The organism is Helicobacter zhangjianzhongii (genome assembly GCF_030249855.1).
GTDB lineage: Bacteria > Campylobacterota > Campylobacteria > Campylobacterales > Helicobacteraceae > Helicobacter_B > Helicobacter_B zhangjianzhongii.
In genome coordinates this window covers 57,148-111,284 of the sequence record NZ_JANURN010000007.1, presented here as the reverse complement: position 1 = coordinate 111,284, position 54,137 = coordinate 57,148, and the positions used below count along the sequence as shown (strand labels likewise).

Here is a 54,137-nt window from a genome sequence, read left to right as displayed (position 1 = left end):
ACAGCAATCGCCCTAGCCAAAGATAATCGCCTACCTATCATCGTGTGCAATATGTTTAAAGCAGGAAATCTCCTTGAGATCGTGCGTGATGGCAAGGGTGTGTTCTCTGTGGTGAGATAGGGGGATATGCATGATACGCTTACTTGTATGCTTATGTGGCTTTGTGGGGGCTTTATGCACTCTCTCTATGGCAAATGCCCCAGCTACGCTTGAACGCTTTGTGCCGCTGGTGCTAGAATCTAAACAGAGCAAAGCAGATGCAACTCACAATGCCAAGCCCCAAGCTACACTACCCCCGCTTAGCAAGACACCCCAAGTGCGGTTGTGGGATCTAAGTGCGCAGTATGTAGAGCAATTTTCTCCTGCGATTGCGCATTTGCGATCTCTTGCTACAACACAGGAGCAAAAAGACTTCATCAAAGCGTATGAAGTGTTTTTGCGCGTGGCATTGCTGCGCTTTGCCACAGAGTATGTGCGTGATAATGGCGGTTTGGCTGCTTTCTTAGATACAGATTCCATAGCAGAATCTAAAGTCGTTAAGCCAAAAGAAGAGCACGCACGCAAAAAGATAGAGCTTGCTTGGGAGAGCTTTTTGGCAGAGCAAAATGCCTTTATCCTAAGCTTTGGGGGAGAGTTTTTCCACTTTGTTAGCGGCTATAAGCCGACAAAGGTTTGTGTCAGCGGGGGCTGTGGGCACGAAACCGAGCTATTTAATCTTGTCAATGCTTTCCGCTCGCTTCAAAGCAAAGATTTGCAGCTGCAAGAAGTCTTGCGATATGGCACACAAGGCTTCGCGCTTTTTGCTCTAGTTGCTAGTATCCAAGATTCTGGTGAGCTATTCAAGGACTTGGGCTTTGATAGCTTGCGTGCTTATCCTAGCAAGGAGCTTAAGCCACTGATAAAGGAGCTGCAAGGCTTTGAGGATAACGCGTGGCTTGGGGCATTTGTGGGGTATTTTGCGCACGAGTATCTTTCCAGACTCTACCGCGCTAAATATCTCTTGCGCATTTACACACAAAAAAGCAAAACCAAGCAGATCCTAGAATCTATGGCACAAGATGGGCTTGCCCCCTGCCTAGATTCTACCATTTTGCCAAAGCAAGCTCAAAAGCTCTGCGAGCAAAGCGCGCATATAGCACAGAGTGATTTGCCAGATATGGTAATGGGCAATCGAGTCTTTTTCCTGCAAGATAGGCAAAATTGCCTAGAGCTATACTATGAGCAAGATAAGGCACATTTGCGCCTTATCCCAAGCCCCACAAGCACCAGCGCGATATGTCAAACGCTCCAAAAAAGCGCGCAAAAGCTTGCGCAAGAATCGCTAGAAGAATCACTGCAAGACCCTGCGCCGCCTGCTCCAACGCCCACAGACTTCGCGCTATCCCCTAAGCAGCAAGCAATCCTAGCGCGCATACAATCCCCAAGCTTCGCGCTTGACTTGCAAGACTTCAGCAAGCTTTCAAGTGAAAAAATCAGCGAGCTATGCCAAAAAGGCAGCATAAAGGCGTGCCAAATCACCGCTGCTCGCACAAAAGATCTACACCTCTTGCTAGCAAATTGTAAGGCAGGGGTGGGGGAGTCTTGCGCGATGTTTAGCGAGCTAGTGCTATCAGGGCAAGCAACAAGCAAAGATGAAGCAAAGGGCAGAGATACAAAAAAGGGCGCAAAAAAGGCTAAGGGGAGTAAAGTGGGCATTGCAGAGGTGCTAGAAGCTAGCAAAAAGGGCTGTGAGCTAGGGCATAGCGGCTCGTATGCTATGCTAGGTGAGCTGCTTGCGCTAAAGCAAGAGCAGATCAAGCACTTTGCAAGCAAGGGGCTTGATGTCTCATCGCTTCCGCGTGATCTAGCCGGCTCACTGCCTTTGCTGCAAAATGCTTGCTCGCGTGGAGAGGAGCTAGGCTGCCTGGGGCTTCTCGCTCGCGCTAAAGAATATGAAGCAGCCAAGCTTGTAGATTCTGCCAAAGAGCTTGTAGCAAGTGCTTGCGCGCCATTAGAATACCTGCTAGAAGGCTGTAATAAAACAAAAGCAAATGCAATCCTAGAAGTGCAAAAGACCTTTATGCTCAAAGTGATTTATGAAGATGGCAAGCTGACAAAGGCGGATTTAGCGCAGTTTGAAAAGGTGTGCAAAGATGGCTCAAATCTCGCGTGCAGGACACTTATGCGCTCTTATGATAAAGTCTATGGTAGCCCTAAGAAATATAGAGATAGCCTGCGTGCGGTAGCCGAGCTTGCTTGCGCGCGTGATGATAGCGAGAGCTGTGCTGTGCTAGCTGGGCTAGAATCTAGGAAGCCAGAATCTAAAGGAAGCGTTGAGCAAGCCCAGCTCTATAAAAAGGCGTGTGATGTGCTTGAGATTGAGCGCGCGGGCTATATGGATAGATTGCGCCTAAATAGCTATGCGAGCTGCTCGAAAGTGGGCGATGCGTATTGGCTAGGCAGGGGAGTGGCGAGAGATAAGCAAAAAGCGCAGATCTACTACTACCAAGCCTGTGAGAATGGCGAAGATGGCGCGTGCGATAAGCTGCGCTCCACACTTGCCAAATAAGTGCAGAATGCCATTGCTATACTTGGGCTTTAGTAATGGCACGATCACTAATCCACCGCCTTTGACACTGATGTGGCTTAGAATCTACTTTATTATGTTGTGTGCTTGTGGCTGCTAAAAGTCTTGTCGCGCTTTTTGCCACGCTTCTGCTAGCATAGAATCCGCGATAACGCATAAGCTGGATTCTAGGAAAACATTACCAAGCAGTGCTATGGTAAAGCGATGTCTTTTGTGCTGCGCAAAATCTGTCCGGTGCGGCGATTTATGGCTTCGATATACAAAAACACCCTATCACCAACAATCTCAAATCCGCCCTTATAATCATCATCTAGCACAAAATCTCCAGAAGCAATCTGTGCAGCGTGGCAAAGCTTAGCTACTTGCTCAAGACTTTGTAGATATAAAGCCCCTTGGAATTTTATGTGCGAGTTTGTGAGCCTATCTAGTGTAATGCCTGTGCTTGTGCGAAGGCTTGTGAGAAAAAAGCCAATAAGTAGCAAAAGCATAATGGCATATAGCAAGGCATACGCTTTTGATGTGGATTTATAAGATGATCGCAACGCACCCATAGCTACCGCAGCCAGCCTACACGATTGACACAAAATATCTTGTGAGACAGATTTGTGCATATATCTATGCTAAAGGCGTTATTGGGCAAGGATTTCACATCAAATCGTGTAATATCTTGCCCCAGCAGCACGCCATCAAGGAATATTGAATGATCGCGCAAAATGATCGTGTGCGATCCGCTCTGCAGGGTAGAATCCACAAATGTAAAGCTAGATTCTGTCTCTAAATGATTGCGGATAATATCGGCGGTATTGGATAGGGAGATTTGCGCGAGAGCTATGCTGCTTTTTGCTATGGATTGTCTTTGGAGTGAGAGAGCTACTTGCACAAGCGTGATAACAATAAGCGATAAAATCACGATACCAAACACTAGCTCTAGTAGCACAAATGCTCGCGCGTGGCTAGCTATGGTGTGCTTGACTTGTCGCATACTTGTGGGATAAAGAGCTTAAAGGTGCTTTGAGACTGCGTAGTGCTAAAAAGCTCACCTTGGCAAGAAAGTCCATCGCTACCGACTATGATATGCGGTGCTGGTGCGATTTTGGATTCTAGCTCTTGGAGTGCTTTTTCTTGCACGACATCTAGCTCAGCTACGGGCAATTCCGCGGTCATTGATCGCTCACGATAAAAATGCGCCAAAATCCCAAACGCCACGCCAATAACCACAAGCGCAAACACAAGCTCCACCATCACAAACGCACAAAGCACCTGTGTGGCAGTTTTGCGCGCTTGCAAGCTAGGGGCTTTAGCGAATCTTTGGGCTAGCATTTAGCGTGCTTTGACTTGGCTATCGGTATGTATTTGAGGCTTTGGCATACTGAAAAATTCCTTTTCTAGCACGACAAAAAGATCCCTATGCTCCTGCGTATTCCCTTGAGATTGAGTGTCTTGAGCAGTTTGAGCTATCTTACCTGTAATCTGCAAAGCAACAATCCACCGCCCCTCTGCCTCTATCTCAAACGATGGGCTTACAAATACCTGCTCCTTTGGGTCAAAAAGCATTGTGCCAATGAGAATCTGCCCTCCCTTATGCTCTGGCACACTCTTGCTAAATGATCCACTGCTAGAATCATAAATATGCACTTCTAATTCTTTGGGATCGCCTATTTTTTGCATAAAGACCTGAATGCGCAAATCTTGCAGGTCATTAGATTTATGATCTAGTGTATCTGCAAGCAAATAGAGTGTATTAAGCTGTTTGATGAGCAAGATATTTGGCGAGTTATTTTCTACTTTATCACGATGAGAAGCACGAAAATAAGGGGAGCTAGGCTTTAGGATACTATCTTTTGTGGGTTTGGTATTTGCTTGGAGATAAAAGTCATAATACTCTTGCAGCGTATCAGTGTCTTCTAAAAGCTGATTGATCGCACTATCTGTGTCGGTATGCTTCTGGAAAAATGAGCGATCATCATAGACTGGATGTTTTACAGAAATATACACAGAGATACAAATCAAAATAATGCCGATAAATATCGCTAGCAAAATACCATAGGGCCATAAATTACGCGCCTTAGTTGTGCTGGAGTCTTGTGGGCTGATGGGATTTGGTTTCATACTCTCTCCTAGGAAGAAGGTTTTTTACGAGAAAATTGAGCAAGCACAAAAAGTCCAAGCAAAATAAGCAACATAGCATAGAGAATAAAGCGCACAAAAAAACGCACGCCTTGCTCATCTGTGCTAATACTATGCTCAAACTTTATGTCATAGTGGCGAGCAATGATGTCTGTGATCTCAGCATAGCCATTGAGCAAAATCGCAGAAAGTCGCTCGGGCGTGATGTCTTGCTCTTTTTCTGGGATAAGTGGTGCCATATAGTCAAAATACACAGAATCCAATACTTTAGCACTAAGAAATGCCTGCAAATCATCACTACTAACAAGATCGAATTTTCTTTCTTGCACAAACAAAGACAAGACAACATACGGCTCTGGCAATCGCGAATAAAATGTCGCTTGATAATCTTTACGCGCTTGTTTTGTTGGATACCTTGGAGAGATAGAGATCTCATCGATAATATCGATATAGATTTTAATGCCTGTTTTTTGAAAAATTTCTGCCGAGAGAAGCCGTATGATCTCTTGTGTCTTTGGCACGAGAGTTTGATGTGTATTGCCGATGATGTAGCCACTAGATATTGGGCTACCGACATCAGCATATAATAGGGGGGCAACAAACAGCGCAAAGACAATGCGCTTAAAAAAAGGCTTCAAGCTATTCCTTAAACAAGATGCAAAAGCCCATCGGGAATAAAAGCAATAGCAATAGAAACAACACCCAAAACAACCAGCAAAGCACCTAATAATTTTTCTGCTGCAGTAAACATAGATTCTCCTTTATTGTGCATCTTGGAAGAAGTTTTTATTTTCCACGCTTTGTGCCTTGATACCCTTGTAGTCCTTAAACTCATAGTAATTTTGCGCGTTGGCACTTTGCACACTTACAGCAACATAGCCAAAACCAATCGCAAGAACAACGACAAGCACAACAGCCACCAAATATCCCAAAAGCCCATTTATACCAAATAGTCCATTCATCACCTACTCCTTTACTTAGTCATTAACTTGTAGCGAGTTGATATAAGCAGTCAATGCCTCAACTTGTCTTTCGCTAAAGTTTGCGTAATTGAAAGATGGCATCTTGCCTATGAAGCCTTTCTTGCCATTTTTCAAGACTTGCTCTACAAGCACATAGTCTCCATAAGTATTGAGATTTGAAGCAAAGCCTTCTATGCCATTTGCATTACCGCTTCCATCGTTGGCGTGGCAAGTGGCGCAAACATTTTGATACACAACTTTGCCTGCTTCTACATCAGCTTGTGAATACTTTGTAGATTTGCTAGGAGAAAAAGTCTTCATCACATACGCTGCAACTTGTCGTTTTTCATCATCGCTAGTAAGAAGCCCCGGTGGCATCTCTCCAGCGATATAATTAAGCCCTTTGCTACCCACATCAATAGTATGGATAATGCCCTCTTCTTTACCCCAAGCGCGAAGGTTTTGTGCTTGACCATTGATGCCTTCTGCATTAAGCCCGTGGCATTGAGAGCACTGCACCAAAAAGATTCCTTCCCCCATATCGATTTTATCTTCAGGGGTTAGATTCTGCCATTGCTGCTCAAACTTCTCGCTGTTAGCTTTGACTTCTTCATTGTATTGCCCAATTTGCGAGAAACTCTTTAGCGGATAACCAAAAAACATATACCAAAATCCCCAAACAATAAGCAGCATAAAAATCACAAGCCAGCCCATAGGGATATTATTTTTAAACTCCTTGATCCCATCCCAATCGTGTTCTGTCAATTCCCCATCGTTTTTGGCTGTTTTCATTTTTTTGACATAAAAACCAACCACATAGATAGTAATCACCAAAATAGCTAACGCACCCAATAAAGCAATAATATTGACACTATCACTCAACCAATTCATCTCTGCTCCTTTTCTGTAATTCTAGGCTCTATAAGATCATCATTTAGATCATCTCGCACAGCCAACTCACCATACTTCTCATAATCGCGGATACCACGCTCTTGGCGTCTCCACATAGAAACTGCATAAGAATACAAAAACACGATAAGAAAGATCGTTACGACAAAATATACGCCTGCTCGTAAATATTCTATAGTTTCAGCTTCCATATCAACCCCGCTTATTTTGTCCTACGCGCTTGCCCCAAGCTATTAAGATAAGCGATCAATGCCACAATCTCTTTCACTTCGCCTTTTTCCAAAGCTTCTTTGATTTCTTGAGATTTCATATCATCGACAATTGCTTGGGCTTCTTGCAGGTAGATTTTCTTAGCTTCTTCAATATCTTCCCCAATGGCAACGCCACCTTCTGTGTTATACGGCACAGCAAAAACTTTCATCTGTGTATAAGCCTCAGCATACGCTGTCTCAAAATCCGCATTTTTGGCATAGAGATGTTTATATGCTGGCATTATAGAAGCAGGGACAACACTTTTAGGATCAAGCATATGCTTTTCGTGCCAATCTGTTGTTCTGCTATCACCAATACGATGAAGATCTGGACCCGTGCGCTTAGATCCCCACAAGAATGGGCGATCATAAGCATACTCGCCATTTATGCTTGCCATACCATAACGATCAGTTTCTGCTAAAAATGGGCGAATAAGCTGTGAATGGCAGTTATAACAACCCTCATTAATATAAACTTGTCGCCCTGCAGTCTCTAGCAGAGAGTAAGGCTTAAGCCCAACAAGAGGGCGTGAAGACTTAGAAAAGTCTGGGAGAATCTCCACCAACCCAGCGATAGAAAATACGATCAAAAACGCCACCGTGAAAAAGAATGGATTCTTTTCTAACCAACTAAACATATTTTCTCCTTACACGCTTATGCAGCCATAGGTGAGGCTGATTTAGGCTCACTCTCTAGTTGTCTTGCTGCTGTGATAGTCATTATGACATTGTAGATAAACATCACAAAACCAATAAGATACATTGTCCCACCAATTGCTCGTATCAAATAGTATGGGAATAGCACGCTTACTGTATCGATAAATTGATAAGCAAGATAGCCATTTTGATCCACATCTCTCCACATCATACCCTGTGTGATACCAGCGATCCACATACTTGAGAAGTAGAATACAATACCAATTGTCATAATCCAAAATTGTATATCCATAATCTTGCGTGAGTAAATTTCTCGCTTATACATTCTAGGAAGCATATGATAAGAAGCTGCAATAATGGTAAATCCTACCCAGCCTAGCACACCATCATGCACATGCCCAACAATCCAATCCGTAAAGTGTGCAAGTGCATTGACAGATTTGATAGATTGAATCGGTCCTTCAAGAGTGGAGAGCATATAGAATGTAGCAGCTAGCATAAGGAATTTTATCAATGGTGATTCTTTAAGCTGATGCCATTGCCCACGCATAGTAAGTAGCATATTAACTGCAGTCCCCCAAGAAGGCAGAATCAAAATCACAGAAAACACCATACCAAGCGTTTGCACCCAATCAGGCACGGTGGAGTAGATCACATGGTGCCCACCTGCCCAAATATAGATAAACATCAAGCTCCAAAATGAGAACAAAGTAAGTTTATAAGAAAATATACTCTGCCCTGATTCTTTTGGCAAGAAATAATACATCACACCAATGATCCCAGATGTGAAAACAAATGCCACGGCATTGTGTCCCCACCACCACTGGATAAGCGCATCATTGCTTCCTGCATAGAGTGAAATTGAGTGCCAAATACTCCCTGTCCCAGCGACAAAATAAGTAGGAATAGCAAGGTTGTTAAAGATAAAAAGCACAGCAATCGCAGTAAAAGTAGCGATGAAATACCACAGAGAAATATAAATCACATTTTCTCTGCGCACACCCATAGAGCCAAACATACTAACACCCCAAAGCACCCAAACCACAACTACAAGCAAGTCAAGTGGCCACGCTAGCTCCGCATACTCCTTAGACTGCGTAATCCCAGCAAACAATGTAATAACCGCTAGCACAAGCAGTGCGATATAGATCCAAAAATGCGCCAAGCCCACAAATTTCAAAAACGGATGTTGATGATAAGTGATCTTAAGCACCCTTTGCCCCAAATAATACCAAGCTGCCCAAATCCCACTTAGCGTGAAACCATAAATAATCCCATTTGTGTGTAATGGTCGCAATCTACCAAAAATACCATATTCACCAGCAATATAGTTTAGATCTGGAAACGCCAACTGAAACGCAAGAACTACACCAATAAGCATACCGATAAACCCGAACGCCAAGGTGGAGTATAAAAACAATTTTGCTATAGAATAGTCATATTCTAAGACCGCATTGCTCTGCATTTTCTCTCCTTTTTGTAAGAAATTGCGATTATTCTAGCTTATTTTTCCCTTTTGTAGTCTTAAATTTTGCTTTTTGGTTGGGTAAAGTTAATCTTTGATTAACCAAATATCCCTATAGCGTATCAATGCAATCAATATCGACTTCCAAGTCGCCCAAACTCTCTAACACACGCAAAATATCACTATGCTTTTGGGCGTGCAATAAAATATGAAATCGCCACTTGCCCGCTATGCGCTCAATCGCATTTGCCCCATACCCTAGGATTGTAGCCGCGCTCTCGCTGCGCTGCTGCAAAGCTTGCAAAATTGCCAGCATATTCTCTTGCGCTTTTGCTTGAGAGCGATGATCGCAATGGATCATAGCAAGCCGCTTAAAGGGCGGATACGCCGTGCTGCGATGCATAAGCTCCCATTGTAAAAACACCTCATAATCGTCCAAAAATCCTTTAAGCCACTCACTTTGCAAGCTTTGGATAAATACCCTGCCATTATCTTTGCGCCCAGTGCGTCCAGCGATTTGATGTAGCAAGCTCACCCCTCGCTCAAGGCTACGAAAATCCCCACCCTGCAAGATATAATCAATCCCCACCACACCCACAAATGCGACATTGTGATAATCGTGCCCTTTGCTTAACATTTGCGTGCCTACAAGAATATCAATCTCCCTAGACTTAAACGCACTAAGCACATCTGTAAGCTTCTTTGCTGTGGTAATATGATCTCGATCAAATATGCTAATCCTTGCTTGCGGATAGAGCTCTTGCAAATCAGCAGCAACCTGTGCTGTGCCAATGCGTTTGTTTGAAAGATTGTTTCCTTTACATTCAGGGCAAAGATTGGGCAACACCTCTTTATAATCACAATAATGACAACATAGCATATCACGCGATAAATGCACGCTCATATTCACACTGCAAAATGGACAAACAAAGCCATAGCCACACTCCAAGCATAGCAATGCCTTAAAATTCGCGCGTGTAGGGACAAAGATGATAGCTTGCTTTTGCTGCTTTAGCACAGCTTTTATATGCTGCTGTAAGTTATAGCTTAGTTGTGCAAAAGTGGATTCTAGGATAAATTCTTTTTGTGCGCGGTAGAATCCACCTTTTAAGCGGAAAAGATAGTCGCCATCTTTGGCGCGTTTGTAGCTTGTAAGGCTTGGGGTAGCAGAGCCTAGCACGACTTTAATGCCCGCCTGCCTGCTAAGCAAGATAGCCAGATCCCTAGCATTGTAGCGTGGATTACTCATTGATTTATACGCATCATCGTGCTCTTCATCGACAATGATTACCCCAAGGCGTGCAAGCGGTAAAAATAGCGCGCTTCTGGCTCCGGCGATGATTTTTATCTGCTGATTATGCAAGCCTTGTAGAATCTGCTTTTTCTTACTCGGGGTGATTTTGCTATGCCAGAGTGCCACGCAATCCCCAAACACATTCTGCAGTCTTGCTAAAGTCTGTGGAGTTAGAGCAATTTCTGGCATAAGAAACAAGGCGGCTTTATCGCGACATAAAGCTTGTGCTATGCAGTGGAAGTAAATCTCTGTCTTCCCAGAGCCTGTATCGCCAAAGAGCAGGCTCAAAGGCTTAGATTCTATAAATGCATAGGCTTTTTCTTGCTGGGGATTTAGACTAGGTAGCGCAGATACAATTTGCTGCTTTTGTGCCACAGAGAGCCTAGCGCATAAAGGCAGCTCACAAAATCGCAGCGCATTTGGGGCTGGAGTGTGCTTATAGGGCTTTGGTATAGAGGCAGGCGCGGGCGTGAAAGCAAGAAAGAGCTTATAGGATTCTGGCAGGCTTGCACGATAGTAGTAGGCGATAAAACGCGCTAAAAATCGCTGCACACTGCCAAAATACCCCCGCACATCAAGAATATCTTTACAAGTAAAATCTGGTGCTTGTGTCTGTGTAATCACTACGCCATCATAGATTTTCTTACGCACCTCTATGCCTACAAGCGTGCCGGGTAGAAGCGGTGTCCTAGCCGTGTAGGTGAGTAAAGGCGAGCGCACCCCAAGCGGTGCGATATGGTAGAAAAACATTAGGCTATGGTGTCTTTGTGCGCGAGATGCTCTTGTGTGCTAGGAAGCTCATCAAACAAGCTTATCGCTCTCTGCGTGGATATAGGCATATCAAGCGTTTTGTGAGATTGATAAATATCGCGTGCAGAATCTTGCTTGATTGTTTCTTGCGATACTTGCTCTTGTTTTTCTTGGGCTATTTCTTCTTTGACTATTTCCTCTTGCAATGCTTCTTGTTTGGCTTGCTCTAATAATGCGTGCTTTTGCATACTCATATCAATCCTAGAATCCACTTTTTGGATTCTATACTCTAGCTCGCATTTTTTATGCACGACATCTAAATACGCCCGCAAAAGTGCGAGCAGATCCGTATCGCCCTTGTTGGCAAATAGCTCGCGTATTTCTTTGTTTGCTTGCTCATTGTAGCCCTTAAGCGATATGCCAAAGCCTCTCCCAGAGATCCGCACCTCTAGCTGCTCATTCATCATCTGCCTTTGGAGTTTGCTTGCTTGCAAGCGTGGTGGAGATTTTGTCATACAAGGATTCTACGGCGCGATCGCGATTGCCGATCTCTTCATAAAGTGCAGAGATTTGCAGATCTTTTTGGCTGGACTCTGCTTTGAGTGTGTTTAGCTCCTTGCGCAAGGATTCTAGCTCGATCATCGCGCTATCATAGGCAGCAAGCAGAGCGGAGATTTTTTCTTCAAGTTGGGTGATTGATGGCATTGGTGTTCCTTAAAGAAATGGTATGCATTATAGACACTTAGCTATAATTGTAACCAATTTTTCTCTAAAGGCTATCCCAAATGGCGCAATTTCTCCTACACTCTCCCTACTCTCCAGCAGGCGATCAGCCTCAAGCCATCGCAAAAATCACAGATTCTATCGCACGGGGTGCGAAGTATTCCACGCTTGTGGGCGTTACAGGCAGTGGGAAAACTTACACGATGGCAAATATCATCGCAAAGCTCAATCTCCCCACACTCATAATGACACACAATAAAACCCTAGCCGCCCAGCTATATAGCGAGTTTAAGGGCTTTTTCCCTAACAATAAAGTGGAGTATTTCATCAGCCACTTTGATTATTATCAGCCAGAAGCCTATATCCCACGCCGAGATTTGTTTATAGAAAAGGATTCTAGTATTAACGATGACTTAGAGCGGCTACGGCTTTCAGCCACGACTTCACTGCTAGCCTATGATGATGTGATTGTGATAGCTTCAGTATCAGCAAACTATGGGCTAGGCAATCCGCAAGAATATCTCACAATGATAGAAAAAATAGAAGCAAGACAGGAGCGAAGCTACAAAGCCTTGCTGACCAAGCTTGTGGATATGGGATATACCCGTAATGATGTGGTGTTTGAGCGGGGTAACTTCCGCGTAAATGGCGAGAGTATTGATGTGTTTCCTGCGTATAATGAGAGGGAGTTTGTGCGGATAGAGTTTTTTGGCGATGAGGTAGAATCCATTAGTATATGGGACGAGCTAGAGCGAGTCAAAATCCGCGATACACAAAGTATCGTGCTCTATGCGGCAAATCAGTTTATCGTAGGAGCAAATCGCTTGCAGCAGGCTTTGAGCAATATTGAAGCAGAGCTGGATTCTAGGCTTGCGGAATTTGAGAGAGCAGATAAAATGGTGGAATACACAAGGCTAAAGGGGCGCACGGAGTTTGATTTAGAGATGATTAGAGAATCAGGCATTTGTAAGGGGATTGAAAACTACGCAAGACATCTTACAGGCAAAGCCCCGGGGGAGACGCCCTACTCTTTGCTAGATTATTTTGAGCAAAAGGGCAGACCCTATCTCATCATCGTTGATGAATCTCATGTGAGTTTGCCGCAATTTGGCGGAATGTATGCAGGCGATAGAAGCCGCAAGGAAGTGCTTGTGGAATACGGCTTCCGCCTGCCTAGCGCGCTGGATAATCGCCCCTTGCGCTTTGATGAGTTTATTAACAAAGCTCCACATTTTCTCTTTGTCTCTGCTACGCCCGCAAAGCTAGAGCTAGAGCTTAGTCAAAGTCATATTGCCGAGCAGATTATCCGCCCCACAGGGCTTTTAGATCCGCTCTATGAAGTGCGAGATAGTGATAATCAAGTGCTTGATTTATATGATGAGATACGCTTACGAGTAGCGAGTAATGAACGCGTGCTTATCACCACACTGACAAAAAAAATGGCAGAAGAGTTAAGCAAGTATTATGGGGAGCTTGGAATCAAGGTGCGGTATATGCATAGTGATATTGACGCCATTGAGCGAAACCACCTTATCCGCTCACTGCGGCTAGGGGAGTTTGATGTGCTTATTGGGATAAATCTCTTGCGTGAGGGGCTAGATTTACCAGAAGTGAGCCTTATCGCCATAATGGACGCGGATAAGGAAGGATTCTTGCGGAGTGAAACAAGCCTCATTCAAACAATGGGGAGAGCAGCTAGGAATGTCAATGGCAAGGTGATTTTATATGCGAAAAAAATCACAGGCTCTATGCAAAGGGCATTTGACATCACAGACTATCGCCGAGCTAAACAAGAGGCATTTAACAAGGAGCATAACATCACGCCAAGAAGTGTCGCTCGCGGTGTCGAAGAAGAATTACGCCTAGAGAGCTCTAGCACACTTTATGAAAAAGCGAGCAAGCTACGCAAGCTCCCTAAAGCTGAAAAAGAAGCAATCATTAAAGACTTACAGCACAAAATGCACCAAGCCGCCAAGGCACTAGAGTTTGAAGAAGCCGCTAGAATCCGCGATGAAATCGCCAAAATCCGCACGATATAGCCATTGCTAGCACTCACTAGAATCTAGCTTAGATGGGTTTTGCGTGCTTGGTGCAGGGATTAGCGCGCATATCAATGTGATTTTGCTGCAAATATGTATCAATAGGCACGCTACGCCCCTTTGTCTCTATCGTATCGCTAATGGAAAAATACTTGATGATCTCTGCATTATCATTAGTATCTTGCATACAATACGGAGCTTTCCCATCTGTATAGAGAATATAATACGCATTTGTAGAATCTAACGCACTTAGATCAAGCAAATACTTGTGATTAAAATCAATAGCAGTATAATCGCCATTATAGATTGATGAATATAGGCTAATATCATAGTGAGCTAAAAGCTCTTTATCAATGTCTTTCTTGCTTGTTTTTTCATAAAACTGCTCATCATTAAGAGCCTTGCGCAAGGCTAGAATCTGCTTTTGTGTATGTTTGGTCATAAGTGCGCACTTTCCGCATTCAAGATAGAGAGTATCAAGAGTGTTTTCCTGCGGCAATGGAGCCTTAGAGCGCGCTACCAAAGCATATATAACACTTGTTTGTGGGATCGCATCTCGTAATTCATATAGATGAAAATCTAGCGTGATTGTATTGCACTTGTGCGTAGTGATATTAGAAGGCATATAGATGAAAGATAGCCCATCATCACTCATCGCTACATCTGGGCGATATGTGCGAATCAAATCTGGCATAGCTTGGCATTGTGGATTGGATCGCAAAAACTGCTGATATTTGGATTCTAGGATTTGGTGGAGCTTATCAAGTGTCTTACCCTTAACAAATAGCTCGCTATCTAGGGCTACGGACTTACCCTTTTGGTAATAGAGCAAATGCTTGATATTGTGCGCAAGCGTAGCAGATGATAATCCCACATAGGTGTTTTTATACATTTGCAAAAATCTCTCATCAAAAAAATCCACCCCATAGCCATAATATTGTATCCCACGAGCCTCTCTAGTAAGTTGCTTTAGCATAGCTTGTGTGATTTGCACAAAAGCAGCGTTTGCTTGGGTGCAGGATTTGGGCTCTGGGATACGCAAAAGCTTAAGATAATCCGCCATTGAAGAATTGATGATTTTTTGTATCTGGGGATCTAGCGAGCAAATACTATCAAGTCGTATGCCCCGCGTATTGGTAGAATCTATTTGTATGAAAGTATAAGCACGCGTGCTAAATGATGAGATTAAGCGCAAATTCGCGGTTGTAGGTGTGGTGGCATTGGCAATATCGCTAATGTCTTTTTGAGGCAAAAGGCTTGCTAGATTCTGGGTGATGAGCTTAGGGCTTGTCAGCTCTCCTTGCTCAAGCACTGCAGTAAAAAGCTTTTGACAATCAAGCGTGCCATTAGCCACCCCAAGCTCGTTTGTTTCTAATGTGCTGTGCAAATCGCATAAAAATCGATTGCCATTAGCTAAAAATGCCGCGCTAAGGATACGAGAATCCTGTCGTTTGATATAGAGTCTCGCACGATAGGGGCTTGGGCTTTTTGCTTTGGCTTGACGCGTAGTGGGGGAGATTGCGGTCTTAGATGTAACTTCATAGATAAGATATGTAGTGATCTCGCCATTTTGTATGGGAGCTAGTTCTATAAGCTTGCTTTCTGGGGTAGAGAGTGCTTGTGCCTCTTTAGGCGTTGCGGTGGGGTTTGACTCTTTGGAGGCACTATCATCACAGCCTAAAAACAGCCCAGCAATCCCTAGCAGCGCACACACAATACCCACGCGTGCGACAGATACTATGTGTGCTTGTGCCATAAATTTACACAACCCCTTGATCAATCATCGCATCTGCCACTTTGCGGAAGCCAGCGATATTTGCACCAAGCACAAGATTTGTAGGATCGCCAAACTCTTTTGCTGTTGCACTAGCATTAGCAAAAATGCTTTCCATAATTCTATGCAAGTGAGAATCCACCACTTCAAAGCTCCATGGATTCATACTTGCATTTTGTGCCATCTCTAGCCCACTCACTGCCACGCCTCCAGCATTTGCCGCCTTGCCCGGTCCATAGCAGATTTTCGCTTGCAAAAATAGCTCGATAGCTTCATTGGTTGAAGGCATATTAGCACCTTCGCTTACACATTTACAGCCATTTTGGAGCAGAATTTTGGCATCTTTTTGGCTTAGCTCATTTTGCGTAGCACTTGGGAATGCCGCAAAACAAGGGATAGCCCACACACCATTGCAGCCCTCTTCATACGCGCTTACAGGTGTGTATTGCGCACTCTTTTTGATCTTAGCATAGGATTCTAGGGACTCTCGCTTGACTTCTTTGATCTCTTTTAGCAATGCCACATCAATGCCTTCTTTATCATAAATCATACCCTTAGAATCGCTCGCAGTTACAGGAAGTGCGCCGACTTGATAGAGCTTCTCAATCGTGTAGATAGCCACATTGCCAGCCCCAGAAATCGTGCAGACTTTACCCTCTAAGCTCTCACCTCGCTCTTTTAGCATTTCTTGGGCGAAATACACACAGCCATAGCCGGTAGCTTCAGGGCGCACAAGTGAGCCACCCCAATTAAGTCCCTTGCCTGTCAGCACACCATCAAAGCGATTTGTCAATTTTTTATACTGCCCAAAGAGATAGCCGATCTCGCGTCCGCCTACGCCAATATCCCCAGCAGGGACATCTGTATGCGCACCGATATGGCGATAGAGCTCATTCATAAAGCTTTGGCAAAAGCGCATTACTTCATTATCACTCTTGCCCTTTGGATCAAAATCACTTCCGCCTTTACCGCCACCCATAGCAAGCGTAGTAAGAGAGTTTTTCAAAATCTGCTCAAAGCCTAGGAATTTGATCACGCCTAGATTGACACTAGGGTGGAATCTAAGCCCACCTTTGTATGGTCCAATGGCGGTATTAAACTGCACACGATAGCCATAATTTACGCAAATTTTCCCACTATCATCAACCCAAGGCACACGGAAGATGACTTGTCGCTCTGGTATGACAATACGCTCCAAAATCGCGTGCTTCTCGTATTTTTTTTCCTTATCAAATAAAGGAGCAAGCGAAATCAACACCTCCTCCACAGCCTGATGAAATTCATTTTGTGAAGGGTTCTTTTCTTTTAAAGCCGTAAGAATTCGAGTAGAGTAAGACATTGAAAGCTCCTTAAAGTATGAAATTGGAAGGCCGCGTGCATTATGCTATTTCCTAGCTTTTATAATGCTAAAATTTATAATGTAGTAAAAATTATACTTAAGAATCTCTAGGAAGTAGGGTAAGTAAATCAATGAATTTCTGCGGAATCTGGGCTGGATTTTGTGTCGCGACATCGACATAGCCCATACGCACAAGCGCATCAAAAACACATCGCTCCTGCATTAAGGTCTGCCCTAAACTCTCGCCAAAGTCTTTGGGCTGTGGGCTAGCTAGATTCTGGAGATTTGGCAGGTCATTAAGCCCTTGTGGGCGATTAGTCTGCGTGGGTAGCACATAAATCCGCTGACGCAAGAGAATTTGCACACGCCCTAGCTTACGCATTTGTGTTTGCACCCACAAAACATCTCCAAGCCTAGCAAAGCCTAAAAACTTCGCCTCTAGCGCACTTACGACAAAGCCACAAGTCCCACTTGAGGGCAGCTCTCCAACACGGAAAAACACCTCGCTTCTCGCACGCTCACAATACTTAATGTAATTTGTATGATAGACAATCCCCCCGCAATCCGTATCTTCGTAGTAGATGCGTATTTGCATAAGTTAGAATCTACTTGAAGCTACCATCTGCGCTGATACAGCGTGTATTGCAGCCGTTTTTATCACAGATACTTTTGCACTCACTCGCACTAAAGCTCCCTTGTGCGCGAGGCTTTTTCGCACACGCACTAAGCCCAAGCACCACACTTGCCACAAGGGCTAATGCCACAATCTGTCTCATCATCAATCCTTTGACCGCTCAAGCTCTATGTCTTTTTTAAAGACCTTTTTTGCCTCATTGATAGCAGCTTGCACGGCTTGCTCTACAAGCATTTTCTTGTCTTTATTGTCAATCTGCACACTCTCACCAATGTCAAGCACCTTTTTGCCACTAGCTTCTAGCTGCGCTGCGCCTTTAAATGTGTATTCTTGCTCTGGATTAGTGAGCCCAAGTATTACACGCACGATAGCTGTTTTTGTCTCTTTAGCAGTGAGCTTTGTCGTGCTAGTGGCTTCATCAAGCTTTGTTTCATACTGCACGCTAAGTGCATATCGCTTATCAAGCTTGCTACAAATCTCATCGACCTTTGGAAATAGCGCGAGCGCGATGTGATCTGCTGAGATATTTAGCTCATTGACTTCTGGCTTTTCAATGGTAGCACCATTAAGCCTATCACATTGCAAAGTAGCCTTAGCAGATTCTATACTTGCTTCTTTATCAGCAAAGCACCCACTTAGCAACACACCTAGCACGCAACTAGCAGCAAGAGCCACTAAAGAATCTTTCATCACATATCCAAACCGCATATAAACTCCTTGTAAGATGGTAGAATCCAAGCATTATACACTATAAAGCAAACATTCAGGCTACTCGCAAACCACTTGCGCTAAATTCTACTGCTTACTTATTATCATAAACTTTTTTGCACGCTTCATCATCGCCCATTAAGCAAGCCTTTTGCAAGGCTTTAAACGCCTCTTTTCTCTCTAGTCGCTCCTGCTTAATGCCATTAAAATACTGCGTATAGACAAAATAAAAACCCACGCACGCAATCACCATAAACACAACATCACTCAAGCGGAATCTAAATCTCTTGCAAAATCCACAAAGTGCCATTTGCCGCTCCTGGATTCTAGGCTTTTAGTGCTTTTTCAAACTCATACGCACTACGCACAATCACAGCTAGATCATCATATCTAGGCTGCCAATGTGTCTGCTGCTTTAATAACGCATTGCTAGCAATAAGCTCAGCTGGATCACCTGCACGCCTAGGGGCGATCTGCGTGGCGAAATCCACGCCGCTTACACGCTTCACGCACTCAATCACTTCTTTGACACTATATCCGCGATTATAGCCGACATTAAACACCGCGCTATCCCCACCTGCTTGCAAGAATCTAAGCGCGCTTAAGTGTGCGGCTGCCAAATCATCGATATGGATATAATCACGGATACAAGTGCCATCAGGCGTAGGATAATCATCGCCAAAGATACTCATACCAGCCCTTTTGCCCGTAGCGCACTCTAGGGCTACTTTGATTAAGTGTGTGGCATTTTTGCTCCGCTGCCCTAGGGCTTGATCTTGGGCGAGCAGGCTTGTGGTATTGCCCATACTAGCCCCTGCGACATTGAAGTAGCGCAAAGCCACATAGCGCATAGAAGAGATTTTGGCAAGATCTTGCAGTATAAGCTCTACCATCATCTTTGAGCTACCATAGGGATTGATAGGAGCTAGCGGTGCGCTCTCACACACAGGGATAAGCCTAGAATCCGGCTCGCCATACACTGCTGCTGTGGAAGAAAATATAAAATACTCCACCCCAAAGCGCACGCATATCTCAAACAGCGCGATAGCATTTGCGACATTATTGTGATAATACGCAAGCGGCTTTTGGACGGATTCTCCTACGATGAGGCTCGCGCCAAAGTGCAGCACACCTGTGATCTCACTACGCTTAAAGAGTGCCTCAAGCAAAGTGCGATTGCCAAAATCCATCTCCACAAACTCCACTCTATCAGGATAGCGCGCTTGCAAGATAGCGATGTTTTGCCTAAATCCTGTGCGCAAATCATCAATGATAATAAGCCTAGAATCTGTCTGGTCCAAAAATGCCATAGCCGTATGTGAGCCGATATAGCCTGCTGCGCCTGTGCATAAAAGTGTCATCAATGTGCCTTTATAAAAAATCAAAGCTTGATTATAACAAAGTATGTTACAATCAGCACTCACCAAATCACAAAGGCTATTATATGGATAATCAATCGCTATCGGATCTTACCGACAATCGCTCTCTTACAATGAATATCTTAGTGACCCCTTCAATGGCAAATTTTAGCGGACTTATGCACGGCGGCGAGCTGCTTAAGATTCTAGATCAAGTGGCTTATGCGTGCGCGACTAGGTATTGCGGAGTGGGTGTAGTAACGCTTAGTGTAGATTCTGTTACATTCCGCCAGCCAATCCCCATCGGCACGCTACTGACATTTCTAGCTAGTGTAAATCACACCGGCAAAACAAGCTGCGAGGTGGGGATCAAGGTCATTAGTGAGAATATCAAAGAGCGATTTGTAATGCATTGCGTGAGCTGCTATTTCACAATGGTAGCTTTCAAAGACGGCAAATCCGTGCCAATCCCACAGCTAGAGCCAAGAAACAAAGTAGAAAAAAGACGCTATGAAGCAGCGATTAAGCGCAGAGAGCTACGCAATACAAGCAGATCATAATTACTAGAATCCACTTTTGCGCAAAAGTGGATTCTAGTGTGCAGGCATTGCCACACAGATTAAGCTACACAGATCGACAATCCACCTGCAATGAAGCAAACACACAAAAACGCGTGGAGACAAAAGTAGGCAAAGTGGATTCTAGGCACAATCTAGCTAGATAGATCTAGCTAGATCTGTCTGCCTTGCTTAGAGATAGCATCAAGCACAGCATTGACGAGCTTTGGGGCATTATCCTCTCCATAGATTTTGGCTAGCTCGATAGCTTCATTGATGATGATTGGCGCATCTGTCTGGGTATATAGCATCTCATACGCCCCAAGCCGCAAGATATTTTTCTCCATCTGTCCTAGCCTGTCAAAATCCCATTCTTTCAAATGCTTTGCCACCTCGCCACTTAGTGCCTCAAATCGCTCTAGCACTCCACCCAAAAGCCCTAGCGCGAAGTCTTGCTGCTTGTTTTTGATCTTGCGATCTTGCAAGATATGTGGCGCGCTTTGCATAATGGCAGTATTACCGCACTCATACGCATACAACAGCCCCACGACAGCTTCACGCGCTTGTGTCCTAGTCGCCATTACAATACCCTGCACAAATCCATAAGCTCAATGAGTGAATTCATCGCTTCAAAGCCCTTGTTCCCCACTTTTGCCCCTGCCCTATCAATCGCCTGCTCGATATTATCAGTCGTAAGCACGCCAAAGCTCACGGGGACTCCGTGCTGCAAGGTTGTATTAGCGATACCCTTGGTCGTCTCCGCACTCACATAGTCAAAATGCGGCGTCCCACCTCGTATCACCGCTCCTAGCGCGCATATCCCTTGGTAGCCGCCCTTTTTCAGCAAGCGATCAAGCACAAATGGCAGCTCCCACGCCCCCGGAGCTAGCACAATATCAAGCAAATCAGCATTGCCTCCGTGGCGCAAGAAGCTATCTTTGGCACCTTCTACCAAGCGATCTGTAATGATGTGATTAAACCTAGAGCAGATAATCGCCACCTTTTCATCACCTTGTAAAATAATCTTTCCTTCAAGCATTCTCATCATCAATCCTTTCTTATAAATTTGCGTATTTTAGCGCATATTAAGCGCATTTCTAATGGCAAAAATCTCATCAAAAAGCCTAGGCAGCTTATCTAGGGCGATCATATTTGCCCCATCGCTTAGCGCATTTGCTGGATCATAATGTGTTTCAATAAAAAATCCATCAACCCCCACAGCCGCTGCTGCTCGCGCAAGATAAGGCGCAAAGGAGCTATCCCCGCTACTTTTTCCATCGCCCATACCGGGCATTTGCACGCTATGGGTTACATCAAAAATCACAGGCGCAAACTCCCGCATAATCACAAGCGAGCGCATATCTACGACCAAATTTCCATAGCCAAAGCTAGAGCCTCTCTCTGTAAGACATAGCCCATATTTACTGGATTCTAGGTAGCTAGCCTCTGTGCCACCGCGTGTTTTAATGGCTTTAAGCGCGCTATATCGCATATCTTTTGGGCTCATAAACTGCCCTTTTTTGATATTGATCTGCGCCTTTGTCTTTGCCACAGCTACGATTAAATCTGTCTGTCTGCACAAAAATGCCGGGATCTGGATCACATCGACCACCTCTGCAAGCGCGGCTGCTTGGTGGGACTCGTGTATATCGGTGATAAGCTTATAGCCAAACTCTTTTTTGATAGACTCTAGCATTTTAAGCCCTTCATCAAGCCCCGGACCGCGATAGCTCTCAAGGCTCGTGCGATTTGCCTTATCAAAGCTAGCCTTGAAGTAAAGCTCACAATCATCGCGCTTCTGCAAAAACGCCAGCCCAGCAGCGATACGCTGCAGCTGCTCACGGCTCTCTATCACACAAGGACCGCAAAAAATGCTTAACTTATTTTTTGCTTGATCTTGTTTTTCTCTCTCTTTCATTTTGTATCCTTGATTTAACATAGCTGCAATTATAAGGTCTTTACACTAATGGCACTTCTCAAACTTAATCGCACAGCCCGCAAGCTCACTAGCCATAGAATCTAGCTCCTTAGATCCTATTGTGTCAAAAAACCTAGAAGCAAGCTCGCCATACTCTTTGGCAAAACTCGGCGCAAGCCGCATAATCTCCTCTGTCAAAGCCTGCATATCTTGCAAGCTAAATGCATCATTCCAAAAGCTCTCATACTCGGCAAAATGCTGGAATCTACAACTAAACATACTTGTATTTTTGCTAGCAAGCGCATCGCTAAGTTTTCTGCCAGATGGCGTTTGCAGCGCGGCTAAAAGCTCGGCTTTGTAGGGGAGGGTATCTAGCGTGTGCAGCAAGAAGCCTTTGCCATCTTTTTGGACAAATTTTCTCGCCCTTGCCATTGTGCTTTTAAAGGCTTTTTTACTTGCTTGGCTTAAGCAAGTTGATACCTGTGCTTTATGCTGCATATCTTGTAGCTCCATAGCCGTAGTATCAAGCCATACCTGCATATTCATCGTATTAAAAAGCTCTCTAGCTTCACTAGATTTTGCCCCAAGAGGGCAAAAGCCTAACAGCACCAAAGCCACAAAACGCACAAAAAATGGCACATAAGGCTTTGGCACTACTTTTTCTCCTTTTGGACAATGGGCTTAAACTCGCGTTTAATCATATTGTAGTTGAGAATCTCGCCTGTCTCGATGATGTAATACCACCCATACACGCGCAGCTCCCCCCTATCAAACCGCTCCTCCACAAAGGGATAGCTCATAAGATTTTCTAGCTGCTGCTCGATATTGATAAGCTCTGTAAGCCAAGTGCGCTTAGATTTAGAGCTAGGCTTTAGGGCTTGCACTTTGTCTTTCACAGGGTCAAGGAGTCTTAGCCACTTTTTCACATACGGCGTCTCATCAAGCTTTTTGGGCGGCTCATAGACAAACTCGCACGCCCCGCAGTTACTATGCCCACAGATAATGATATTTTGTATCTCTAAAATAGTCAGCGCGTATTCAATCGCCGCTGTCGTAGCCAAAAAGCCCTCGCGCAAAGCTTGTGATTCTTTATAAGGCGGAACGATATTGCCCACATTGCGCACGACAAACAAATCCCCGGGCTTTGTATTGGTGATGAGATTAGGCACGACACGAGAATCCACACAAGTGATAAAAAGCGTGTGCGGATCTTGGTGCTGCTTTAGCGACTCATATAAATCTTTATGCGCGGCGAAATCTTCTTCTTGGAACTTAATCGCCCCTTCAAATAGCTCTTTCATATATACCCTTGATGTATCGTAAATATCGCTATTTTAGCATATAGCGGTTAAACATTGCCATAGCCCTAGAATCCACTTTTGACAAACCAGCCGAAAATAAAAAAGCGGATTCTAGCAAGCAAGCCTTTTTATTGTCATTGCGAGAAAATCCGCAAGGATTTTCGTGGCAATCCACACAAACAAAGACACAATTCCTAGAATCCAATTGTGAAAAAACAGCAGAAAAAGCACAAGAAATACAAACATTACAAAAAGTGGATTCTAGGAGTGCTATTTCTGCTAGCGCAGAGTCTATGGATTACTAAAGAAGCTGCGGCTGCGCCTTGCACCGCTTCGCTTGTTTTCAAGCCGCGCAAGGAGATAAGACTTGATTGTCTATCGATGAAGCGCGGCGAAGAAATCCGCGATTCTAGCCCACAAGCCGAATCCCTTGAAAAGCCTACTTCCCCACCTCCACAAAAGCCCAAGCACACACCAAAGCCACAGCCCCACATCAAGCACGCCATCATATAGCCCCTGAGCGGTGCAAATCTGGTGCCAAAGCCCCGCGCAAGCAAGCAGAGCAAAAATGCGTGAAAATACCGCTGATATAGCGATGAACGCCGATATAATCACCACTTGCACCCTAGAATCTATGTGGTAAATATCCACTAAGCCTATGCCCAATGCCCCAAGGTATAGCCACAGCCCAAGCACCGCCCATACTAGCATCACTCCATAAGGCAAGATAGCTAGCCCTGCCACCCTAGCCACAATAGCCCCCATAGAGATTCTATGCTCTAGCGATACGCTAGAATCCACTAGCGCGATCTTTGCGCAATACAGCACGCTAAGGGCTACACTAAGCACGCTTGGCTCCCCAAAGCACGAGAGATAATACCCACACGCACTATATCCTAGGATCTCCACACCATAGAGCAGTAAAGCCACGCACACACTTAGCACAAATCCATAGCGCAATGTATGCAACGCCCAAAGTAGCACTGCTAAAAAGCATAGAGCAACGCTAATCATCACACGCCCTTGTCCAGCCTGCACTACTAGCAGGGTAGCTAGGATCCAGCACAGCGCGAGCCTTTTGCACAAGGGTAGCTCTAGGGAGCAAGGCAGTGCGGATAAAGGCGCGTTTGTAAGTATAAGCGATATGCACGAGCTCTTCATTATGCGCCACGCTAGGGTAGGAGACTTCGGCATTTTCCACGCGATCAAGCAAGCACACAGGCGCAAACTCCACTTGAGAGCCATCTAGGCTCTCTGGCACAAGCACGAAAATATGCAGCTGCTCCCTTGAGTGCGGAAGTGCGCCTTGCAGCATAGAATCTAGGCTAGGAGATTTTGGCGATAGCGCGTAGGGGGGGGGGCTATTATGGAGCAAAAACACAAGCCCATCTACGCTAAAAAGCACAGAAGAGCTGTTGTAGTTGATAAGATTGCTAGGCTTTGGGGGCTGGCATGATAAATCACCTTGTAATTGACACAAACTCACTTGCATAGCACTTGGTGTGTAGTTGCGATACACGCCTATGGCTTTTGTCGGGCTTAAGGGGGTGAAGCTTGGCTGCAGCTTGGATAGGGACTTTGCGCCGATATGCGGAAGTGGTAAAAAAGTGGATTCTAGCCTAAGCGCAGAGTCAAAGCGCACAAGCAGGGGGTATTTGCGCGCTAGCTCGTGATAAATAGGCAAGATAAATCCGCCATCTTCTAGCAGCAAGGCGGGACTACGCACAAGGAATGAGAGATTGGCAAAGGGGCTTAGGGCAAGCTCCTGCCTAAAGCGCAAATGCTCCAAAGACTCATCAAACTCCAGCCAATACACCCTGCTAGTCGCCCAGCCCCCAAGACTCACCCCCACGACAAACAAATGCACCCTCCCTAGAGTATCCACAAAGCTCACAGGATTGCCAAGCTTGGCGATAAATTTGCCACTAAGGCGGGAGAGGAGAGATGGGGTTAGGATTTCTCTAGGGGTGCTCCAATGGTGGGGTAGCTTGGGCGTTGGCTTTTTTTGTGTTTTTGGCGTTGGCTTTTTGCGATAAATTGTGGATTCTTCGCTAGGGTCTCGGTCATTACCCACTAGGTAACTCCCTTCGCCCCTAGCTTGAAAACCCCGATTTACTAAAGAAACTGCGGCTACGCCTTGTTTTCCCATCTCAAATCCTTCTGCCTGCGACTTGTTTAAATTTTTTGCGTTTTTATCAAACACACTTTCTACTTCTTCGTTTTGCAGCGTGTGTAAAATTTGAGCATTTTTATTAAAATCCTCGTTTTGAAAAAAAGCTTTTTTATCGTCATTGCGAGACGCTGCGCTAGCAGCGGCGTGGCAATCCATTGCTTCATCACTAGAATCCTCGTTTTCTAAAGAAACTTCGCTTCGCTTGTTTTCTAAAGAAACCTGCTCGCGGCAAGATTTTGGAGCTAAAAATGGGGTTTTGCAAGGCGAGTCAAGGGATTTACCTTGAGTGGTAATGAGCGCAGACTCGCCGCAGTGATCGCCATTTTTAGCCCAAAAGCTAACGCGCGAATCTTTTACAAAAAAGCTTTGGTAGATCCCCACATCTCTCGCCCCCTCCCTACTCCCAGCAAAAAACAAAGCCATAAAGCCATAGCTATCGCGCAAATGCGGGGCGACACGCGCTGTATCAAGGGCGATGATCGTGCTTGCGTGCGCGCTTGGCGTGGGGTTTGGTATAGCAAAGTAGCTAGAATCCACTTTTTCTAAAGAAACATCGCCTATCGCCGAGCGGTATTGCTTGTTTTCTAAAGAAGCTGCGCGTTGCTTGCTTTCTAAAGAAACTGCGTTTTCACATATCGCGTTTTTTCTGTCATTGCGAGCGGATTGAAAATCCGCGTGGCAATCCATATTTTTTGCAGCAAAAATGGGAGTATTACTAGAATCCACTTTAGAATCTATGGCAAAGACACTAGGGCTAGGAAGCTTGTGCCTAAAGCTCACATACCCCAAAGCCCCCAGCAGCAAGCCCACAATCACGCCCAGGCACAGCCACTCCGCCCGCTTGCTCATCTATGCCATCACCCCTACTTGCTGCGCAGCTCATAGAGTCGCATAAGCTCTAGGTAGAAGTCCTCTTCACTCTTTGGCAGCAGCACGCCTTCATCAAATGGCATAAGATCATAGTAGAGCTTTTGGAGGTTGCTAAAGCGATTGGGGAAGAGATGGGCTAAAAGCTTTGCCGCGATACTTGGGCGCACAAGCACGCTAGGAGGCAGCAGCCCCACCTTAAAAAACTCTAAAATCGACTCTGTGTTGTAGCTGATGTGATGGTGCTTGCCGTGCGGGCAAGTCGTGCGATTGATAAGCATTTGACAAGTGTTGCAATACACATACCCGCCCTTGATACTCGTGCTAATCCCGCTCACCATATCCAGCACAGAATACAAAGTATTGCGCTCATAAAACACCGAGAGATTAGGGGTATTATCAGAGACGATGAAATGCGTGCAGCCGTAGTTCCTAGCCACCATTGCGTGTAAAAGCACATTATTTGTCCCCATAAAGAGATAGGTATCATCAAGAGGGATAATGCACATTCTATCGCTCACGAGAAAATGCCTCATCGCAAATTCTACGCATTGCTTTTGCATATCGTAGTGGATAAGCGTATCGCGATAGGGCTTTAGCAAAAATAGCACGACCAAATCACTCGTTGAAAGCGCATCGCGGATAAAGGCTTCGTGCGCATTGTGGAAGACCTGTCCATCAAGCACAAGCCCTGTGATATGCTTGGCATTATGCGTGGCGATCTGCTCCTGCAAACTTGCTTTAGCTTCTTTAATATCCGGGAAATCCACTTGATACTCCCCACACACCGCATAATCCCCAAGCCGCGAGTAGATCCTATCAAACTCCGCCCCACCTTGTAGCCCTGTGAGCTGGATCGTGCGTGCGTGCCGATCGATAGGGAACACTTCTTCAACCCTCAAATACCCCACACTCCTTTGCTCAAAGACAATATCAAGCACTTCATTTGGCTTGGTGGATTCTAGGACTTTGCGATTTCTCTTGCCTGCTGGGTTTAGCACAAAGGGCGTGAGATAGGAATCTTTGCTTAAATCTAGCGTTTTGCTATTGGCAAGGCTTGCTATGGGAGAGAGCAAGCCTTCTTGGACTAGGGCTAGGGAGCTTATGGCTTCTTTGTCAATATAGAGAGCTTTTCTAGGCTTGGGCGTTGGCTTTTGCGCGCTTTTTGGGGATTGTTCGCTCAAGGCTCGGTCATTACCGCTAAGGTAACTCTCTTCGCCTTTCGCTCCAAAACCCCAAAAATCATCGCAAAATCCTGCCGCCTGCGGCGTTTTTAGAGTTTGGGAGTTTTGGGCAAAAATCCTAGAATCCTGTGCTAGCTTGGCTTTGGGCGTTTTTTGTGTGTTGGGCGTTGGCTTTTCTAAAGAAACTTGCGACTTGCTTAAAATGTTTGCGTTATTGCTAGAATCCACTTTTTTACTTTGCGGCTGCTTTTGATTTTCGGTGGATTTTTCAAAACCGCCCTGATTGTCTTTCTCAAGGATTCTAGGAATTCTAAAGAAACCTGCTTTCGTGCTCCCACCTTGCACCGCTGTCGCTTGTTTTCTAAAGAAACTGCGCTGTGCTTGTTTTGGGACAGAGCTAGAGTCTGCGGTTGTCCCCAAATTTGCTAAATCTGCGGAATGCCTACCCAAAACAAGCGAAGCGGTCGGCGATAGCCGATGTTTCTTTAGTAAGACCAAATCCCCCATACACCCCATCAACACACTTTTTCTCATCTCTCCTCCCTACTTCTTGCGCAAAAGCCCATATTTCTTGCGCTTCTCCCACAGACTCTTCCTGCTCATACCAAGCTTTTTAGCTAGCTCAATATCAGGGTAGCGACTCTCAAACTTTGCGATAATGGTCTTTACATAATCGTGTATAGACATAATATCCCCGCCTAGCTCCTGGGTGTTTGGGATATGGGAGATGTCAATCACCTGCTGGAAGCTCACCTTATCTGTGGAGATAAATGAAATGATCAAAGGATACCTATGTGCCAGCTCTAAAAACTCCTTTCTCTCCTGCTTTTTTAGCTCTTCAAGGTTGGTGGCGTAGTAGATTTTCTGCTTTTGGGGGGTGTTTTTGAAGATATTTTTATAGTCTTTATCTTTTAGCGTAATAAACTCAAGCAAGATATTTTTCTCCCTAGCGTATTTCATCGCATAAATATCCGCGCTGCGCTGGGAAGTGCTTTTGATGATGAAAGGCGGATTATATTGCAAGAGACTTGGGGTGTTTAGCTCTTTTTGTATGAAGTCAAAATACGCATTATAAAAATCCAGCACTTGCTTATTTTTGGCAAATTCATTGTAGTGCCGGATCTTGCGCACAAGCTCATCGATCATAAAGGGCTTTAGCACATAGTCCCTAGCCCCCGCTAGCAGCGGCTTACTCACGGTATCATCGCTGATATAAGAGATCATCATAATGATGATAGAATCACTATGCTGTCTAATGAAAAATTCGCAATTTTGATTATAGATATTTGATGAGATTAAAATCGCGTGATAATCCACGCGCTCTTTGGGGATATTTTGGCTAATGGTGCATTCATAGCCTACATCACTAAGCTTGCCTGCGATACTTTGAGCCAGATAGACTTCATTTTCTAAAATGAGCAATTTCATAACACTATCCTTTATACAATTGATAACTCTGTGCCACTTCTGCAAAAGACACAATCCGCAAGCTCACGCTACTCATCGCACACACCCCCTCTGCCCTACCCACAAAGCCTAGCTGCTCTGTCGTGGTGGCTTTGACATTGATCGCGCTCAAAGGCACACCCAAAATCTCAGCGATCCTAGCGCGTATAGGCTGCTTATATGCGCCAAGGCGGGGCTTTTGGGCGATAATGGTTAGATCAAGATTGCATAGCTCATAGCCCACACTTCTAGCAAAGCCCCACACAATCTCTAGCAATCTCGCAGAGTCCGCCCCCTCCCACGCGCTGCTAGAGTCCGGAAACCACTCGCCAATATCCCCAGCCCCCATAGCCCCCAAAATCGCATCAATCACACTATGCAATGCCACATCGCCATCGCTATGGGCTTTAAACCCAAACTCACTCTCTATCACCACGCCACCTAGCTTCATCACCTTGCCTGCCTCAAAGCTATGCACATCAAGCCCATTTCCCACGCGCAAAGTCGGCATAGGCGCAAAGGGCGCGGCGTGCTGCCAGCTTTGCGCCTGCCCTAGAATCTGCTCTAATGCCGCCATATCGCTAGCTAGCGTTAGCTTCTCTAATGCCCTATCCCCTTGTATATAGCGCACGATCCCGCCATTTGCCTTGATGATAGAGCTTTCATCGGTGCCTTGATCCTGTGTGGATTCTAGTGCGGCGCGTAATGCGCTTACACGCGAGAGCTGGGGCGTTTGGACTCTAAAAAGCTTGCTTCTATCAATATAGCTTTCATCATATATGGCAGTGTCAGGGACTGCCAAAATCGGCGCAACACAATCGACTTGTGTGTTTTGGGCGTTGGCTTTTTGCGAAAAAGCGGGGAGTTTGTGGCTCGCTGCGTCGATAGACGCCCAAGTCTTATCTCCTTGCTCGCCACTGCACAACCCCGCTTTTTCATCAAAAATCCTGCCGCCTATGAGCTGGCTACAAAACACATTTTGAGCTTCTGTATTGTTGCCGCACAATCCTGCCGCCTGCGAGTTGTTTAAATTTTGAGCGTTATCCCTAGAATCCACTTTTAGAATTTCAGCTTTTTCATCAAAACGAGCGAAGCGATGTTTCTTTAGAAAAATCCTGCCGCCTGCGGCGTGGTTATCAAACACGCTTTCAGCCCCTGTGGTGTTGCCACAAAACGAGCGAAGCGAAGTTTCTTTAGAAAGTCCTTCCGCCTGTGGGTTGTTTAAATTTTGAGCGTTATCCCTAGAATCCACTTTTTCACTAGTGGCTATTTCTCTGTCATTGCGAGCCGCGGCGTGAGCTGCGGCGTGGCAATCCACATTTCCCCTAGAATCCACTTTTTCTAAAGAAGCTGCGCGTTGCTTGCTTTGCGTTTGAGCGTTATCGCTAGAATCCAAACTTGTTACAATAAGTGCCGAAATGATTTTTCGTGCTACGGCGACAATCCCAGCCCTTGCCACATCACTCACAAGCACCCACTCGCTCTCAATGCCTTGAAGTGCGTTGCGCAAAGACTCTTGACGAGTCTCCCCGCCAATGACAATCTCATAGGAACAAAGCTTTTGCATATAGGAGGCTTCTTGCTCGCTTGCAGTGATACGGATTTGCACAAATGGATACATCGCACTCAGTGTATCTGCGACAAAAAGCCACAATGGCTTCTCTCCTATGCGTAGCCACTGCTTTTTGATAGCGTGTGTTTTAGGCGAGCTTTGCGCAAAGCGGCTTGAGCTGCCAGCTGCCATAAGGATAAGCGCGATAGACGCCCCTTGTGGCACCAAACTCTCGCTAGGCGCGGTCGCTTGCGTAGGGTCTAGTTGAAGTTGTGTTGTGTTTCTATACACCGCAAACCTTTATCGTGAATGTTACAAAATTATACTTACTTTTGCTTAAACTTTTTTTGCTTATGTGATTGCCGATACACAAGCACACCACCATAAATAAGGTGGAATAAATCGTGCTTCAATATAGCATAAAGCCCTATATCAAGGAGTATCTATGCTAGAAGGCAAGAGCATTCTTATCACCGGTGGCACAGGGAGCTTTGGCAAGAGATTTGTCGCTAAGGTGCTAGAGCGGTATAAGCCAGCGCGTGTGATCGTGTATAGTCGCGATGAATTGAAGCAGTATGAAATGAGCCAGAGCTTTAATGACAAAAGAATGCGCTATTTCATCGGCGATGTGCGCGATGAAGCTAGGCTAGAATCCGCTATGGCTGGCGTTGATGTCTGTATCCACGCTGCTGCGCTAAAGCATGTCCCCATAGCAGAATACAACCCCATAGAATGTATCAAGACCAATATCCTAGGGGCTAGCAATGTGATCCAAGCTGCCCTAGCTAATGATGTCTCCCATATCATCGCCCTTTCCACCGACAAAGCTGCCAATCCTATCAATCTCTATGGCGCGACCAAGCTTTGCTCGGATAAGCTTTTCATCAGCGCAAATAATATCAAAGGCAGCAAGAGGGCGCGATTTAGCGTGGTGCGCTATGGCAATGTGCTAGGCTCTAGGGGAAGTGTGCTGCCATTTTTCAAAAAGCTTGTAGAGCAAGGCGCAAAAGAGCTGCCAATCACCGATAAGCGAATGACGCGCTTTTTTATCACGCTGGATTCTGGGGTGGAGTTTGTGCTAAAGAGTTTGGAGCGAATGCACGGGGGCGAAATCTTTGTGCCTAAAATCCCTAGTATGAAAATCACCGATCTAGCACGCTGCCTAGCCCCGCACCTGCCTATGAAGTTTATAGGTATCCGCCCGGGGGAAAAGCTGCACGAAGTGATGATCCCAGAAGATGACTCAAGGCACTGCTATGAGTTTGAAAGCTTTTATGTGATTGAGCCTAGCATTGTGTTTCAAACGCCTATTGATTATAGTGTGAGTGCTAATGGGCAAAGGGGCGTGCGTGTGCAAGAAGCCTTTGAATACTCAAGTGCTACTAATACGCAGTGGCTTGATGATAGGGAGATTTTAGAAGTATTACAACGAGGATTTTAGCGGAGCGATTCAGTCTTGGGTAGGCAATGCGACAACACGCAAGCAAGTTTCTTTAGTAAAGCCGAATCCCTTTTAGAATCCCCAAAATCTGCGGAATGCCTACTCAAGACCAAATCCCTCTCTGCCTACAATCTCTTTGCAACAGCGCGGAAGCAAAGATTAAGCAGCAAAATAAAGGCAAATAGCACCACCCCACAAGCGATAAGCACATCGCGGTGCAAGCCCTCTGCATAGCCTAGCTCCATAACGATATTTGTCGTTAGCGTGCGCACGCCATCGGTTATGGATTCTGGGATTAGGGGTTGATTGCCTGCGACAATGATAACCGCCATAGCCTCGCCAATCGCACGCCCCATACCTAGCACGATACTCGCTAGAATCCCACTTCTAGCCGCCTTTAGCACGACAAAAAACACCGCTCTCTCCTTGCTCGCCCCAAGGGCTATGGCACCTTCATAGTAGGATTTTGGCACGGCTTCTATGCTTGTTTTAGAGATTAAAATAATCGTGGGCAAAATCATAATCGCTAGCAAGAGACTTGCTGTCAGCAAGCCTTTCCCACCATTATCAGCGAAAAAATCCACAAACTCCACCAACACAACAAGCCCAAAAAATCCATACACAATCGATGGTATCCCAGCAAGTAGCTCCACGCAAGGAGTGAGAATCCTTAGCATACTTTGCTTACAAAAATACGCGAGATACACCGCACTTAGCACGCCAACAGCCGCCCCCATAATCACTGATAGCACACTTACAAGCAGGCTGCCGATAATCATCGGGAAAATCCCAAAGACTTCACTTGTAGGCATCCACCTATCACCTAGCAAGAAGTCCCACACCCCCACTTCCATAATCGTAGGCACCGCCTTACCAAAGAGAAAAAAGCAAATCGCAAGCACCGCCACCACACACAAAAGTGCGCAAAAGGCAAAAAGCACGCTCATCACAAACTCTAGGCACGCCACACGCGCTTCGTGCTTATAGGGCATCTCTAGCACAACGGCAATCCCACGCAACGCCTTTGCCCTAATTGTGCGCAAAAGCTGCTTGCACGATTGCACAAATGCTTGTGTAGGCGCAAGGTCTTGAGTAGCAGAAGTAGCTGGAGCTTGCGCGGTAGCCTCTATGGGATCAAGGGGATCAAGCAAGCTTGTGCGCATACGCTTAATAATGCGCTTGTAATTGCGCTGGGCTAGGTGGAATTGGACTTGGATTTTTCTGGCTGATGATTTGGCTTTTGGCATAAGGTGCCTTTGTGTGAGCTTTGTGCGATTATAGCCCCGCCGTGTAAAAACTCTAAGCCCTTTTGTAAAGATTCTGTAAAAGCGCAACCCAAACATCACCACACAAAGGCGCGTAATAATCCATAAAGTGGATTCTAGGTTTGGTGCTTAGGCTTTGGCTGCTTGCCTCTACGATCCATAATACAAGCGATAGCAAGCCCCGAGTGATAGGAAGCTAGATAAGCCTATTTCTTTGTGCCAAGCATTTTTGTGCGGCTAATTAGGCAGTTGAAATTATAATAAGACAGCGGTGCGCTATAGCTATAGCTCTCGCCCCTGCTAAAGTCGATCCTAGAGATTGTGTGCTGGATTAGATCTTGATAGATTCCCTCATAAATACACGCGCCATCTTGGATAGAGCCATCGACATATAAAATCCGCTTTTTCATATAGTTATCATACCAATCCATAATGAAGTGATATTCTGTAAAAAGATTGAGCGAGGTGGTATAGCCTGTGATGATAGGATAAGTCTGCTCCCTGCAATAATACATTCCATCATAGTTGAAGCACGCGGAGCGATCGATCATTTTTGAAGGGATATACTGCACGCTAGAGCTTGGATAGCTTCTCATCACTTTGACCAAACTCACATAGATGATATTGCGGGCAGATTTTTCTGGGATCTGTCCTTGTGTGTATAGGGAGTTAAATCCGCGCATTTCTAATGTCTGCTTGATAAAGGGTATATACGAAGCAGCGAGCAAATCGCCTTTGTGGGCGGTGATTATCACAGGGGCATTGATAGTAAATCCATAGCCTTGCTGGATTGAAGAAGTATATTTCATCTCTATAAGATTGCTCGCACAGCCCAGCAAAAACACCCCAAATACCACGCTACTTAGCATACTCACTACTCTTTGCACACAACACTCCCAAGCTTGCTAATTTCTGCCAAACTAAGCAAAAGGCATTCCCAAATATAGCCTATATGCACAATACCCATAAAATCCCACCGCCAAACTAAGCAGCGCATAATACCCATAGCGCGTGATCATCGCCAAAGCACTTACCCCCACATACAAGCCCAAAAACCACAGCGGTGTATAAACCTCTATATACGGGATCTGCCACGCAAGCACAACATCTAAAATCCTATCAAACACCCCGCCCAAGCCCACACTATGCAAGCCCACCACAAGCGGGAAAATCACCACAAAAGCAATGCTTATGGGGATTGAGACACATTGATAGAGCGAAAAATATGGGAAAAAGTAATGCACAATAGGCATAATACTCAAAAACACCGCGCAATTAAGCCCTAGAATCTGCACACCTAGCCTAAGCCACGAGCCAGAAATATGGACATAGCGCACAAACAAAAAGATATAAAACACCCCAGCCATTGATAAGATAAACCCACGATTAAACGCCACGCTAGGAAATAGCACCACACACGCCACGCCCACAAATGCCAACATAGCAAAGCTTACAATCTGCAAGCCTGAAATATACAGCACATAGCCCATACACGCCATAACAAACGCCCGCAAAAACGAAGGTGCAAAATCTAGCACAAGCAAATATCCAAAAAGTGCTAGCAGCACAAGCAAGCCTAGGTCATAGATCTCATTGCGATAGCTACAATACCGCCTTTGCACCGCGCGATATAGCGGTGCTAGCAAGGCAAAAAGCACAAAGGAAATGATCCCCAAGTGGAATCCACTAATAGCAAAAATATGCGCTAGCCCTAGCTTATTGCTCACTTCACGCCACGATTTATCTAGCGGCGTGGCAAAAAACAGCGTGCTAAATAAGCTTGCGTGCATAGGATTTGTATGCTGCGTATAAATCGCATCGACTAAAGGCTGCGTATTGTGCCTATTGGGCAGAGTCGCTAGAGAAAAGTTTAAGAAAAAGCAGCTTTGTAAATACTGCACAAAGCTACAATCCCTCCCCATTTTGCCATAGATCCGCACGCTGCGCCCTTGCAGGGGCTTTAGATCTTCTTTAGAAGTGGTGTAGAGTGTATGGGCGTTATATCTAAGCTTTAGCACAAAATATGTCGCGTTGTTTTTGGTCTTTGTATATTGGGCTTGCACGATGGCTTCTAGCTCTTTGGGCGCGGCAAAGGGTAGCTGCAAGTATTGATAATACTCAAGCCCCACACGCCCTAGCAGCAGCACAAACAGCACAAGATATGCTACCACCCACTGCCTAGGCGAAAAAAGCGCGATGACATAAGGTGAGCCTTTGGTCTTTTGCGCCATTTGGTTGGACTATGCTCAAATTGGCACAACTTGCACAGGAGCTACATCTGGAGACACATCGATTTTGGCTTGCGTAGCCTCATAGGGAAGCTCACGCGCCCCACTTGCCACATCTTCAAAGCGGATAAAGGGCTTATTAAATTGGATTCTAATGGTTTTTGTCTCGCCATTGCGGTTTTTAGCGATGATGATTTCTGCTGGCTCGATACTCTTTGTGCGCAGCTCTTCAAGCTTTACTTGGAGCTTTTTTAGACTCTCTCTGTCTTTTTGCTCATCTTTTGGGTTGTTTTGGATTTTTTCTATATTGTTGCGCAGCGTGCTAATGGCATACACATCTTCTCTGTATAAAAACAGCACCACATCGGCATCTTGCTCGATTGATCCTGACTCTCTTAGATCAGAGAGCTGCGGGCGTTTATCCTCCCTAGAATCCACCGCCCTACTCACTTGGGATAGCGCGATGATGGGGATTTCTAAATCCCTTGCAAGCGTCTTTAGCCCGCGCGAGATTTCACTCACCTCCTCGTGTCTTGCACTATCGCTTCTGCCCCCACCACCTCGCATAAGCTGGAGATAATCCACCACAGCGACTTGTAGGCTTGGGACTTGGGATTTAAGCTTGCGCAGCTTGGAGCGTAGCTGGGCTATGGTAAGCGAGCTGCCATCATCGATATAGAGCGATTTTGTAAGGAGCATTTGGGTTGTTTCTGTAAGCTTGCTTAAGCCTATGTCATCGATATTGCCTTGCCGCAAATCCTGCAAGGGGATAGAAGTGAGAGAAGAGAGCATACGAAACATCAGCTGCGTAGCGGGCATTTCTAGGCTAAAGATTGCTACTGCACCGCCGCGATTAAGTGTGTGCTGGATCATATTTAAAAATAGCGTTGTTTTCCCCATAGCAGGGCGTGCGGCGATGATGATAAGCTCGCCTGCGCGAAATCCCGTGGTATAGTCATTAAGCTTAGAAAAGCCCGTATCCACGCCCACAAGACCATTAGAATCGCGCCTTTTCATCTCCTCTATCTCTTGGAGTGTGCTATCAATCACATTGCGCACGCTTTGGAACTCTGTATGCGCACTCTTTGAAGAGATCGCATACATCTCGCGCTCAATCTCATCAAGCAGCACATCACTCTCAATGCTTACATCACTTGTGCGTGCGGCGATCTTGCTCGCAAGAGAGGCGAGCTGGCGTTTGATAGAAGCGGTTTTTATCTCTTTGATATAGGCAGAGACATTGGCGATAGGGCTTGTGGCGATGATATGGGCGAAGTCTTCTTCACTGATTTTGCTAGCTTTGATCCTAGAGGCGACAAACTCGGCATTTATGGGGAGATTTTGGAGCTTTAGCTCTAGGGCTATTTCGATGATCTTTTGATGCTGGGCAAACAAAAAGTCCCCCACCACAAGGCTATCTTGCACTTGTGTAAAAATCTCTTCATCAAACAAAAATGCCGCGATAAGCCCTCGCTCGACATTGAGTAGATACACACTTGTATCATCGTGCTTCATACTTGTCCTTAAGAGTCTAATAAAGAGCAGATTGTAACAAAAGCTTTCCTAGCTTTTTCTTTAAAACCGCGCCAAAAATCGCACCGCGCTTTGCTACAATATCGCCTAATACTTGCCTTGTTTATAAGGAGAATTATGGAGCAAGCTGTCTGTAAAAATAAGGATTCTAGGGGGGATTGGGCTTTGCTTGGGAGGGATTGGGCTTTACTAAAGAAACATCGGCTTGCGCCGAGCGCGTTGCTTGTTTTCTCATCGCAACGCGTAGCTTCTTTAGAAAAAGTGGATTCTAGTGCAAACGCCCTTTTATTGTCATTGCGAGCCTTGCGACAGCAAGGCGTGGCAATCCATACAAATAACACACAAAAAACGCACAACCTAGAATCCACTTTTTTAAACAATGCCGAAAAATCGCCAAGCGTAGCTTTTTTAGAAAACAAGCAACGCGCAGTTTCTTTAGAAAACCAAGCCAAGCACACTGCTCAAAAAAAGTTCAAACTACGACTTAAAGCAGAGTGGGAGCAGCAATCTTCCATCTTACTTGCATTTCCACATACTAGGAGCGATTGGGCAAGCAAGATAGACCAAGCAAGGCAGTGCTTTTTACACATCATAGAATCCATTATCGCCTTTGAGCGCGTGCTTGTGTGCATAGATACGCACGATACACAAGGGCTAGCGGTGCTATGCCAGCACTTTGGCACAGATATACCCCCACTCACGCCCTACACCACATACACACTTACTCCCCACATCACGCTAGCCTTTGTGCCGACAAACGATACTTGGGCGAGAGATTTTGGGGTGATTACCTGTGAAGTAATGGACTCTAAGCAAAACCTCTTGCTAGATTTTCACTTCAACGGCTGGGGGCTAAAATACCCCAGCAATTTTGACAACCAAATCACCAAATCCCTACATCATCTCGGCGCGCTAGGGTCATCTCCGCTAGAGTCGATCCCCTTTATCTTAGAGAGCGGGAGCATTGATACTGATGGCTTAGGCACGATCCTTACTACCACCACCTGCCTGCTAGAGCCAAACCGCAACCCCACCTACACCAAAGCAGAGATACAATCCACCCTCTGCCACACCTTAGGGGCAACGCGCGTGCTATGGCTAGAAAATGGCTTTTTACAAGGCGATGATACTGATAGCCATATCGATATGCTAGCACGCTTCATAGCCCCAGATACGATCGCCTACATTAGCTGCGATGATGAGAGCGACCCTCACTACCACGCCCTGCAAGCAATGGAGCAAGAGATCCTAGCCTTTAGGCAAGCTGATGGTAGCCCTTATACACTCTGCCGCCTGCCTTTTGTGAGCGCGATTTATGATGAGAGTGGCGAGCGGCTGCCTGCTAGCTATGCGAATTTTCTCTTTGTCAATGGTGCGCTGCTTGTGCCGCTCTATAATGACCCAAACGACACGCAAGCCTTGCAGCTGCTCCAAGCAGCCTTGCCTGATAGAGCAGTGCTAGGGGTCAATGCTCGCACGCTCATTGAGTGGCACGGCAGCTTGCATTGCGTGAGTATGCAGCTTTACTGATGTAGCTGTGGTGGTTTGCTATGGTAGTTTTGCGATTTTGCGGAGTGGTGCAGGGCGTGGGATTCCGCCCGCTTGTGTATCGCACTGCCACAGAGCTTGGGCTGTGTGGAGGGGTGTATAACGACCATAGCAATGCCATTGTCCTTATAAGCCCAAAAAAACACCTAAAGCTAAGAGCCATTAAGCCTATGCGCCTTGTCCGCTTCTATCCGTGTGCGACTACCTTGCCGTGTGCGACTGCCTTGCTAGATCCTAGCGCACTAGAATCTAGTATGCGCTTGCTTGATAGCTTGCTCCCTAAGCTCCCTGCGCTTGCTTCCATTAGCCATATTGCTATCTATCCTTTATATAAGGCTTTTTCAATAATCCCAAGCCTAGCTGCTATTGATCTCTCCGCCTTGCAAGCGACATTTCACATTTTGCCCTCGTATCTATCCACACATCTATCCTCTTGCTCGCCTAATCATTTGCCTAATCACTCGCCCAATTCGCCTAGCATTAGCCCCACACTCCCCACTATCCCCACTGATAGCGCGACTTGCAATGACTGCTTGCAAGAGATTTTCTCCCCCACCTCACGCTTCTACCACTACCACCTCTGTGCTTGCACCAACTGCGGCGCGAGATATAGCATTATCGACTCCCTGCCCTATGACAGAGCGCGCACGAGTATGAGAGACTTCCCCTTGTGTGCTGCTTGCAAGCAGGACTTCCGCACGCCAAGCAGCCGCTTCTACCACGCCCAGCCCATTTCGTGCAATGCTTGTAGTATCGAGCTTAGGCTGGTGGATTCTAGGACAAATAGCGTGCTTGCTAGGGATTATGCGGGCATTGAGCTATGCGCTAGGCTTTTGGCTCAAGGGGAGATCGTGTGTATCAAGGGGCTTGGGGGGTTTGCGCTTATTTGCGATAGTGCAAATGAGCAAGCCATAGCGCGCCTAAGAGAGCGCAAAAATCGACCACACAAGCCCTTTGCGATAATGTGTAAAAACTTAGCGCAAGCGCGAGAGCTAGCGGACTTGTGCAAGGAGGAAGAAGATGCGCTTACTTCGCTTGCTGCGCCGATTGTGCTAGCACGCATAAAATCCAAAGCAAAGCCAACGCCAAAACCCCAAAAGCCCGAACTAAACACTATCGGTATTGTGCTTGCCAACACCCCCTTACACCACCTCTTGCTAGATATTTTCCCCAATCCCATCATCTACACAAGTGCCAATCTAGAAAGCCAGCCTATCATCACCACCGCCCAAGAAGCCGCAAGCCTAGCGCATATCACGCCTTATGTGCTAGATATTGACAGAGAGATTTTGCACGGCATTGATGATTCTATCGTGCGTTACATCGACTCGCAAATCCGCCCTATCCGCCTAGCAAGAGGGCAGACCCCACATATCACGCCCCTGCCCTGCACAAACACTGCCCCCCTAGATTCTAGAAGTATCATCGCCCTAGGCGCAGGAGAGAAGATCACCCCCACTCTAGCCACTGCCACACACGCTATCCTAACGCCCTATCTGGGCAGCTTGCAAAGCCCTAAATCTCTAGCGCGTTTAGAAGATAATCTCTCTGTCTTCTTGCCCCATATCCCAGCCCCCACGCTTATCATAAGCGATACACACCCCCGCTTTGAGACAACCACCCTAGCCCACAATCTCGCCAAAGAGCATAGTGCCACACATCTTAGTCTCTATCACCACCACGCCCATCACTGCGCGATCTGGGGCGAAATGGCACGCGATGAAACAGAGCGGATTTTGAGCATTGTATGGGACGGGAGCGGGCTTGGGGCAGATGGGAGTATCTGGGGGGGAGAGTTTTTGCTTGGGGATTGTAGGGAGATTGCGCGAGTGGGGCATTTTATGCCCTTTGCTCTGCTTGGCGGAGAGAGAGCTATCACAGAGCCTAAAAGGATCGCCTATATCCTAGCAAAGTGCGCAGGGCATAGCGCGATGATAGCACGCTATGAGCAGATCTTAGAGCCACCGCTCATCGCCCTAGCAGAGCTAAAGCCACCTGTGGGGCATACGACAAGCTCGGTGGGCAGGCTCATCGATGGCGTGGCGCATTTGCTAGGGCTGGTGGATTCTATCACCTATCAAGGGCAAGCAGGCGCACTGCTAGAATCCATAGCGCAAGAAGCACCTACCAAAGACCCCTATCCCTATACAATCACGCATTCTGGCATTATCCAATGGCAGGAGATGATCGCTGCAATTTGTGATGATGCCCTTGCCCTAGAATCTAGCTTTGCCACCCAAGAATCTACCCTAGAATCCACTTTTGCCACAAAGGCGCATATCGCCTATAAATTTCTCTACACTCTAGCCCATATAGCCAAATCCTTTGCCCTAAGGATCATAGCAGATGGCACACGCGTGGGGCTAAGTGGGGGTGTGTTTCAAAACAAGCTTTTATGCGAGATTTTAGGATCAATGCTAAAAGAAAGCGGCATTACATACAGCTACCACACGCTTGTGCCTTGCAATGATGGGGGTATAGCCTTTGGGCAAGCAATCTTTGCTAGCAGAGTTATGCTACAATATCCCAACCCACGATAAAAAGGCACACCCAATGGCAAAATCAGCAAAACCACAACCCCCGCGCAAGATACAAGAGACCCAGCATAATTGGGACTTAAACGCGCTTTTTGCTAGCATTAAGCAAGCACACGACTATCTTGCTGCGACACATAAGCAAGCTAAAGCGTTCCAAAAGCGCTATCAAAACACCCTTGCCACCCTTAGTGCTAAGGATTTTTATAGCGCATTGCTTGCCTATGAGGAGCTTATCGAGCGCATTAGCAAGGTGATGACCTATGCGTTTTTGGTCTTTGCAGAGGATACAAAAAAGGGCGATATTTACGCCCAATACGAGCTTAAAAGCAATGAAGCTCATAGCTTGCTTGTGTTTTTCGAGCTAGAGTTTTGCGAGCTAGAATCCACAATCCAGCAAGACTTCATCAAGCAGGCAAAAAGCCATAGCTTCTATCTACAAAGCCTTTTACAGCATAAGCCCTACCAGCTCTCCTTAAGTGCCGAGCAAGCATTGATCGCTACTTCAAGTGTGGGCGTGAGTGCCTTTAGCAGGCTCTTTGATGAGCATTTAAGCGCGCTAAAAATCGGCAAGCATAAGCAAAGCGAAGAAGAAGTGCTAGCAGAGCTGCATAATCCCAAACGCACCAAGCGCAAGAGTGCGCAAAAAGCCTTTACTAAAAGTCTCAAAGACTCTAGCCACCTGCTAGGCTATATCCTAAATATGGTGCGCAAAGATGTAGCCATTACCACAAAATTACGCAACTATCCTAGCAAAGAAGCCCCACGCCACCTAAGCAACCACATCAGCCAAGAGAGCGTGGATTCTATGATTGAGACCACAAATAGCAACTTTGCTATCGTGCAAAATTACTACCGCATAAAAGCCGATCTTATGGGGGTAAAGCTTAAAGACTACGACCGATACGCGCCGCTTTTTTCTCGTGCTACAAGTATGGGCTATGATGAAGCTTTAAGGCTTGTTACACAAACTTACAAAGAGTTTTCTAAAGAATTTGGCGCGATCATTGAAAAAGCCTTAGCTGAAGGCTGGGTAAGCTCCCACCCTATGCCAAACAAACGCGGCGGAGCTTTTAGCCACGGCAGCGTGCCTAGCGCACACCCCTATGTGCTGCTAAATTGGACAGGCAATCGCCGCGATGCTTTCACCATAGCCCACGAATTTGGGCACATGATCCACCAAGAGCTAAGCAAAAAAGTCGGCACACTAAGCCACGATACTCCTCTTACCACCGCAGAGACCGCTTCAGTCTTTGGCGAGATGCTGCTCTTTGACCACCTAAAATCCACTTTAAGCAAAAAGGAGCTTTTAGGGATTTATGCCGGTAAGCTAGAAGATATTTTCTCAACACTCTTTCGCCAAGTGGTGATGACAAATTTCGAGCGAGCGATCCACAATGAAGAGGGCGAGCTGCAAGTAGCAGACTTTGATAGAATCTGGCAGGAAGAAAATGCCAAAATGTTTGGCAAAAGTGTCGAGCTTACCAAAAACTATGCGCGGTGGTGGAGCTATATCCCCCACTTTATCCACTCGCCCTTTTACTGCTATGCTTATAGCTATGGGCAGCTGCTTGTGCTAGCTCTCTTTGGGCTGTATAAAAGTGGGCAATGCCCTGACTTTGTAGAGAGATACACGGCATTTCTTGGTGCTGGGGGGAGCAAGTCTCCAAGTGCGCTTATCAAAAGCTTTGGCTTTGATATACAGAGCGAAACATTTTGGGAGATCGGTATGCAAGAAGTGCGATCTATGCTAGAAGAATTTCACGCGCTTTTATGCTCAAGTGGCTACAAAGTGCGCAAGCTAAAATATAAAGGCTAACTATGCAATACACACCCGCGCAAGCATTTGAAATACTCTATGATCACTATTGCACACAAATGCTGACATTTTTGCAGCAAAGCGGCAGGCAATTTGGGCTTTTGTGCGATGCAAGCAAAGTGCGATTTGACCCACCGCTCCCTAAAAGCCAAGCAACAAAGCTTGGCAAGAGCTTAGAGTTTCTCATCTCTGGCAGCACCTTTGACTCCTTAGAAATCCGTCAAGATTCCCTAGGGCAAGTCTCGGTGCATTTTGTCGTAGGGCTAGCCCCTAGGGGTGAAGGCGAGCTTGTAAGCGTGCGTGTGCGAGGGATCCGCCAGATATTTATCAAAGATACTGCGCATGATGATTGCGCGCTTTTTACAAGGGTGGATTCTAGGCTTATCTTCCCTACTGATACTCCAAACCACGATGAGCAAGAGTCTTTTGCAGAAGAGTCTTTCAGCAAAGAAGAGCAGCAATCCCTACAAATAATCTTGCAAAACACCCATAATGCCAAAGTGCTAGCCCAGCTCCAAGGCAATAAACACAACAAATGATCCCAAAAGCCACACAAAGCTATAAAAGGATTGCTATAATACCAACTTCATAGGAGTCAATATGCAGACATTAGAATTATCCATCTTCCGCTTTTGTGCTAAAGAAAGCTATGAATACTACTTCCAAAAATACCCCTTACTCTATGACAGCAATCTCACGCTATTTAGCGCACTTGCAAGCATAGATGGCTTGGGCTTTGACCCATCAATGGGGCTTAGGGTGCAGGGGCTTTGTGTCTTTGATGATGTGCCACTCTATGAGCTCGTGCGCAGATTTGGCAAAGATTTATGCCTTGAGCCATTAAGCCAGAGATATGTGAGCAAGGATCTAGCTCTTGATAAAGAAGCGATGTTTGCACGCTATGGGTGGTTTTTTGACAAGCATAGCTTCATCACTCCAAGCGATCGCTATGAGCTATATCAATACCTTTGGGCAAACACCATTTCCCTACAAAGCGATGAATCCTACTTAGGCGATGGATTTTTCCTCTATGTAGATTGGCTACTTACGCGCTATCCCAAGCACTTTGATACACTTATCCATACTCTAGCTAATGCCCAAAGCGGCGTGATGAGCTACGCACCCGTAGAAGCCCTTATCTATACAAAAAAGCCAAATACCCCCCATATCACACGCACGATCCACTCTCTTATCAGCAAGGTCGCACGCTTTGGGCAATGCCCCGGCTGCGGGAGAGCGTGGATCAATGAGCTAGAATCTATGCGCATACCACCTATCCCAGATTCTGCTATCACAGCCCTAAAAGCCCTAGACCAGCAAGATCACAAAGCTTTCATTGTCTTTGACGCTTATGCAAATTATGAAGCAAAATCCCTTGTCTCTAGCACAAAATCCTTGCTACAAGCACTAGGCTATAAAGTCATTACCCCTAGGGGCAAGCTTCTCCCACTTGGCGGGTATTTTGGGCGTATTCTTGAGCCAAAAGACTTAATCAAGCGCATAGCCTACAATCTCGCCCTTGCCGATAAAGAAAAGGCGGTTTTGGTCTTTGGCGATTGTAGGAGCTACTATGCCGCGCTTTTTGCACAAGATGCGTTGCTAAGAGATCAAGCCTTGCTTGATGAAGTGTGTGCATTATATGGCAAGATAGATTATGATATAAGCCCGGTGCGACATATAAAAGACATCATCTCAAGCGATCAAAGCGAGCTTTGGGGGAGAGATTCTCTCCTAGAGTCTCTTAAGCTTGCAGCCTACCCTAGCACGCTTGCCTTTGATCGTATCGATAATCAGCAGGCGGTGTATGGATTTGATCCTAGCATTATGGCACTACCTAAGAGCGTGTTTAAGCATTTATCAGGACCAAACTTCACGCAAGAAGAGATTATGAACGCAGCCAAAGACCTGCACACACGCTATGTGCCTATCGCAAGCAAGCTAGGTGGCAAGTGGCTAGATATTATAGAGAGCAGGCAGGATTTCTCACATTTACAAACTTACAATTATGAGGGGTATTTGAGAGAGTCCGCTAGAATGCGCTTTGCCGGCATTGATGCAGGGGCAGATGTGCTTGTAGTCTCTAGTCTTGGACTCTTTAGGGCATTTAGCACCCTAGCAAAAACAAGTGCCAAAAGCATAGGGCGAGACCCGAGCGAGACACCTACACTTTTGCTTCCGCAAGCAGCCTTGCTAGCACTAGGTGTCCGCGATGGCTTGGGGCTTTCAGGTGCGACTATGCGCACACTTGATCTAGCACTTGCATAGGGGACTTTGTGAAAATCTTTCTAAAGATCTTGATCGCCTCTCTTATCGCTGGCACTTGGCACCAGATTGATAACGAATCAGCCGGTGTAGCGATCGTGCTATTTCTCTTTGTCCTAGCGGTGCTTTTGATGAATCCTGTCAAATTCCAATCCCCAGAAAAGCGCGAAGAATACATCGAGAAAATCCGCAAGCAAAAGGAGCAAAAACTCGCCATAATCCAAAAGCAAAAAGAAGAGCGCGCACGACTAAAAAAAGAAAAGCAAGACCGAGAAGCCCAAGAGCAAAAAGAATTTCACGCGCGAATGAAAAACCGATCCTAAACCACACCACAAAGGACTATTATGAGTATTTTACTATTGATTCTTGCCGGCGTTGTAGTGTATTATCTATACATTACCCTACAAGATTATCTCAAAAACCCACTACAATCCCCCACCCAAGAGCCAAAGCCCTCTTCCCCCTATCCACTAGAATCCACCCCCTACACCGCCCAAGACCCAGCCCAAAAGCTGCAAGACTCCTATGAGGGTGCTAGCATAACCCTGCTAGCCTACATCTTGCAAGCAGGAGTGCGCAAGCAAGCAAAGCCCACAAGCAAGCAAGACTCTAGCCCACTAGAATCCACTTTTACGCCTTTGCAAATAGGACTTGTAGAAGAGTTTATCCGCTCTTTGTCTCTCCACGCCACGAAGCCAGAATACGAGCAGAATCTACGCGATTTACTCACCCACTATGCCCCTGCCTACCTATCCCACACCCCACCGCTAAACACCCCAAAGACGCGATCTAGCCTAGATTTTAGCACCCTAGAGCAGCCTAGTATCGCTCATCTTGCCGAAATCTTTTTAGACCATACTTATGGCGAGTATAAGAAGCGGCTGCAGTTTGTGGGATTTATCTTAATGCTTGCGTGGAGTGATAAGGACTTAAACCACGATGAGCAAGACATTATCCTAGATATAGCGGCGTTTTTGGAGATTGATAATACTGATTTTAATGCCCTGTATGCAAGCTTTGAGACCTTAGAATCCAGCAGCGATGAAGCCCTGCTAGCACAAAGCGCAAAAGCCCTAGAGCAGCTATGGAGCGAGCAAAAGGAGCAAGATCAAGCAAGCTTGCAGCAAGTCTTCTTCACGCATATCCAAAAGCTCTGTGCCAATGCACGCAAAAAGGACAAACCTCAAGCCGAGCTTCTGCCGACACTTTGGGCGTGCGAGCAAGCCTATACAGACATATTGCAGCAGCTAGGATCTAGCGCAAAATCCCGCACACCCAAAGCTTCTAAATCCTCCAAAAGTAGTGATAAAAGTAGCGACAAGGTGGATTCTACCCCCAAATCTGCCCGCCTAGGAAAAAATGTGGATTCTAGCCTAGAATCCACATTTGCCCCCAAATCTAGCTCTAAAGATTCTAGCCCCACAGAAGCAAAAATGGATTCTGCGGATTCTATGGAATCCACCACACCCCAAAGCACCAAAAAGCGCGATAGCAGCTGGGATAATATCTAGCCCCAATCTAGCCCAAAAGGATCACTATGGCATTTAGCTTTTCTACGATTATTTTGCGCTTGCAGGAGTTCTGGGCGCAGCAGGGCTGCGTGATTGTCCAGCCCTATGATATTCCAGCAGGGGCGGGGACTTTCCACCCAGCCACTTTACTACGCTCGCTAGATTCTACCCCGTGGAGTGTGGCGTATGTCGCGCCCTCGCGCCGCCCAAGTGATGGACGCTATGGGGAGAATCCAAACCGCCTAGGCAGCTACTATCAATTCCAAGTGCTTATCAAGCCAAGTCCTAGCAATATCCAACGCCTCTACCTTGCCTCACTAGAGCTGCTAGGGATTGATAACACAATCCACGATATACGCTTTGTGGAGGATAATTGGGAGTCGCCCACACTTGGGGCGTGGGGGCTTGGCTGGGAAGTGTGGCTTGATGGTATGGAAGTTACGCAATTTACCTATTTTCAGCAAGTGGGGGGGATTGTGTGTGAGCCTGTGGCAGTGGAGATCACCTATGGGCTAGAGCGGCTTGCGATGTATATCCAAGGAGTAGAATCCATTTTTGACATTGCGTGGAATGATAGTGGCGTGCGCTATAAAGATGTGCATTTGCAGGGTGAGTATGAGTTCTCACGCTATCATTTTGAGGTCGCTAGCGTACCAATGCTCTTTGATCTCTTTGCCAAAGCCCAAGATGAAGCTAGAGCCTGCCTAGCTGCCAAGCTCCCACTGCCTGCCTATGACTGCGTAATGCTCTCTTCGCATTATTTTAATATCCTTTTAGCGCGCAAGGCGATTTCTGTAACCGAGCGGCAAAGCTATGTGCTAAAAATCCGCGAGCTTGCTAAAGAATGCGCCCTACTCTACAAAGAGCAAGAAAGCGAGCGTATAGAGAGGCTAGCCAAGTCATAACCCCCTGTCCCAAAGGATTCTAATGCCAAGCCACAATCAAAGCCAAAACCTTAGCGAAGAAGACACCAAAAAGCGTTATATTGAACCTGCTTTAAGCAAGGCAAACTGGGATTTTGAATCCATTAAAATGGAATATGGAGTAAAAGCTAAAGATTATAAGTTTAGCGAAGGCAAGATTGACATCAAAACAGGCAAAAGAGATAAAAGCACTATAAAAAAGGCTGATTATGTGCTTTTTCACAATGGAATTGCCCTTGCAGTGTTAGAAGCAAAAGCCTATAAATACGAAGATAGCGAGGGGATAGAACAAGCGAAAGACTATGCCAAAGCACTTAAAGCCCCCTTTGCCTTTTCTAGTAGTGGTAAAGGCTTTGTAAAATACACGCTTACAAAAGATTTTAAAGGAGTAACAAAAGAGAATTTACCCCTTAATGCTTTCCCAAGCCCGGGGAAGCTTTATGAAGCCTACAAAAAGTGGCAAAATCTCACAAATGACAATCTTTTACAAACGCATTGTGATTTAAGCCAAACAACACCGCGTTACTATCAAAATAACGCCATAAATGCCGCCCTAATCGCCGCACAAAAAGGACAAAGCAGAATCCTACTCGTCCTTGCCACAGGCACAGGCAAAACTCTCATCGCCTATCAAATCGCCCATCGCCTTTTTAACCAAATCTTGCCAAATGGCAAAAAGATAGAGAAAATTCTTTATCTAGCTGATAGAAATGAGCTTATAAACACTGACACAACAGATAAATTTAAAAGCTTTGCCAAAGGCATTTATAAGATAGAAAATCGTAATTTTAAAAGCGGATATAGTTTGTATTTTGGAATCTATCAGCAGTTTATCAGCGGTAGCGAAGAAAATAATGATAAAGTAGAGCATTATAAAGCCTTAGATAAAGACTTTTTTGACCTTATTTTTATTGATGAGTGCCACAGGGGCAGTGCTAGGGCGGATTCTACTTGGCGTGAGATTTTGGAGTATTTTAGCTCCGCATTGCAAATTGGTATGACTGCCACACCTAAATACAATAAAGAGCAAAGAGAGAGCCAAGAAGCAGGCGAGTTAGAAGCAAGAGAAGATGATAATATAGACTATTTCGGTGAGCCAGTGTATCAATACAGCTTACAACAAGGCATAGATGATGGCTATCTAGCCCCTTTTTCTATAATAGAAAATTTATCAAATATAGAAATGCAAGGCTACACACCAGAGCTAGGAAAGCTTGATGAAGAGGGCAGAGAAATCCCGCAAGAGACTTTTAACTCCCCAGATTTTAACCGCACAATTTACCTAAAACCTCAAATCCGCTTCGTTGCCAAAGAAGTGAGCAAATTTTTGCACCATACTCTAAAAAATCCTTACGCTAAAACTATCATTTTCTGCGAAGATCAACGCCACGCCCTTTTGATGAAAGATGCCTTGCAAGATGAAAACAAGCAAGAAGTGGCAAAAGATTCTAACTACATCACACGCATAACAAGCGATGACAATTTAGGCAAAGCCCTGCTAGATAATTTTAAAAGCGTAAGCAAACGCTATCCAGTCATCGCCACGACTTCCCAGCTTTTAAGCACGGGGGTAGATACGCAAATGGTGCAAGTTATAGTCATTGATAAAATTGTGCGTGATAAAAGCCTATTTAAGCAAATGATAGGGCGAGGCACAAGGCTTAATGAAGTTTTAGAATCTAGGGGCAAAACACATTTTTATGTGCTAGATTTCAAAGGTATTGCAAGGGATTTTTTAAACGACCCTGACTTTGATGGCGAGGTGGAGTTTATCGGCACAGATGAGGTAAGAGAGCGAGAGAAAAAGCCAGAAAGCACAGACAAAGAGAATAAAATAGAGCCTAACGACCTGCCACCAGATATAAAAGACCCACCACCGATAAAGCACACCATAGACGGCGAAGAGATAGAAATCTACACACAAGACAAATCCGTCATCATTTTACGCAATGTTAATGGCGTTTTGACACCCATCACGCAAAGCCTAGAATCCTTTAGCGGTGAAAAACTTCAAAATACTAAAGCTTTTGAATCCTACCTCAAGACTTTACGCACAGGCGATAAAGCCACGCGTGAAGAGCTTTTAAGTATGCTTGAAGAAAAGGGCATTTTTATCCAAGAATTAGGGCAAATGGATAAATTTAAAAACTGCGATGAATTTGACATTTTACTCTCCCTTGCCAAAGGCAGTCCTGCTCTAAGTCGCACACAAAGAGCAAAAAAGGCAAACCGCTTTCTAGCAGAGCTTGAGCCAAAGGCTAAAGAGCTTTTAGAACTCTTGCTTGAGAAATACGCACAAGGGGGTATTGATGAGCTAGATTCTAGCGTGTTTGTCAATGAGCCTTTTGCTTCAAAGTATAATCTCACCACAATCGCACAGATTTTTAAAGAATATGGCGGAGTAAATGCCGTGCTGCAAAATCTTAAAAACGCACTTTATGAGGAGGTAAGCTAATGCTAAATATCAAAAAACTTCAAAACATTATGCGTCAAGACGCAGGAGTTAATGGCGATGCACAAAGAATGGAGCAAATCGCGTGGATTTTATTCCTAAAGCTTTATGATTATTATGAAAGAGAATGGACTGCCCTAAATGAGATGAACGGCACGGAGTATCACTCTATAATCCCCGAGCATTTGCGTTGGGAGTCTTGGGCGATAGGGCAGAAGTCCCCCACAGGCGAACCTTTACTCACATTTATCAATAATGAGCTTTTTCCCACGCTAAAAGCCTTAAACATCACAGAATCTACCCCGCTCAATCAATCCATCGTGCGAAATGTTTTTGAAGATTTAAACAACTATATGAAAGACGGCTATCTTTTACGCGAAGTGATAAACGAGATAGAATCTAGCCTTAAGATTCACAATAGACAAGATTTTAAAGAGCTTTGCAAAGTCTATGAAAGCTTTTTAAAAACCTTGCAAAGTGCAGGAAATGCCGGCGAGTTTTACACACCGCGTGCCGTTACAGAATTTATGGTAGAAATGCTTAGCCCAAAGTTAGGCGAGAGTGTAGCCGATTTAGCTTGTGGGACAGGGGGCTTTCTTATATCTGCGGCACATTTTTTAGAAAAGCAAGTAAGTTTAACAAGCGATAGAAAAGTCTTTGAAACAAGCTTTTATGGTTGTGAGAAAAAGTCCTTGCCCTATCTACTTTGTGCGACAAATTTACTCATTAACGGCATAGAAAATCCAAACCTAAAGCACGGCAATGCCTTTGATTTTAGCAATTTTGAAGACTTTGATATAAATCTTACAAAATACCCCAAATTTGACATCATCTTAATGAATCCCCCTTATGGTGGTAATGAGCGTGGTAATGATATTAAACATTTCCCCCAAGAATACAAAAGCAGTGAAACGGCAGATTTATTTATGGCTCTCATTTTGCACCGACTATCTTTCAAAGGCAAAGCCGCAGTCGTGCTGCCTGATGGCTTTTTATTTGGTGCTGATAATGCAAAAGTCAATCTCAAAAGAAAGCTTTTAAGTGATTTTAATCTCTATCTTATCTTGCGTTTGCCTAAAAGCGTTTTTGCCCCTTACACTTCTATCCCCACAAATTTACTTTTTTTCAACGCTGATAAAGGCGGCACGGAAAAGACGCATTTCTACCGCCTTGATATGCCAGAGGGTATAAAATCTTTTGGCAAAACAAAGCAAATGAGCCTAGAGCATTTCACGCCCTTTTTAGCGTGGTGGCAGAGCGGCAAAGAAGCCTTACAAGATGAAAGTGGGAATTTCAAGGCTAAGTCCTACACCAAAGAAGAACTTGAATCTAGGAATTATAATTTTGACTTATGCGGCTATGTGAGCGAAGAAGAAGAGATACTAGACCCCCTAGAGCTTATGGAGCAGATCAAAGCCGAGAGAGATAAGCTAAACGCCACGCTAGATTCCATAATGAAGCAAATTTCTACTATAATTAAAGAAAACGAATAAGGAGAAACTATGCTGCTAGAAGTGAGTATTGACAAACACAACAAAGACGCCATAATTTCAGCGATAAACCTTATCAAAGGCGTGGAGCTTGTAGAAGTGCTAACACAAGCAGATGACTATGATGACACCATTATGACAAAAGAGGATTATGAAGCGTGGGTAGAGGCGCGTAAGGACTTAGCAGAGGGCAAAACCATAAGCCACGAAGAGCTAAAAAGGCTTGTAAGCCAAGAAAATAAAAGGAGAAATACAACAGAGCAAGGCATACAAAATGCCCTATAACATAGAGTATCACAAGGATTTTATAAAGTTTTTAAAAAAGCACCAAGACATACAAGCCAAAGTTTTTGAAAGCTTTGAGACAATCGCGCAAAATCCTTATGAAGCGAAGCTAGATATTAAAAAACTGCAAGGCAAAGCAAACCACTACCGCCTAAGAATTAGCAAATACCGCTTTTTATACGAAGTGCTTGAAAGCGAGATTTTAATCTATGCTTATAAGGCAGACTCAAGGGGCGATATTTACAAATGAAAACAGATACCTTAAAAAAGTCCTTGCTAGACTATGCTATTAAGGGAAGCTTGACTGCGAAATTCCGCCGTGAAAATAATGGGCTTAACGCCTTTGATGAGCTTGAAATTTATAACGATAACATAAAGCAAAAACGCAAAAATTTAGAAAAGAAGCTCAAAATTTGTGAAAAAGAATTAAAGCTTGAAAAAGACAAAGAGCAAAAAGCTTTTTTAAAATCTCAAATTCAAATGCTAAAAAAAGAGCTTACAAAATGCAAGGAAATCACGCCGTTAAACCTTAGCGAAGCCCCCTTTACTATCCCAAATTCTTGGGCGTGGGTCAAACTCGGGGATATTTGTGAGATAGTGAGCGGAGGCACACCTTCAAGGGATAAAATAGAATATTGGCACAACGGCACAATCCCGTGGGTAAAAATAGCCGATGTGAAAAATAATGTCGTCAATCAAACGCAAGAATTTATCACGGAATTAGGACTTGAAAATTCATCGGCAAAAATTTTTAAAAAAGGCACTTTGCTTTATACGATATTTGCAACGCTTGGTGAAACTGCAATTTTAAATATAGATGCGGCGACAAATCAAGCCATAGCCGCCCTTATAGAAACTTATGACTATGATACTAAGTTTTTAATGTATTGTTTAATGTCTATGAAAGATTATGTTAATAGTTTGGGCAGGGGTGTTGCACAAAATAATATTAATCAAACAATGTTAAAAAATTTCACTATCCCCCTGCCGCCGTTAAAGGAACAGCAAGAAATTGTCAAAAAACTTGATTTGCTCGTTTCACTCGCAAATGATTTTGCTATGACTAAAGAGAATTTAAAGAGAATTGAAAAGAGAATTGAAAAGAGTTTGCTCAAACTTGCCCTAGAGGGCAGTTTAAGCAAACTTTATCGCAGAAGCTCCCCTACACTCTCCGCCTTTGATGAAATCAGCACTTACAACGATAACATAAAGCAAAAACGCAAAGATTTAGAAAAGAAGCTCAAAATTTGTGAAAAAGAATTAAAGCTTGAAAAAGACAAGGATAAAAAAGCCTTTTTGAAATCCCAAATTCAAATTTTAAAAAAAGAAATTGCAAAATGCAAAGAAATCACGCCGTTAAACTTTAGCGAAGCCCCCTTTACTATCCCAAATTCTTGGGCGTGGGTCAAACTTGGGGATATTTGTGAGATGAAAAAAGGTCCCTTTGGGAGTGCAATTACAAAAGATATGTTTATCCCAAATGGAAATAATGCAGTAAAAATATACGAGCAAAAAAATGCTATTCAAAAGAGCGAAACTCTAGGGGAATACTATATTTCATTAGAACATTTTGAAAAACTAAAGCAATTTGAAGTTTTTGAAAATGACATTATTGTAAGTTGTGCGGGGACGATAGGCGAAATTTTTAGAATTCCAAAAAATGCACCGAAAGGAATTATCAATCAAGCCTTAATGAAAATCAAGCTAGTCAATGAAGAGTGGATACCATATTTTATGATTTTTTTTGATTTTCTTATTAAGCAAAAATCTCAAGAAAACAGCAAAGGTTCAGCTATTAAAAATATTCCACCGCTAGATATTTTAAAAAACTTCACTATCCCCCTGCCGCCACTCCAAGAGCAAGAACATATCACTCAAATTTTAGACACCCTTTTCACACTCAAAAAGGGCTTAAGGATGGAGTAGCCCTAGAATCCACTTTTTGAAAAAGTGGATTCTAGTATGGATTACTAAAGAAGCTACGCTTTGTATTTTTGTCTGCAATTTAAAAAAGTGGATTCTAGGAGTGCGATATAATGCAAAACGATTCTAAGTAGGCTTGTTTCTCTTGCGGTAGTATTGGGCTAGAATCCATTTCTTTTGTGGATTGCCACGCCACTGCTTCGCAGTGTCTCGCAATGACAAAAAAAGGGCTTCTTCAAAAAGCCTGTTTTATCTCACACGATTCTAGGGATTGTGGTGGGGCTGTGGGTGTTTTTTGCAAATTTTGGGCGGGAGTTACCTAAGCGGTAATGACCGCCCGAAATTTGCAAAATCACGCGCATTGCCCAC

53 protein-coding genes and 2 pseudogenes are annotated in these 54,137 nt (G+C 45.1%); 20 read left to right on the top strand and 35 right to left on the bottom strand.

Going from position 1 to position 54,137, the window contains the following annotated elements; translation table 11 throughout:
- Positions 1 to 120, top strand: a pseudogene (locus NYG90_RS08220) (UMP kinase); the annotation flags it as partial.
- A gap of 10 nt (positions 121 to 130) precedes the next feature.
- Positions 131 to 2,548 carry a tetratricopeptide repeat protein gene (locus tag NYG90_RS08215; RefSeq protein ID WP_285264928.1) on the top strand — a complete coding sequence of 806 codons (2,418 nt, stop codon included), beginning with the start codon at positions 131 to 133 and terminating at the stop codon, positions 2,546 to 2,548.
- 16 nt (positions 2,549 to 2,564) lie between these two features.
- On the opposite strand, the gene NYG90_RS08210 is transcribed toward NYG90_RS08215, so the two are convergent.
- The 14 genes from NYG90_RS08210 to NYG90_RS08145 form a co-directional block, all read right to left on the bottom strand.
- On the bottom strand, positions 2,565 to 2,723 hold the full coding sequence (locus NYG90_RS08210; RefSeq protein ID WP_285257532.1) for a hypothetical protein: 159 nt from the start codon (positions 2,721 to 2,723) through the stop codon (positions 2,565 to 2,567).
- A 34-nt stretch (positions 2,724 to 2,757) separates the two neighbouring features.
- Positions 2,758 to 3,117, bottom strand: a complete 360-nt coding sequence (locus tag NYG90_RS08205; protein ID WP_285257531.1) for a hypothetical protein — start codon at positions 3,115 to 3,117, stop codon at positions 2,758 to 2,760.
- Positions 3,118 to 3,119: 2 nt separating this feature from the next.
- On the bottom strand, positions 3,120 to 3,548 hold the full coding sequence (locus tag NYG90_RS08200) for a hypothetical protein (RefSeq protein ID WP_115011437.1): 429 nt from the start codon (positions 3,546 to 3,548) through the stop codon (positions 3,120 to 3,122).
- Positions 3,524 to 3,886, bottom strand: coding sequence for a hypothetical protein (locus NYG90_RS08195; RefSeq protein ID WP_285257530.1), 363 nt, complete (start codon positions 3,884 to 3,886; stop codon positions 3,524 to 3,526). The genes NYG90_RS08200 and NYG90_RS08195 overlap by 25 nt, the downstream gene beginning before the upstream one ends.
- Positions 3,887 to 4,675, bottom strand: a complete 789-nt coding sequence (locus tag NYG90_RS08190) for a hypothetical protein (protein ID WP_285257529.1) — start codon at positions 4,673 to 4,675, stop codon at positions 3,887 to 3,889.
- An 8-nt stretch (positions 4,676 to 4,683) separates the two neighbouring features.
- Complete coding sequence (locus NYG90_RS08185) at positions 4,684 to 5,331, bottom strand: hypothetical protein (protein ID WP_285257528.1); 648 nt, start codon at positions 5,329 to 5,331, stop codon at positions 4,684 to 4,686.
- A gap of 123 nt (positions 5,332 to 5,454) precedes the next feature.
- Entirely contained in the window at positions 5,455 to 5,655 is a 201-nt protein-coding gene (locus NYG90_RS08180) for a DUF4006 family protein (RefSeq protein WP_115011433.1), read from the bottom strand.
- A 15-nt stretch (positions 5,656 to 5,670) separates the two neighbouring features.
- On the bottom strand, positions 5,671 to 6,546 hold the full coding sequence (ccoP, locus tag NYG90_RS08175) for a cytochrome-c oxidase, cbb3-type subunit III (protein ID WP_115011432.1): 876 nt from the start codon (positions 6,544 to 6,546) through the stop codon (positions 5,671 to 5,673).
- Complete coding sequence (locus NYG90_RS08170) at positions 6,543 to 6,755, bottom strand: cytochrome c oxidase, cbb3-type, CcoQ subunit (protein WP_285257527.1); 213 nt, start codon at positions 6,753 to 6,755, stop codon at positions 6,543 to 6,545. The genes ccoP and NYG90_RS08170 overlap by 4 nt, the downstream gene beginning before the upstream one ends.
- Positions 6,756 to 6,766: 11 nt before the next feature.
- Positions 6,767 to 7,453, bottom strand: coding sequence for a cytochrome-c oxidase, cbb3-type subunit II (gene ccoO / locus NYG90_RS08165; protein WP_285257526.1), 687 nt, complete (start codon positions 7,451 to 7,453; stop codon positions 6,767 to 6,769).
- Between the two features lie 17 nt (positions 7,454 to 7,470).
- A complete protein-coding gene (gene ccoN, locus NYG90_RS08160; RefSeq protein ID WP_115011429.1) occupies positions 7,471 to 8,937 on the bottom strand; it encodes a cytochrome-c oxidase, cbb3-type subunit I in 1,467 nt (488 codons plus the stop codon).
- Positions 8,938 to 9,049: 112 nt separating this feature from the next.
- Entirely contained in the window at positions 9,050 to 10,981 is a 1,932-nt protein-coding gene (locus NYG90_RS08155; protein ID WP_285257525.1) for a primosomal protein N', read from the bottom strand.
- Positions 10,981 to 11,496, bottom strand: a complete 516-nt coding sequence (locus NYG90_RS08150; RefSeq protein ID WP_285257524.1) for a hypothetical protein — start codon at positions 11,494 to 11,496, stop codon at positions 10,981 to 10,983. The genes NYG90_RS08155 and NYG90_RS08150 overlap by 1 nt, the downstream gene beginning before the upstream one ends.
- On the bottom strand, positions 11,438 to 11,686 hold the full coding sequence (locus tag NYG90_RS08145) for a DUF904 domain-containing protein (RefSeq protein WP_115011426.1): 249 nt from the start codon (positions 11,684 to 11,686) through the stop codon (positions 11,438 to 11,440). Before NYG90_RS08145 ends, NYG90_RS08150 begins: the two co-directional genes overlap by 59 nt.
- 80 nt (positions 11,687 to 11,766) lie before the next feature.
- Here NYG90_RS08145 and uvrB point away from each other — a divergent pair, with 80 nt between their 5' ends.
- Positions 11,767 to 13,743: an excinuclease ABC subunit UvrB gene (gene uvrB / locus NYG90_RS08140; protein ID WP_285257523.1), complete on the top strand. Its 1,977-nt coding sequence runs from the start codon at positions 11,767 to 11,769 to the stop codon at positions 13,741 to 13,743.
- Between the two features lie 28 nt (positions 13,744 to 13,771).
- On the opposite strand, the gene NYG90_RS08135 is transcribed toward uvrB, so the two are convergent.
- The 7 genes from NYG90_RS08135 to galE form a co-directional block, all read right to left on the bottom strand.
- The gene (locus NYG90_RS08135) at positions 13,772 to 15,499 is read right to left on the bottom strand and encodes a hypothetical protein (RefSeq protein WP_285264927.1); all 1,728 of its coding nucleotides are present in this window, start codon (positions 15,497 to 15,499) and stop codon (positions 13,772 to 13,774) included.
- A gap of 4 nt (positions 15,500 to 15,503) precedes the next feature.
- Positions 15,504 to 16,856, bottom strand: a complete 1,353-nt coding sequence (gdhA, locus tag NYG90_RS08130) for an NADP-specific glutamate dehydrogenase (protein WP_115011423.1) — start codon at positions 16,854 to 16,856, stop codon at positions 15,504 to 15,506.
- A 97-nt stretch (positions 16,857 to 16,953) separates the two neighbouring features.
- Positions 16,954 to 17,451 (bottom strand): YbgC/FadM family acyl-CoA thioesterase, encoded by a 498-nt coding sequence (locus NYG90_RS08125; protein ID WP_285257520.1) that lies wholly within the window; start codon positions 17,449 to 17,451, stop codon positions 16,954 to 16,956.
- A 10-nt stretch (positions 17,452 to 17,461) separates the two neighbouring features.
- Positions 17,462 to 17,635 carry a hypothetical protein gene (locus tag NYG90_RS08120; RefSeq protein ID WP_285264926.1) on the bottom strand — a complete coding sequence of 58 codons (174 nt, stop codon included), beginning with the start codon at positions 17,633 to 17,635 and terminating at the stop codon, positions 17,462 to 17,464.
- Positions 17,635 to 18,198, bottom strand: coding sequence for a hypothetical protein (locus NYG90_RS08115; RefSeq protein ID WP_115011421.1), 564 nt, complete (start codon positions 18,196 to 18,198; stop codon positions 17,635 to 17,637). The genes NYG90_RS08120 and NYG90_RS08115 overlap by 1 nt, the downstream gene beginning before the upstream one ends.
- 94 nt (positions 18,199 to 18,292) lie before the next feature.
- A complete protein-coding gene (locus NYG90_RS08110; RefSeq protein ID WP_115011420.1) occupies positions 18,293 to 18,508 on the bottom strand; it encodes a hypothetical protein in 216 nt (71 codons plus the stop codon).
- Between the two features lie 16 nt (positions 18,509 to 18,524).
- Complete coding sequence (gene galE / locus NYG90_RS08105; RefSeq protein WP_285257519.1) at positions 18,525 to 19,559, bottom strand: UDP-glucose 4-epimerase GalE; 1,035 nt, start codon at positions 19,557 to 19,559, stop codon at positions 18,525 to 18,527.
- An 83-nt stretch (positions 19,560 to 19,642) separates the two neighbouring features.
- Between galE and NYG90_RS08100 the strand changes: the two genes are divergently transcribed.
- Both NYG90_RS08100 and NYG90_RS08095 read left to right on the top strand, forming a co-directional pair.
- On the top strand, positions 19,643 to 20,116 hold the full coding sequence (locus NYG90_RS08100; RefSeq protein WP_285257518.1) for an acyl-CoA thioesterase: 474 nt from the start codon (positions 19,643 to 19,645) through the stop codon (positions 20,114 to 20,116).
- 26 nt (positions 20,117 to 20,142) lie between these two features.
- Positions 20,143 to 20,280 (top strand): hypothetical protein, encoded by a 138-nt coding sequence (locus tag NYG90_RS08095; protein WP_285257517.1) that lies wholly within the window; start codon positions 20,143 to 20,145, stop codon positions 20,278 to 20,280.
- A gap of 6 nt (positions 20,281 to 20,286) precedes the next feature.
- On the opposite strand, the gene nusB is transcribed toward NYG90_RS08095, so the two are convergent.
- Genes nusB through NYG90_RS08070 form a run of 5 tightly spaced genes read right to left on the bottom strand, consistent with a single transcriptional unit; the run spans position 20,287 to position 23,332 of the window.
- Entirely contained in the window at positions 20,287 to 20,694 is a 408-nt protein-coding gene (gene nusB / locus NYG90_RS08090) for a transcription antitermination factor NusB (RefSeq protein WP_115011418.1), read from the bottom strand.
- Entirely contained in the window at positions 20,694 to 21,158 is a 465-nt protein-coding gene (gene ribH, locus NYG90_RS08085; protein ID WP_285257516.1) for a 6,7-dimethyl-8-ribityllumazine synthase, read from the bottom strand. Before ribH ends, nusB begins: the two co-directional genes overlap by 1 nt.
- Positions 21,159 to 21,188: 30 nt before the next feature.
- The gene (gene kdsA, locus NYG90_RS08080) at positions 21,189 to 22,031 is read right to left on the bottom strand and encodes a 3-deoxy-8-phosphooctulonate synthase (RefSeq protein WP_285257515.1); all 843 of its coding nucleotides are present in this window, start codon (positions 22,029 to 22,031) and stop codon (positions 21,189 to 21,191) included.
- Positions 22,032 to 22,076: 45 nt separating this feature from the next.
- Complete coding sequence (locus tag NYG90_RS08075; protein ID WP_285257514.1) at positions 22,077 to 22,685, bottom strand: hypothetical protein; 609 nt, start codon at positions 22,683 to 22,685, stop codon at positions 22,077 to 22,079.
- Positions 22,685 to 23,332 carry a carbonic anhydrase gene (locus tag NYG90_RS08070; protein ID WP_115011414.1) on the bottom strand — a complete coding sequence of 216 codons (648 nt, stop codon included), beginning with the start codon at positions 23,330 to 23,332 and terminating at the stop codon, positions 22,685 to 22,687. Before NYG90_RS08070 ends, NYG90_RS08075 begins: the two co-directional genes overlap by 1 nt.
- A 131-nt stretch (positions 23,333 to 23,463) precedes the next feature.
- On the opposite strand from NYG90_RS08070, the gene NYG90_RS08065 reads away from it, so the two are divergent.
- Positions 23,464 to 23,637: a hypothetical protein gene (locus NYG90_RS08065; RefSeq protein WP_285257513.1), complete on the top strand. Its 174-nt coding sequence runs from the start codon at positions 23,464 to 23,466 to the stop codon at positions 23,635 to 23,637.
- A gap of 70 nt (positions 23,638 to 23,707) precedes the next feature.
- Here the strand turns inward: NYG90_RS08065 and NYG90_RS08060 are convergent, their stop codons facing one another.
- The 5 genes from NYG90_RS08060 to ispF are packed head-to-tail and all read right to left on the bottom strand — an operon-like array spanning position 23,708 to position 30,845.
- Positions 23,708 to 24,346 carry a hypothetical protein gene (locus NYG90_RS08060; RefSeq protein ID WP_285257512.1) on the bottom strand — a complete coding sequence of 213 codons (639 nt, stop codon included), beginning with the start codon at positions 24,344 to 24,346 and terminating at the stop codon, positions 23,708 to 23,710.
- A complete protein-coding gene (locus NYG90_RS08055) occupies positions 24,339 to 26,354 on the bottom strand; it encodes an exo-alpha-sialidase (protein ID WP_285264925.1) in 2,016 nt (671 codons plus the stop codon). Before NYG90_RS08055 ends, NYG90_RS08060 begins: the two co-directional genes overlap by 8 nt.
- A gap of 14 nt (positions 26,355 to 26,368) precedes the next feature.
- The gene (locus NYG90_RS08050; RefSeq protein WP_285264924.1) at positions 26,369 to 28,090 is read right to left on the bottom strand and encodes a hypothetical protein; all 1,722 of its coding nucleotides are present in this window, start codon (positions 28,088 to 28,090) and stop codon (positions 26,369 to 26,371) included.
- Positions 28,091 to 28,099: 9 nt separating this feature from the next.
- The gene (locus NYG90_RS08045) at positions 28,100 to 28,984 is read right to left on the bottom strand and encodes a response regulator (RefSeq protein ID WP_285257508.1); all 885 of its coding nucleotides are present in this window, start codon (positions 28,982 to 28,984) and stop codon (positions 28,100 to 28,102) included.
- A gap of 4 nt (positions 28,985 to 28,988) precedes the next feature.
- Positions 28,989 to 30,845 carry a 2-C-methyl-D-erythritol 2,4-cyclodiphosphate synthase gene (ispF, locus tag NYG90_RS08040; RefSeq protein ID WP_285257507.1) on the bottom strand — a complete coding sequence of 619 codons (1,857 nt, stop codon included), beginning with the start codon at positions 30,843 to 30,845 and terminating at the stop codon, positions 28,989 to 28,991.
- A gap of 154 nt (positions 30,846 to 30,999) precedes the next feature.
- Between ispF and pseB the strand changes: the two genes are divergently transcribed.
- Positions 31,000 to 31,995 (top strand): UDP-N-acetylglucosamine 4,6-dehydratase (inverting), encoded by a 996-nt coding sequence (gene pseB / locus NYG90_RS08035; protein WP_285257506.1) that lies wholly within the window; start codon positions 31,000 to 31,002, stop codon positions 31,993 to 31,995.
- Between the two features lie 125 nt (positions 31,996 to 32,120).
- On the opposite strand, the gene pstC is transcribed toward pseB, so the two are convergent.
- The 4 genes from pstC to dnaB all read right to left on the bottom strand — a co-directional run bounded on the left by pstC (position 32,121) and on the right by dnaB (position 37,003).
- Entirely contained in the window at positions 32,121 to 33,242 is a 1,122-nt protein-coding gene (gene pstC, locus NYG90_RS08030) for a phosphate ABC transporter permease subunit PstC (RefSeq protein ID WP_258552202.1), read from the bottom strand.
- Between the two features lie 224 nt (positions 33,243 to 33,466).
- Complete coding sequence (locus tag NYG90_RS08025) at positions 33,467 to 34,147, bottom strand: hypothetical protein (RefSeq protein ID WP_285257505.1); 681 nt, start codon at positions 34,145 to 34,147, stop codon at positions 33,467 to 33,469.
- A gap of 33 nt (positions 34,148 to 34,180) precedes the next feature.
- Complete coding sequence (locus tag NYG90_RS08020) at positions 34,181 to 35,491, bottom strand: ComEC/Rec2 family competence protein (protein ID WP_285257504.1); 1,311 nt, start codon at positions 35,489 to 35,491, stop codon at positions 34,181 to 34,183.
- 15 nt (positions 35,492 to 35,506) lie between these two features.
- Positions 35,507 to 37,003 carry a replicative DNA helicase gene (dnaB, locus tag NYG90_RS08015; RefSeq protein WP_285257503.1) on the bottom strand — a complete coding sequence of 499 codons (1,497 nt, stop codon included), beginning with the start codon at positions 37,001 to 37,003 and terminating at the stop codon, positions 35,507 to 35,509.
- A gap of 492 nt (positions 37,004 to 37,495) precedes the next feature.
- On the opposite strand from dnaB, the pseudogene NYG90_RS08010 reads away from it, so the two are divergent.
- From NYG90_RS08010 to NYG90_RS07950, 13 genes and pseudogenes are all read left to right on the top strand, one after another.
- Positions 37,496 to 38,551, top strand: a pseudogene (locus NYG90_RS08010) (agmatine deiminase family protein); the annotation flags it as partial.
- Between the two features lie 20 nt (positions 38,552 to 38,571).
- Positions 38,572 to 41,109 carry a carbamoyltransferase HypF gene (gene hypF, locus NYG90_RS08005; protein ID WP_285257502.1) on the top strand — a complete coding sequence of 846 codons (2,538 nt, stop codon included), beginning with the start codon at positions 38,572 to 38,574 and terminating at the stop codon, positions 41,107 to 41,109.
- Positions 41,110 to 41,122: 13 nt separating this feature from the next.
- Positions 41,123 to 42,922 carry a M3 family oligoendopeptidase gene (locus NYG90_RS08000; protein ID WP_285257501.1) on the top strand — a complete coding sequence of 600 codons (1,800 nt, stop codon included), beginning with the start codon at positions 41,123 to 41,125 and terminating at the stop codon, positions 42,920 to 42,922.
- Between the two features lie 2 nt (positions 42,923 to 42,924).
- On the top strand, positions 42,925 to 43,461 hold the full coding sequence (locus tag NYG90_RS07995; RefSeq protein ID WP_285257500.1) for a hypothetical protein: 537 nt from the start codon (positions 42,925 to 42,927) through the stop codon (positions 43,459 to 43,461).
- A gap of 61 nt (positions 43,462 to 43,522) precedes the next feature.
- Positions 43,523 to 45,187, top strand: coding sequence for a DUF5644 domain-containing protein (locus tag NYG90_RS07990; RefSeq protein WP_285264923.1), 1,665 nt, complete (start codon positions 43,523 to 43,525; stop codon positions 45,185 to 45,187).
- Between the two features lie 8 nt (positions 45,188 to 45,195).
- Complete coding sequence (locus NYG90_RS07985; RefSeq protein ID WP_115011399.1) at positions 45,196 to 45,507, top strand: hypothetical protein; 312 nt, start codon at positions 45,196 to 45,198, stop codon at positions 45,505 to 45,507.
- Between the two features lie 21 nt (positions 45,508 to 45,528).
- A complete protein-coding gene (locus NYG90_RS07980) occupies positions 45,529 to 46,695 on the top strand; it encodes a tellurite resistance TerB family protein (protein WP_285257498.1) in 1,167 nt (388 codons plus the stop codon).
- A gap of 26 nt (positions 46,696 to 46,721) precedes the next feature.
- A complete protein-coding gene (gene glyQ / locus NYG90_RS07975; protein ID WP_285257497.1) occupies positions 46,722 to 47,600 on the top strand; it encodes a glycine--tRNA ligase subunit alpha in 879 nt (292 codons plus the stop codon).
- A 22-nt stretch (positions 47,601 to 47,622) separates the two neighbouring features.
- On the top strand, positions 47,623 to 50,073 hold the full coding sequence (gene hsdR, locus NYG90_RS07970; protein ID WP_285264922.1) for an EcoAI/FtnUII family type I restriction enzme subunit R: 2,451 nt from the start codon (positions 47,623 to 47,625) through the stop codon (positions 50,071 to 50,073).
- On the top strand, positions 50,073 to 51,563 hold the full coding sequence (locus NYG90_RS07965; RefSeq protein WP_285264921.1) for a class I SAM-dependent DNA methyltransferase: 1,491 nt from the start codon (positions 50,073 to 50,075) through the stop codon (positions 51,561 to 51,563). Before hsdR ends, NYG90_RS07965 begins: the two co-directional genes overlap by 1 nt.
- A gap of 9 nt (positions 51,564 to 51,572) precedes the next feature.
- Entirely contained in the window at positions 51,573 to 51,845 is a 273-nt protein-coding gene (locus tag NYG90_RS07960) for a hypothetical protein (RefSeq protein ID WP_285264920.1), read from the top strand.
- Positions 51,835 to 52,095 carry a type II toxin-antitoxin system RelE family toxin gene (locus NYG90_RS07955; RefSeq protein ID WP_213273461.1) on the top strand — a complete coding sequence of 87 codons (261 nt, stop codon included), beginning with the start codon at positions 51,835 to 51,837 and terminating at the stop codon, positions 52,093 to 52,095. Before NYG90_RS07960 ends, NYG90_RS07955 begins: the two co-directional genes overlap by 11 nt.
- Positions 52,092 to 53,771 (top strand): restriction endonuclease subunit S, encoded by a 1,680-nt coding sequence (locus NYG90_RS07950; protein ID WP_285264919.1) that lies wholly within the window; start codon positions 52,092 to 52,094, stop codon positions 53,769 to 53,771. The genes NYG90_RS07955 and NYG90_RS07950 overlap by 4 nt, the downstream gene beginning before the upstream one ends.
- Positions 53,772 to 54,137: the final 366 nt, after the last annotated feature.

Bases quoted from the DNA above. Each gene is read 5' to 3' on its own strand.
- NYG90_RS08000 (WP_285257501.1), top strand. From the start codon at position 41,123: ATGGCAAAATCAGCAAAACCACAACCCCCGCGCAAGATACAAGAGACC.
- NYG90_RS08100 (WP_285257518.1), top strand. From the start codon at position 19,643: ATGGATAATCAATCGCTATCGGATCTTACCGACAATCGCTCTCTTACA.
- NYG90_RS08215 (WP_285264928.1), top strand. From the start codon at position 131: ATGATACGCTTACTTGTATGCTTATGTGGCTTTGTGGGGGCTTTATGC.
- NYG90_RS08170 (WP_285257527.1), bottom strand. From the start codon at position 6,755: ATGGAAGCTGAAACTATAGAATATTTACGAGCAGGCGTATATTTTGTC.
- ribH (WP_285257516.1), bottom strand. From the start codon at position 21,158: ATGAGAATGCTTGAAGGAAAGATTATTTTACAAGGTGATGAAAAGGTG.
- NYG90_RS07950 (WP_285264919.1), top strand. From the start codon at position 52,092: ATGAAAACAGATACCTTAAAAAAGTCCTTGCTAGACTATGCTATTAAG.
- NYG90_RS07955 (WP_213273461.1), top strand. From the start codon at position 51,835: ATGCCCTATAACATAGAGTATCACAAGGATTTTATAAAGTTTTTAAAA.
- uvrB (WP_285257523.1), top strand. From the start codon at position 11,767: ATGGCGCAATTTCTCCTACACTCTCCCTACTCTCCAGCAGGCGATCAG.
- NYG90_RS07980 (WP_285257498.1), top strand. From the start codon at position 45,529: ATGAGTATTTTACTATTGATTCTTGCCGGCGTTGTAGTGTATTATCTA.
- NYG90_RS08055 (WP_285264925.1), bottom strand. From the start codon at position 26,354: ATGAGCAAGCGGGCGGAGTGGCTGTGCCTGGGCGTGATTGTGGGCTTG.
- NYG90_RS07965 (WP_285264921.1), top strand. From the start codon at position 50,073: ATGCTAAATATCAAAAAACTTCAAAACATTATGCGTCAAGACGCAGGA.
- kdsA (WP_285257515.1), bottom strand. From the start codon at position 22,031: ATGAAAGAGAGAGAAAAACAAGATCAAGCAAAAAATAAGTTAAGCATT.
- gdhA (WP_115011423.1), bottom strand. From the start codon at position 16,856: ATGTCTTACTCTACTCGAATTCTTACGGCTTTAAAAGAAAAGAACCCT.
- NYG90_RS08135 (WP_285264927.1), bottom strand. From the start codon at position 15,499: ATGGCACAAGCACACATAGTATCTGTCGCACGCGTGGGTATTGTGTGT.
- NYG90_RS08045 (WP_285257508.1), bottom strand. From the start codon at position 28,984: ATGAAATTGCTCATTTTAGAAAATGAAGTCTATCTGGCTCAAAGTATC.
- NYG90_RS08150 (WP_285257524.1), bottom strand. From the start codon at position 11,496: ATGACAAAATCTCCACCACGCTTGCAAGCAAGCAAACTCCAAAGGCAG.
- NYG90_RS08190 (WP_285257529.1), bottom strand. From the start codon at position 4,675: ATGAAACCAAATCCCATCAGCCCACAAGACTCCAGCACAACTAAGGCG.
- NYG90_RS08125 (WP_285257520.1), bottom strand. From the start codon at position 17,451: ATGCAAATACGCATCTACTACGAAGATACGGATTGCGGGGGGATTGTC.
- NYG90_RS07990 (WP_285264923.1), top strand. From the start codon at position 43,523: ATGCAGACATTAGAATTATCCATCTTCCGCTTTTGTGCTAAAGAAAGC.
- pseB (WP_285257506.1), top strand. From the start codon at position 31,000: ATGCTAGAAGGCAAGAGCATTCTTATCACCGGTGGCACAGGGAGCTTT.
- NYG90_RS07960 (WP_285264920.1), top strand. From the start codon at position 51,573: ATGCTGCTAGAAGTGAGTATTGACAAACACAACAAAGACGCCATAATT.
- NYG90_RS07995 (WP_285257500.1), top strand. From the start codon at position 42,925: ATGCAATACACACCCGCGCAAGCATTTGAAATACTCTATGATCACTAT.
- NYG90_RS08020 (WP_285257504.1), bottom strand. From the start codon at position 35,491: ATGGCGCAAAAGACCAAAGGCTCACCTTATGTCATCGCGCTTTTTTCG.
- NYG90_RS08205 (WP_285257531.1), bottom strand. From the start codon at position 3,117: ATGGGTGCGTTGCGATCATCTTATAAATCCACATCAAAAGCGTATGCC.
- dnaB (WP_285257503.1), bottom strand. From the start codon at position 37,003: ATGAAGCACGATGATACAAGTGTGTATCTACTCAATGTCGAGCGAGGG.
- NYG90_RS08120 (WP_285264926.1), bottom strand. From the start codon at position 17,635: ATGATGAGACAGATTGTGGCATTAGCCCTTGTGGCAAGTGTGGTGCTT.
- ccoP (WP_115011432.1), bottom strand. From the start codon at position 6,546: ATGAATTGGTTGAGTGATAGTGTCAATATTATTGCTTTATTGGGTGCG.
- ccoO (WP_285257526.1), bottom strand. From the start codon at position 7,453: ATGTTTAGTTGGTTAGAAAAGAATCCATTCTTTTTCACGGTGGCGTTT.
- NYG90_RS08210 (WP_285257532.1), bottom strand. From the start codon at position 2,723: ATGCGTTATCGCGGATTCTATGCTAGCAGAAGCGTGGCAAAAAGCGCG.
- hsdR (WP_285264922.1), top strand. From the start codon at position 47,623: ATGCCAAGCCACAATCAAAGCCAAAACCTTAGCGAAGAAGACACCAAA.
- glyQ (WP_285257497.1), top strand. From the start codon at position 46,722: ATGGCATTTAGCTTTTCTACGATTATTTTGCGCTTGCAGGAGTTCTGG.
- nusB (WP_115011418.1), bottom strand. From the start codon at position 20,694: ATGGCGACTAGGACACAAGCGCGTGAAGCTGTCGTGGGGCTGTTGTAT.
- NYG90_RS08195 (WP_285257530.1), bottom strand. From the start codon at position 3,886: ATGCTAGCCCAAAGATTCGCTAAAGCCCCTAGCTTGCAAGCGCGCAAA.
- NYG90_RS08180 (WP_115011433.1), bottom strand. From the start codon at position 5,655: ATGAATGGACTATTTGGTATAAATGGGCTTTTGGGATATTTGGTGGCT.
- hypF (WP_285257502.1), top strand. From the start codon at position 38,572: ATGGTAGTTTTGCGATTTTGCGGAGTGGTGCAGGGCGTGGGATTCCGC.
- NYG90_RS08145 (WP_115011426.1), bottom strand. From the start codon at position 11,686: ATGCCATCAATCACCCAACTTGAAGAAAAAATCTCCGCTCTGCTTGCT.
- pstC (WP_258552202.1), bottom strand. From the start codon at position 33,242: ATGCCAAAAGCCAAATCATCAGCCAGAAAAATCCAAGTCCAATTCCAC.
- NYG90_RS08070 (WP_115011414.1), bottom strand. From the start codon at position 23,332: ATGAAAGAGCTATTTGAAGGGGCGATTAAGTTCCAAGAAGAAGATTTC.
- ccoN (WP_115011429.1), bottom strand. From the start codon at position 8,937: ATGCAGAGCAATGCGGTCTTAGAATATGACTATTCTATAGCAAAATTG.
- NYG90_RS08060 (WP_285257512.1), bottom strand. From the start codon at position 24,346: ATGATTAGCGTTGCTCTATGCTTTTTAGCAGTGCTACTTTGGGCGTTG.
- NYG90_RS08155 (WP_285257525.1), bottom strand. From the start codon at position 10,981: ATGTTTTTCTACCATATCGCACCGCTTGGGGTGCGCTCGCCTTTACTC.
- NYG90_RS08200 (WP_115011437.1), bottom strand. From the start codon at position 3,548: ATGCGACAAGTCAAGCACACCATAGCTAGCCACGCGCGAGCATTTGTG.
- NYG90_RS08110 (WP_115011420.1), bottom strand. From the start codon at position 18,508: ATGGCACTTTGTGGATTTTGCAAGAGATTTAGATTCCGCTTGAGTGAT.
- galE (WP_285257519.1), bottom strand. From the start codon at position 19,559: ATGACACTTTTATGCACAGGCGCAGCAGGCTATATCGGCTCACATACG.
- NYG90_RS08050 (WP_285264924.1), bottom strand. From the start codon at position 28,090: ATGAGAAAAAGTGTGTTGATGGGGTGTATGGGGGATTTGGTCTTACTA.
- NYG90_RS08115 (WP_115011421.1), bottom strand. From the start codon at position 18,198: ATGCGGTTTGGATATGTGATGAAAGATTCTTTAGTGGCTCTTGCTGCT.